Source organism: Candidatus Sodalis endolongispinus (genome assembly GCF_018777395.1).
GTDB lineage: Bacteria > Pseudomonadota > Gammaproteobacteria > Enterobacterales > Enterobacteriaceae > Sodalis_B > Sodalis_B endolongispinus.
Genome location: NZ_JAFJYC010000001.1, coordinates 979,808 through 1,037,478, shown reverse-complemented (window position 1 = coordinate 1,037,478; position 57,671 = coordinate 979,808). Strand labels below are relative to the sequence as shown.

The following is a 57,671-nucleotide window of genomic DNA, read 5'->3' as shown; positions in this document are numbered from 1 at the left end:
CCAGCGCGTACCGAGCACCCACGACAGCCAGGCGCACAGCGCGACGCCTATCATCCAGTCCTCCGACCAACTGCGGTGGTCCCGGCCTAAGCCGGCTAATTGCAGCGGCAAACACCTCATCGGTCAGACCGAACGCCCAGAGGGCGGTTTTACGGGGCGCCAGCGTGCCGGCCCGGGTGGCCGCGAGCGCGCCCGCGGCCACCCGGGCCAAACAGGCCGATCGTCGACTCGCTGTAATGAAACGGCGGCGCGGCCAGCAAGAAGGCCATGGACGTCCAAAGATTACTAAAACAGGCAAAACTGAGACAGCCCAGCAGAGCACGGTTGCGCAATACCGGCGAATGCCGGTAAATACTAAATATCGATCCGAGCAACTGGCGATAGTTCAGATCGGAATACTGCTTATAGCGCGGCAGGGCAAACCACATAATCACCGCCATGACAATCATTAAGGCGCTGGCCAGCCAATACACGGTTTGCCAGCCGCCAAGATCCGCCAGCGCGCCGGCGGCAGTTCGGGCCAGCAAAATGCCGAGCAGCAGGCCGCTCATGATGGTGCCCACCACTTTGCCGCGTCGGGCAGGATCGGCCAGCGAGGCGGCCAGCGGCACCAAAATCTGCGCCACCACGGAAAACAGGCCGGTCAGGGCGGGGCGGTTCCCAATAGCATAACAGGCAACGACGGCGCTGAGGCGGTAATGACCATGCCGATCGCGGCCAACACCGACATCACCACGATCATGCTGCGGCGTTCAAATTTATCGCCGAGAGGCACCAGGAACATCAGGCCACAGGCATAGCTAAGCTGCGCCGCCGTGACAATAAATCCCGCCAATTGGTAGGTCCTGGCGATGGCATCCAGCAGCGGCTGGGCATAATAATTACTGGCAACGGCGAGGCCGGTAGCGATCGCCATAATGAGTGTTAAGGCCGGGTTCAGGCTGGGGTGATCTGTGGACGTTTTCATTCAGGATTCGTTTAACCAACGGGCGGGTATTATTACCGATTAACAACAAAAAGACGAGGGGTGAATCCCCCTCGCCTGTTTTTCGCCGGCATCCTTACCCCGCCGGCGCGGGCTGACGTCCGTACCGGCTTGCTGGCCGGTTCCTGACGCGCTTACTTGGCGGCGGCTTCGGCGGTGTGTACCCAACCGTCAAACAACGCCTGATGCGCCTTGATCCAGCCATCGGTCTGGCGTTCGATATCCGCTTCTTGCGCTTCGCCCTGATGCATCCGCGCGTTTTGCGCGTTGATATCGGCAATCGGCAGCTTCATGATGGCAAACAGCTTGGCCGCTGCCGGATTGGCCTCCGCCCACTGTTTATTGGCGACGATGCGCATGCTGTTGACCGGGAAGCCATAATCGGCGCCATTAGGCAGCTTGGTACTGATCGTTTTCTGCTCGCCCGGCAGCGAGGAGAACGGCACCTGCAGCCACGCCACATCACGCCCCGGTACCAACACATCGCTCACCCAGTATGGCGTCCAGGTGTAATACAAAATAGGCTTCCCTTCTTTGAAGCGGCTGATGGTATCGGCCATGATCGCCGCATAGTTGCCTTGATTGTGTTCGACCGTGGCGCTCAGTCCGTAAGCCTTGATGTGATGGTTGATAACCGCCTCACAGCCCCATCCCGGCGTACAGCCCGACAAATCTGCCTTGCCGTCGCCGTTGGCGTCGAACAGCTTAGCGATGTTGGGATCTTTGAGCTGGTCAATCGAGGTGATGTGATACTTCTCGGCGGTATTTTTATCGATAAGGTAGCCCTGGGCCGCCCCTTCAACATAATTACCCTGACGATAAAACTTTGCGTCGCCGCCGGCGGCCTGATACTGATCCGCGTGTAATGGATCCCAGTTCACTGCCATGAAAGTGGCATCGCCAGAGGCAATTGAAGTATAGGCCACGTTGTAATCCACTTCGCGCGGCGACTGGACCGAGTAGCCCAATTTTTCCAGGGCTTTATTCACCAGCAAGGTTTGGAAGGTTTCTTCGGTAATGGTGCTTTGCACCGGCTGTACCTGAATGCCTTTGCCCGGCAATTCGGCGCCAAACGTGGTTTGTGCGGCGAAAACCGCGGTGAGCGCGAACGCTCCTAATCCTATCTTGCGCATGGGGTTACCTTGTATTGGTCGTTGTAAGAATACGCCGCGGTTCGGACCGCGGCGCCAGGTTAGTCTGCCGCCGCTTCGGCCGCGCTTATCCAGCTGTCGAACTGCTGCCGGTGCGCGGCAATCCAGCTATCCACGTGGCGGGAGATCGCCTGCGGGGTATTTTCACCCTGATGCATTTGCCGGTTCTGCGCATTTGCATCGGCGACCGGCAAGGTCATGACGGCAAACAGCTTGGCGGCAGCCGGGTTCTGCTGCGCCCAGGCTTTGTTGGCGACGATATGCTGGTTGTTGACCGGGAAGCCGTAGTTGCTGCCGTTAGGCAGCCGGGTATCCTGATTGCCCGGATAGATGGAATGCGGTACCTGCAACCAGACGACATCCCGTCCCGGCACCAGTTCGGCGCTGAGCCAATAAGGCGTCCAAGTGTAGTATAGCACGGGCTTGCCCTGGTGGTAGCGGGCGAGGGTATCGGCGATGATCGCCGCATAGTTGCCCTGATTTTGCGTCACCGTGGCTTGCAGGTTGAACCCCTTGATCTGCTCATCAATAACATTGGCGCAGACCCAGCCGGGGTTACAGCCGCTGATATCCGCTTTGCCGTCGCCATCGGTGTCGAACAGCTTGGCAAGCTTGGGATCGCGTAATTGATCCAACGTGCGGATATGGTATTTCTCGGCGGTCTTTTTATCGATCAAATACCCTTGGGCGGCGCCGGCGATATAGGTGCCCTGACGATAAAATTTGCCATCGCCGCCGGCGTTGTCGTACATCTCTTCCATCTGGGGCTTCCAATTTACCGCCAGATAGGTGGCGTCGCCGTTGGCGATAGCGGTGTAAGCGACGTTGTAATCCACTTCGTTGGTGGGCTGAACATCGTAGCCCAGTGTTTCCAGCGCCCGATTGACCAACTCGGTCTGGAAGGCTTCTTCCGCCAGTGAACTTTGTACCGGTTTGACAACCACACCGTTACCGGGCAGTGCGGCAGCACAGACCGAGCGGGCGAATAATGAAGTGAGCGCTAGCGCCCAGATAAAGTAATGACGCATCGGGAATTCCTCTTCTTTAAGGGGGCCGCGGCGAGTACGGTGCCGCGGCCTGCTCTTATGGAAAGGGTTAGGCCTGACGGCGAAACGGTCGGGTTATCAGGACGAGCGGACCGCTGGTATACCAGAGATGGTTGCCGCGGCTGCGGCTGTCGCGGCCTAATGACTGCGTCAGCCGATCAAGGATAATCGCCAGGATCACGATGCCGACGCCGCCGACGGTGGCCAACCCCATGTCAAGGCGGCCGATACCGCGCAGCACCATTTGTCCCAGACCGCCGACCGCGATCATCGAAGCGATAACCACCATCGACAGCGCCAGCATCAGCGTCTGATTGATGCCGGCCATGATGGTCGGCAAGGCCAGCGGCAATTGCACTTTGAACAGCATCTGGCTCGGACTGGCGCCGAACGACTCGGCGGCTTCGACCAGATCCGCCGGCACCTGCTTGATGCCGAGAATGGTCAGTCGCACGATGGGCGGCAGGGCGAAGATGATTGTGACCACGACGCCGGGCACGTTACCAATACCGAATAACATGACGATCGGCACCAGATAGACGAATGCCGGCGTCGTCTGCATCGCATCCAGCAATGGACGGATGATTTTCGCCGCTCTGACGCTACGCGCCAGCCAAATACCGAGCGGCAGCCCGATAATGACGCAGAACAGCAGCGACGTGAGTACCAGCGCCAGCGTTACCATCGCCTGTGACCAGGCCCCGATGGCGCCGATAATAATCAGCGACATAAGCGTCGCGGCCCCCATACTGAGCGTCGACATCTGCCAGGCCAGTAAGGCGAAAATCACCATCACCACCGGAGACGGCAGGCCCAGCAGCAGATGCTGAAAGCCGCTTAAGATGAAATCCACCGGGACGCGGATGCCCTGAAACAGCGGACGGAAATGCAACACGACCCAATCGATGCCTTCGGTTACCCAGCGATCGAGGGGAATCAGCGTCTGGTGGAAAGGATCGAGCAGGCTGAAATGCGCCGGCGCGTCGGCCGGGCCGCTGTTGAGCCAGTCTGCGCCTTGCTGCGCCGCGTCATGGGCGGGCGCCGCGCTGCTGCTCCAGGGATCGGTAGCCGACGTTGCGGCCGTGCTCGCGGCGTCCTGGCTCGCGGCCTGATTGGCGGGCGCTGCGTTGGTCGCGGCCCACGAGTCGGTCGTGGTATTAGTCATTATTCATGCCCTCTTTATCCAGCGCCTGCAACAACATGCTTTTAGAAATTATGCCGATGTATTGATTATCCTCACCGACGACCGGTACGGCGCAGGGCGCCTTGGCGACGGTTGAAATCAACTCACTTAACGGCGTTTCTGCGGGTACGGTGGCGGGCGTTGCCAGCAAGGCGTCTTCCAGCGTGCCATTGGCGGAAAGGGCGGCTTTCAGGGAATCAATGGAAACCACGCCGATGAATTTCTAACCGCGTTCCAGCACATAGCCGAAATCACGATCCTCATCTTGCAGCAGCCTCAGCGCGGAGCGCGGGCCGACGCCCGGGGTTTTACGAATCATGGTTACCGGCCGGCGACGGGCAATATCCTTGGCGCTGAAGACCTGCGAAATATCCACGCCGCGAAAGAAGGTGCGGACATAGTCATTGGCCGGGTTATTGAGGATCTCGTCCGGCGTGCCAGCCTGCACTACCTCACCCCCCTGCATGATGGCGATGCGATCGCCGATGCGCATCACCTCGTCAAGGTCATGGGAGATAAAAATGATGGTGCGATGGTGGCGGGATTGCAGCTTGATAAGTTCGTCTTGCATTTCGGTGCGAATTAACGGATCGAGGGCTGAAAACGCTTCATCCATCAGCAAAATATCGGGATTGATGGCCAGCGCGCGCGCCAGGCCGACGCGTTGACGCATCCCGCCGGAAAGCTCGTCGGGCCAGGAATGCGCATGCTGATCCAGACCCACCTGCGCCAGCGCTTCCAGCGCTTTGGCGTGGCGTTGCTGCAGCGGCATGCCGTCAAGCATCATACCGAAGGCGGTGTTATCCAGGACATTCAAATAGGGCATCAGCGCAAAAGACTGGAACACCATACTGATTTTCTTACGTCGCACCTCGCGCAGGGCGGTATCGGCGATCTTGGCAATATTCTCGCCATCAATCAGCACCTCCCCACGTGTCGGCTCTATCAGACGATTGAGAAGGAGTACCATAGTGGATTTACCCGAGCCGGATAATCCCATGATGACGAATATCTCGCCTTCTTCAATGGCCAGACTGGCATCTTTAACGCCAACCGTCAGACCGGTTTTAGCAAATATCGTGTCTTTGTCTTGCCCTGCGTTAATCAATTTGAACGCCCGCTCAGGGTGTTCACCAAATATTTTATAAAGGTTCTTTACTTCAAGTTTTACTGCCATGAAATTATAATTTTCCCGTGTGCATCTACTATATAAAATAATCCTGACCAAAAATAAAACTCCCTATACCCTAACATACTGAGATTCTGAGACAACCCCTGAGTGCCCCAAAAACAGAATATTCCTGACGCGGAATTGGCCTATTACGGCCGGATCCACTACGGATGACAAGGGTTTGCGGCGAATATCGTCTTATGAAAAAAGCACTATATTGACGCTGTATGAATGACGATATCTACATCATTAAGCGGTACGGAAGGGATGTTTGAGGATATATATTATCCCCATCATCGACTCTTTTTTGCGCATATTCGGTGCCGGCGTAAATGCATGGCAGCGCGATAGATTATTGAGGTGTATCTCGCCAGCCATGGCGGCAGGATAATAGCCAATGCCATTTGTTGCCTGGTCGGAAATTAATAGCCAATGGCGTTTGTTGACTGCCTGGAAATGAGTAGTCAATGGCGTTTTTCGCCTGTCTGGGAGTAAGGTTGATGGACCGAATTTAACGCAAGAATAGGAATGAGAGCGCCGCGGCGGAAGGCGCCCGGAGCAGCCCGCGCGGCCACTCCAACCGGGCATCGGCGGCCACGATGCTGACGGCCAGCCGGTCAAAATTCGCCACTGTCGCGAAAAGCCTCACCTGACCGAAATCGCCACTGTCACGAAAGACTTCGCCTGACCGAATTCACCACATACGCGAAAGTCTCCATCTGGCCGAATTCACGCTGGCGAGGGAGGCCTCGCCTCGCCAAATTCGTTACTGATGCGAAAGGCCCCCAGAGTCGTTAAAAGGCCCAGTCCTCATCTTCGGTGTTAACCGCCCGACCCATGACATAGGATGAACCCGAGCCGGAGAAGAAGTCGTGGTTCTCATCCGCGTTGGGCGACAGGGCCGAGAGAATAGCGGGATTGACCGCCGTCATCGAGGCCGGGAACAGCGCCTCATAGCCAAGATTCATCAACGCTTTATTGGCGTTATAATGCAAGGACGCGGTGACGTCCTCCGTCCAGCCGACGTCGTCGTAAAGCGCGGCGCTATAGACCAGCTCATTTTCGTAGAGATCCTGCAACAAATCATAGGCGAACAGCTTCAATGCCTCACGGCGCTCGGGCGTCGCCGCCGCCAGACCGCGCTGGAATTTGTAGCCGATATAATAGCCGTGGACCGCTTAATCGCGAATAATCAAACGAATTAAATCGGCGGTATTGGTTAGCTTGCCGCGGCTGGAATAATACATCGGCAGATAGAATCCGGAATAGAATAAGAATGATTCCAGAAATACGCTGGCCACTTTCTTTTTCAGCGGATCATTATCCTGATAATGACGAAGAATGATTGCCGCTTTATTTTGCAAGGCCGCATTTTCCTCGCTCCAACGATAAGCGGCGTCCACATCCGCCATGGAGCAGAGGGTGGAGAATATCGAGCTGTAGGAGCGGACATGGACCGCTTCCATAAAGCAGATATTAGAAAATACCGCCTCCTCATGGGGCGTCAGGGCGTCGACCATCAGCGCCGGCGCACCGAGAGTATTTTGCACCGTATCCAGCAGCGTCAGGCCGGTAAATACCCGGATCGTCAGCTGTTGCTCCTGGGCGGATAGGGCGTTCCAGGACGGGACGTCATTGGACAGCGGTAATTTTTCAGGCAGCCAGAAATTGGCGGTCAAACGGTTCCAGACTTCCAGATCTTTATCGTCCTGAATACGGTTCCAATTCACCGCCTGGACGTGTGTACGCGTAGATTCGAGGGTCATCGCTTTCTCCTTGACCTTATAGGGCGCACGACACGCAGCCGGCGACTTCAGTACCTTCCAGCGTCAGCTGGCGAATGCGGATGTAATAGAGCGTTTTAATGCCTTTTTTCCAGGCGTAAATTTGCGCCCGGTTGATATCGCGCGTGGTGGCCGGTATCGCGGAAAAAAAGCGTTAGCGACAGCCCCTGATCGACATGCCGGGTGGCCGCGGCGTAGGTATCGATAATTTTCTCCGGCCCTATCTCATAAGCATCCTGGTAATAGTCCAGATTCTCGTTGGTCATATACGGCGCGGGATAATAAACCCGGCCGGTTTTGCCCTCTTTGCGGATCTCAATACGCGAGACGATAGGATGAATGCTGGAGGTCAAATGATTGATATAGGAAATGGAGCCGGTGGGCGGCACCGCCTGCAGGTTTTGATTATAAAGCCCGTGTCGTTTAACGCTCTCCGCCAGCGCCCGCCAGTCTTCCTGGGTCGGTAGCTGGATATAGCTTTTGGCGAACAAACGCCGCACGCACTAGCTTTTCGCCTCCCAGCGCTGGCTGACATACGGCGTGAAATACTCGCCGCTGGCGTAGCGTGACTGCGCAAAACCGCCGAAAGCGCGTCCGCGCTCTATCGCGAGCCTGTTGGAGGCTCGCACCGCATAATAGGTCACGGTATAAAAATAGAGATCGGTAAATTCGATGGCCTCCGGGCTGCCATAGTAAATGTGCTCGCGCGCCAGATAACCGTGCAGGTTCATTTGGCCCAGGCCGATGGCGTGGGAGTGCTGATTTCCTTCGGCTATTGAGGGCACGGAACCGATTTGGCTCATGTCTGACACCGCCGTCAGGGCGCGCACGGCGGTATCTACTGTGTGGCCGAAATCGGGCGAGTCCATGGTACGCGCAATATTCAACGAGCCAAGATTACAGGAAATATCACGACCCACTTGACGGTAGCTCAAATCTTCGTTGTACTCGGTGGCGCTGTTGACCTGCAAAATTTCCGAGCACAGATTGCTCATATTAATGCGCCCGGCGATGGGGTTGGCGCGATTAACCGTATCCTCAAACATCATGTAGGGATAGCCGGACTCAAACTGGATTTCGGCCAGCGTTTGGAAAAAGGCGCGCGCGTTGATGGCGGTCTTGCGGATCCGCTTATCCGCCACCATTTCGTGATAGTGTTCGCCAATCGCCAGCTGGGAGAACGGCTGACCGTAAATACGCTCCACGTCATAAGGCGAAAAGAGATACATCGGCTGGTTGTCCCGCGCCAGCTGAAAAGTGATATCCGGGATCACCACCCCCAGCGACAGGGTTTTAATGCGGATTTTCTCGTCGGCGTTTTCGCGTTTGGTGTCCAGAAAGCGCAGAATATCAGGATGATGGGCGTGCAAATAGACGGCGCCCGCGCCATGGCGCGCGCCGAGCTGATTGGCATAGGAAAAGGCGTCCTCAAGCATTTTCATTACCGGGATCACCCCGGACGATTGATTCTCGATTCGCTTGATATGGGCGCCCGCTTCGCGCAGGTTGGTCAACATAAACGCCACGCCGCCGCCGCGCTTGGACAGCTGGATCGCGGCATTCACCGCCCGGCCTATCGACTCCATATTGTCTTCAATACGCAGCAAAAAGCAGGAGACATACTCTCCACGCTGCTGTTTGCCGCAATTGAGGAAGGTAGGCGTCGCGGGCTGGAATCGACCGGAAAGCATCTCCGCCATCATGGCTCTGGCGAGGGTTTCGCGCCGGCGGCCAGCGTTAACGCCACCATGCACACCCGGTCCTCAAAAATCCTCCAGATACTGCTTGCCGTCGAAGCTTTTCAGCGCATAACTGGTGCAAAACTTCAGCGCGCCCATAAAGGTCTGGAACGTAAATCGTTGGGCGCGGGCTTCGGCGAACAGCGACGCGATAAACGCCTGACTGTAGGACGCCAGCACCTTAGCTTCGTAATATCCCTCGTCGACCAGGCCTTGCAACTTTTGCTCAAGAGAGGGGAAGGTGCGACTGTTCGGGAGCACATGCTGCTGCCGGTAGCCTTCCACCGCCAGATGATCCTTATCGAACTGGATGTGGCCCGCCTCATCATACAGGTTGAGCATGGCATTGAGGGCATGGTAATCCAGCGCCTGTAACGCGGGTTCGATTATGCTAAGTTCTGTCGCTGACAAAATTCGGTCACTTCCTTTCGTACCTGTGTGACATCTTCCGCCGTTCCCAATAGCTCAAAACGGTAGAGCAGGGGAACCTGGCATTTCTTGGCGACGATATCGCCCGCCATACAGAAGGCCGCACCAAAGTTCCGGTTGCCGGCACCAATGACGCCACGCAATAAGGAACGGTTTAACGGATCGTTGAGAAAACGGATGACCTGGCGGGGTACGTCACCGCGCGTCGAGCCGCCGCCATAGCTCGGTAAAATGAGAATATAGGGGGCATCCGCTTTCACACTCTCGCGCATTTCAAGAGGGATACGCAGCGCCGGCAGCCCTAATTTGCTGACGAAGCGGTGCGTACTCTCTGAACTGCTGGAAAAATAGACCAGCGCGGTCATACCGCGCCTTAAGCCGGAATGGCACTGGCGGACAGCAGACTGATTTTGTCCGGGCGGAAACCGCTCCAGTGCTACTGCGGGGTCTGCACGACCGGGACCTGCTGATAACCGAGCGCCCGTACATGATGCAGCGCCTGTTCGTCGTCCAGCAGATCGACCAGCCGGTAATCGATGCCTTTACGGTCAAGCGCGCGGCAGGTGGCGTGACATTGGACACAATCAGGTTTAGTGTAAATAGTAATGGTCATGATTCGTATTTACCTCTCACAGTAAAATCGTTGCGGGCTTGCGAGAGCGCCGCCGCCGCGTTGTAGTGCTGAACATGTAATGCATACTATATCTAGATATAAATCATATCAACCATACAATATATAGTAATACTTGGCGAAGGATGCCAGTGGCTGAGTAAAAAAAAACAAATAAAAAACCCGCTCCAGGCCTGGAGCGGGTTTATCGATGTCAAAAACGGGAAGAAGGGCGGTGAAAAAATTTTTTCACCTGGCCTGTCTGACCCCCTGCGCGTTATCGGTCCCGGATACTATGGAAACCGGTGCGCTTGCAGATTAACGGCGCGCTAACAATACGCCTACAACAATGCCTACCGCAGTGGTGATGCCCAGGCTATGCCAAGGTTTTTCTACCACAAAGTTTTTGGTTTGCACCGCGGCATCATGGGCATATTGCGCGCCATCGCGGGCGTATTGACTAATCCGGCTATTGCCGTTCAGTTTGGCGCTGGTATCGCGCAATGCGCGCCGGGCTTTCGCCTTCAGGTCGCTGAGTTCGTCCTGGGTGGTCTTATCGGTGGTTTTCAGCAGTGAATCCAGAGTATCAGACAGCAGAGAAACATCGTCTTTAAAATCCAATTGGACGTCCTGTTTTTCGGTTTTGGTAAACATGTGTTTCTCCTGTACAAAAGTAGGTTGTTTAATTATAGACCTATTTTGGATTTCAAGCGGCGACATCGCACCGGACGCAACGGGAAAGTTTCAGCTTTTTGGATTATTCTGAAAGTCGGGAGTGCAGCTTATCTCACCCCACCTGACCGATTACATTAGCTGTGATCACTTCACCGTGACTGAAGAGAGGACAAATAATGTATTTAAGACCCGATGAAGTAGCGCGCGAACTGGAAAATTCCGTCTTTGAGCGGGACACCATTACCCGACAAAGCTACGGTTACCGTAAAGGTCACCACTATGTCTATGTTAATCGCGAGGCCAGACTGGGCAGGACCGCGCTGGTGGTTCATCCCTCACTGCGCGATAAAAGCAGCCTGTTCGCCGATCCCACCTCACCGGTACGCGCCAGTGTGAGCTATCAGGCTTTTCCGCCGGATCCTGAAGGCCAGCCGGATAGCCACTACGGTATTCCCCACGGTTTTAGCTCGCGTGCTCCCCTCGCCCGTTATCTGCAAAAAATGTTCAATTGATCTTATGATCGCCTGAGCTCCCGCTCACCTTGACGGCGGGTCGCCCCTTCCGGCCGTAATATCGCGGTCGGTAAGCGCCGCCATTCTCACGCAGATACCCGCGCGCATTTGCACTGAATTGATGAAAAAATCGGCGACCTTGCACCGTCGCTGCACATATTAACACCGGTTTGCTCCCTTCCTCTCGCCGCCTGGCGTTTAGCAAAACCGCTGAAAACCGGCTGACTAAACCGCCTGAAAACTGCGCGCAGCGGCGCTAATGCTTAATTAATTGATTAGTTAATTTTGGCACGGGAGTTGCAAATCTGCCTAGCCGCGCGCGGATTGCTGGGGAGTTTGCCGGCGGCAGGTTCATTCCCTCAGGGGAATGCAAGAAATGATACCGTTTCGGGAGTAGCAAGCATGAAAAAAATCGTCGCACTCTTTCAGACAGCGCTGCTCTGCAGCGGTTTATGGCTGGTAAGCCAGGCGCAGGGCGCGCAGACGGCCACGCTCAGTGTCGATGCCGGTCTGCATGACAAGCTGCCGGCCAAGATCAAAAGCAGCGGCGTCATCAATCTGGTGACCGATGCTCACTATCCGCCCTGTGAGGTGTTTGCGGAAGATAATAAAACGATGATCGGCTTTGAACCGGATTTATGGAACGCCATGGGTAAGGTGCTGGGCGCCGAGATTAAACCGGTGTCCATTGATTTTGCCGGCCTGATCCCCGGGGTGAAAAGCGGGCGCTATGACATGGCGATGGAATGCATCTCCGATAGCGCGGAACGCGAACAGCAAGTGTCATTCGTCAACTATGCCTATGCCACCAACGAAGTCTATACCCTGGCCGAGAATAAAAGCATTACCACCGATCCGCTGACGTTGTGCGGCCTGAAGGTCGGCGTCCAGGCCGGTACTGATTTCGAGCACGCCGTTACCGACATCCTGAACCCGAATTGCAGCAACAACGGCAAAGCGGCAATCGCGATTACCCGCCTTCAGTCCGCCGATGCGGTACTGCTGGCACTTTACGCCGGCCGCATCGATTTTGTTCTAAACGATGCCACGGCGGCCGCCGAGATCAAAAAAGTGGCGCCGCGGCCAATTCGCACAGTCGCGATGTCGCTGCTGCCCAAATACTATCTCGGCATCGTGGTGCAGAAAGAAAATACGGCGCTGGCGCTGGCGCTGGCGCTGGCGCTGGGGCGCAGGCGCTGCTCGGCGCATTGAACGTCCTGTGGCGTAACGGTGAATACGAACGCATTATGCGTAAATGGGATCTGCAACCGGTGATGCTGGAGCAGCCCGGCATCAATCTGTTCAGCACCCGGCCGATGAAATAAGCGCGCACGGATGATGAACCAACACGTTGATAACGCCGCGCCGCAGGCGGATGACACTCAACACTGCGACGTCCTGGTGGTCGTCTCCGGCGGCGCGGCGCTCAGCGCCGCCCTTACCGCAGCGGTGGCTGGCCTTAAGGTGTTGATCGTGGAAAAAGCTGCCACCGTCGGCGGTACCACGGCGATGTCCGGCGGCGCGGTGTGGGTGCCGGCGAATCATCATGCCCTGGCGCAGGGGGGTACAGGACAGCACTGCGGAGGCGTTGACCTATCTGCGCGCCAGCGATGCTCGACTTTCTCGAACGGCATACGCCGCTGCGCTTCCAATTAACCACCGAGGGCGACCCGCTGGACGGCAACGCCGGGGGGAAAACCTTTGGCCGGATGGTCACCACCGCGCCGCTGCGGCTGCGGCGCTCGCCGCTGCCCCATGTGTATATCTACCAGGAGGTTATCGGCGACGATCCCTATCACTATCCGCTGCGCGTCGCGCTGCGGCTTGCGCCGCGAATCGTCTGGCGATGGCTGACCGGCGCCCGCACCAAAGGCGCTGCGCTGATTACCGGGCTGCTCGCGGGTTGCCTGGCGCACGGTTGCCGTCTGGAGACCGCAGCGCGGGTCGAACGGCTTAATCATTCCGCCGATGGCGGGGTGATTAAGCCTGGTTTAGCCGGGAGGGGCGTTTAACGCAGGTTAACGCCGCCCACGGAGTGGTACTGGCCAGCGGCGGGTTTGAATGGGATGCCATGCGCCGCAGCCGGCATTTTCCCTGGCCTTTCGACTATATCTCCAGCCCGCACACCAACGAAGGGGACGCCCACCGCATGGCCGAAGCTATCGGCGCGCGGCTGGCCCATATGGATCAGGCGTTGATCACCGGCGCGCTGCCCGCCCTTTATGAAGGGCAACGCTACGGACTGTCGGTCTTTTTTCAGTATGAGCACAACGTCATCCTGGTGAACCGTCATGGTGAGCGCCTTACCAATGAATTCACCTTCAATCTGGGGGAGATGCTGGATGAGCGGGAATACCCGCAAGGGCCGCCGGCCCACCTGCCGGCGTGGCTGATTTCCGATGTCCGCCTGCTGTGGCGGGCACCGTTGGTGCTTGCCTGCGCCGTGCGCAACCCAGGCTGGCTGCGTCGGGCCGCCACGCTTGAAGCATTGACGCAGCGCCTCGGCCTGCCGTCCGAGTCTCTCACGCGCAGCGTCGCGCGCTTTAATCAGTTTTGCCGTCAGGGCGTGGATGAAGATTTTCACCGCGAGCAAAGCGTAAGCCACGCCAACGGCGATCGCCGCTTCCACGTCGGCCTGCGGGCCATCCAGCGCGGGCCCTTTATCGCCGTGCCGTTTAACAGCACTTATCTGGCGACCAAATGGGGACCGCGCACCGATGAATTCGGCCGGGTCGTGCATCAGAATGGCGCCGTGATCCCTGGTCTGTTCTGCGCCGGCGTTGCCATGGCGAACCCGATAGGCAGCCGCGCCGTCGGTGCGGGAACCACGTTGGGGCCGAATTTGACCTGGGGCTACATCTGCGGCCGTACGCTGGCGCAACAGGCCAGGGGCAAGCCGCCCATACCCTTAGCGGAGGAAACATGAATCGAGGCGAATTCAGCGGCCGCGTCGCGCTGATTACCGGCGGATCGAAAGGGATCGGCCGGGCCATATCGCTGGCGCAGGATGGCGCCGATATTGCATTGCTATTACGCGGCGATCGCACGGCAGGAGAACGGGCGGTGCAGGGGCTGCGTGACCGGGGAATCCGGGCGCAGGCCTGGTACGCGGATATCGCCGAGCGCGTCCAGGTCGCCAGCGCCATTGAGGACATCGGGTCGCGCTTAGGTCGTATCGACATGCTGGTCAATAATGCCGGTGCGAACGGCACGGGAGCGTTGTTGAGTGTGGCGGACGATGAATGGCACCGGGTGGTGCGCGTGAATCTTACCGGCAGCTTCGTGGTTGCCACCGAAGCGGCGAAAGTGATGCGCGCGGCGGGAGGCGGCGGCATTGTCAATATTGCCGGCGCCTCTGCCCATCGCTGTTATCCCGGCGCCGGCGCCTATGGCCCGGCGAAAGCGGCGATTATCAATCTCACGCGCCAGATGGCGGTAGAGTGGGCGCCTTACGGTATTCGGGTCAATGGCGTCAGTCCCGTGCCCGTTCGTGACGATACGCCCTGGAGCAGCATGAGCCGGCGTTGGCGGCGGAAGTGGCCCGTTTGCCGCTTAGGCGCGCGGGGTTGCCGGAGGAGGTCGCCGGCGCGGTGAAATATTTACTGTCCGCCAGCGCCGGCTATGTTACCGGCCACATGCTGGCGGTGGATGGCGGTGCGCAGTGTACCTGGTACATGATGGTCTAGCGTGTGGTCAGCCGGTCCGGTTAAGCAACGCGACGAGGGGGAAGTATGACGGGGACAGCGACACCCTCCGTGGCCGCCTATCAGGTGATAAAGCGGTTTCACGGCAACGAAATTCTCAAAGGGGTGGACATGACGGTGCAGCGCGGCGAGGTGGTTTGCCTGATAGGGCCTTCCGGCTCCGGGAAATCGACCTTCCTGCGCTGCATTAATCACCTGGAAAAAATCGACGGTGGCGCCCTGTATGTGGACGGTGAATTGATGGGCTACCGTCAGTACGGCGAGAAACTCATTGAATTGAATGAGACGGAAATCGCCCGGCGCCGCGCCGGCATCGGCATGGTTTTCCAGCGCTTTAATCTGTTCAGCCACATGACGGCGTTGTAAAATGTGATTGAAGCGCCGCTCCGGGTGCGGGGTATGGCGCGCGCCCTGGCGATGAAGCCCAGCCTGATGCTGTTTGATGAACCGACCAGCGCGCTCGATCCCGAGCTGGTTGGGGAGGTGCTGGACGTGATGAAAGATCTGGCGAAGCAGGGGATGACGATGGTCGTGGTGACTCACGAAATGGATTTCGCCCGGGAGGTGGGCGACAGGGTCGCTTTTATGGACAACGGTTCGATTATCGAACAGCGCTCCCACGACGAGCTGTTTCATACGCCGCAGCATCCGCGTACCCGGGCATTCTTGGCAAAGTATTTGTCTTCGTGATAATAACCTATCAAGATGAAAAATATGATTTTTAAGTTAACTGACCGATTAAATATCCTTTTTTGCAGTATTGACAGGCCAGTTTGGCAAGAGCATATTATTAATTAACTGATTATCTTGGCTTGTTATGCTCCTGATGTTGAAGAGAGATCCCATGACAGATAATCAGTCCTATCGCATCAGCCGCCCAGGGCGGGGCGACCGTTCCCCCGCCGCGCCGTTTCCACACGATGGGATGACGGTGGTGGCGAAGCGTTACCCGTGGCGCTGGATAACCACCGGCGTTCTGGCGCTGCTGTTGATACTGCTGGTGCGTTCGGTGGTGATGAATGACAATTTTGCCTGGCCGGTGGTGGGGCGCTACCTGTTTTCGCCCATTATTTTGAGCGGGCTATGGGTCACCCTGTGGCTGACGGTGGTCATTATGCTGCTGGCCATCGTACTCGGGGTGGTCATCGCTGCCATGCGGCTGGCGAGTAACCCGCTGCTCGCCTGGTGCAGCGGCGGCTACATCTGGTTTTTTCGCGGCACGCCGGTGCTGGTGCAACTGATTTTTTGGTACAACCTGGCGGCGCTGTATCCGCAGGTGTTTATCGGCATCCCTCATCTATTCACGCTGTATGAGGGCAGCATGAATGACCTGATCACCCCTTACACTGCGGCGATCCTCGGATTGGGGCTCAATGAGGCGGCCTACATGGCGGAAATTATTCGCGGCGGCATCTCGTCCGTGGACAGCGGCCAGCAGGAGGCGGCGCTGGCGCTGGGCATGAAGCAGGGACTCTGGCTGCGCCGGGTTATTCTGCCGCAGGCGGTGCCGTTCATCATCCCGCCCACCGGTAATCAGGTGATCGGTATGCTGAAAACCACTTCGCTGGTGAGTGTGATTTCACTCTCGGATCTGCTTTATTCCGCCCAGTCCATTTATTCGCGCACGTTTGAGAATATCCCTTTGCTTATCGTTTGCTGTATTTGGTATCTGGCGGCAACGACGCTGTTAAGCGCTATTCAGTCGCGAATTGAAAAATATTTCCGCCGCAGCCAACGCGACGCATCGGCCTGACCATGACCGGGAAATAAACCCTGCCGGCGAAAGGCGAGCGTAGGGATTACCCCTACGGGTATGGTCGCCAGAATAAAGTTTATTCAGGCGCAGATTAAAGGTCGGATAGCAATGCCCGCGTCGGAAGTGGTTATCGGAAAATTAATGTGCGCCGGGCAATGTCCGGCGGGAAACGGTGATATTCGCCGGATGCGATGGCGAAAAAAAACGCCGGCGCGGACTTTTTTTGCGCCGAATAAGGTCCCGCGGTTGACATTTTTCGCCGTTGGAAATAAATGCCGCTGGGGATAAAACCGGCCGGCGCAATAGCCCTTTTGCTGACCTGGAGCTGGCATGGAATTAGGATTATTTAATTTGATGTCTTATAAAGACAATGCGCGCTGAATACAGGGCGTTATCCAGGATACGCGCAGTAGTGTCATTGGCGGAGGAGATCGGATTTTCCACCGCCTGGTTCGCCGAGCACCATTTTACCAACTATTCCATTAGCGTTTCGCCGTTACTGATGGCCGCCCATATGGCGGGTTATAGCCGACGTATCCGGCTGGGGACCGCGGTTGTCGTTTTGCCGCTCTATGAGCCGATGCGCCTGGCGCAGGAAATCGCGCTGGTGGATCGCTTGCTGGAAGGGCGTCTGGTGTTGGGCATCGGCAGCGGCTATCAGGCTTACGAATTTGAGCGTTACCGGCAGGATGTTAGCCAGAGAAACGTGCTACTGCTGTCGCACTGGGATTTTATCGAGCGCGCGTTGACCGACGGTCACGCCGCTGCGGACTCCTGGCAGGGGGAGCAGGTAGAAACCGATTTTCTGCTGACCCCGTTACAATCGCCCCTACCGCCGCTGTATCTCACCACCACGCAGCCGCAGGTACTCAAACGCTTCGCGCACTTGGGGGCGACACCCTTTATGACCGCGGGCTGGCGCGGCTAAGCGCCATGGTGCGCGATGCGCGGGTGAGCTGGGGCGAAGCCGGACTGGATGCGCAGATGCCGGTCGCGGTACAGCAGTATATCCACGCCACCGACAGCCATCAGGCGGCGCTGGCGGCGGCCGAACGGGCCCTGTTTGTCGCCATGATGAGCGCCGCCCTGCACGACAGCCGGGTCAAAACCGCCGCCGGCTTTATTACCGCGCCGCCGTTTCAGGATGAACCGCCCGCTGAGGTTATCCGCGATAATTTGATTATCGGCGATGCACATTGGGTCGCGGAGCGTATTATCCGCGAAGTCCGGGAAATTAAACCGTCCCATTATAATTGCTTTTTCCAATTTGGTGATATGCCGATTGCCGACGCCAGACGTTCGCTGGAAAAGTTTGGCCAGCAGGTCATACCGTTATTGGAAAAAGAGCTCGGAAGCGTCACCGTTAATTACGCTGCCGCGTGATCTGACGTTTACTCATCAGCCTGAACACGCTGTTATTACAGGAGTCCGCTATGCCAGATATTTCACAGCGTATCGATTGTGTTACGGATGAATGCGCAGGCATTATAGAAACCATCAAGCGCCAGCAATCGGAACAGGCCGCGTATGCCTCGACCTTGCCGGCACAAGCCTATAATAGCGAAGCCTTTTTTGAGTATGAAATGGAAAAGGTGTTTCGCACCGATTGGTTGTTTGTCGGGCATGTATCCCAAATTCCTGCGGAAGGGGATTATTTCACGCTAAACATCGTGAAAGAGCCGTTGGTCGTCATCCGCCATCAGCAACAGGTGCGGGTGATGTCGTCGGTGTGTTTGCACCGCTGGGTACCGGTGGTGACCGGCGAAGGCAATGATTTAGCCCCCTGAAACACCAGACAGTAGCTGTATCTCCAGATAAGAGATAGGCTTGAATATATGTCTAGCACTAACGCCAATTTTGATATGACCGGGATCCTGTTAGGTCAAGAAGTCCGTAAACGTAAAACTCCTCAGGAAAAAATGGCCATTATTCAGCAGAGGATGGAGCCCGGCATGAATGTCTCCCATCTCGCACGACTGCACGGTATCCAGCCCAGCCTGCTGTTTAAGTGGAAAAAGCAATATCAGGAAGGAAGCCTCACCGCCGTGGCTGCCGGGAGGACGTTGTTCCTGCCTCTGAGCTTGCAGCTGCATTGAAGCAGGTCCGGGAGCTCCAGCGCCTTCTGGGTAAGAAGACGATGGAGGTTGAGATCCTAAAAGAAGCCGTGGAGTACGGCCAGTCACGAAAATGGATAGCGCACGCGCCCTTGTTGCCAAAGGCCGGGGAATAGCACAGGTCAGCCGCGCCATGAGCGGGTCGCGTGCGCCGCTGTCACTGCGGATTAAGCGTTCTGCCGACTGGCAGGACAGGCGCTGTAACCGGCGTAATGACGAAGCAGACGCTGAAATACTGTCGGACATCCTCGACATCATCAGCGATATGCCCAGCTACGGCTATCGGCGGGTGTGGGGCATCCTGCGTAAACAACGTCGCGCAGAGGGACTGCCGCCGGTAAATGCGAAACGACTTTACAGGATCATGTGTGAGCATAACCTGCTGTTATTACATTGAAAACCAGAGCGGCCGAGGCGTGAGCATAAGGGCAGGATCGCGGTGGCAGAAAGCGATATGCGCTGGTGTTCAGATGGCTTCGAGTTCGGCTGCGACAACGGTGAAAAACTGCGGGTCACCTTCGCACTGGACTGCTGCGACAGAGAGGCCATAGACTGGTCTGCGAGCACTGTAGGCTACGACAGTTCGACCGTGCAGGATGTGATGCTGATGTCGGTAGAAAAGCGCTTCGGCGACAGGTTACCCGATACAGCGGTGCAGTGGTTGACGGACAACGGTTCAGCGTATACCGCGCATGAAACGCAGAGGTTCGCCAGAGAACTGGATCTGGAGCCCTGCACAACAGCGGTGAGCAGCCCGCAGAGCAATGGCATGGCCGAACGGTTCGTGAAGACGATGAAGGAAGACTATATCGAGTTCATGCCAAAACCGGATGCGAGAACAGCCCTGCGAAACCTTGCAGCAGCTTTCACGCATTACAATGAAAACCATCCGCACAGCGCGCTGGGATATCACTCTCCGAGAGAATACCGGCGGCAGCGGGCTTCGTTAACTTAAGATACAAAAGCTGTACGGAGATGGCGGGGCAAGATCACCTATATTCTTCGGGTCGAGATTCAGCGCATAACGTAAAACGTCAGTTGCGCGCAAAAATTCGCGGCTTCGCGGTGTCTCTTCAGTCATCAAGTCTGGCGCGTCTAACCAGCGCTAGACTGTTTCTAACCACGCGTCCTTAATCGTGTACTGTTCATGCACCGTGGTCGCCAGACGTTCAGCATCGCGGAATTGTACACCGCCAAGGCGCTTAAATATTTCGCGTGCTTCGGCCCATAATTGCAGCCGGTCGGTGTGAATGGCGTCAACGTTTACCTCCGTGACGCGCACCGGCAGCCAGCGCCTATTACCGGTTTTGTCAGCTAAAAATTCGTCTTCGTTCGTCGTGCCGATAAACACCAGGCGGCGCGGGAACTGCGTCGCAAACTCCCGATATTTCGGGATCCAGTTTTCGTGCGTTCGGGTGATGAAAGCCTTGATAGATTACAGCTCGCGCGTATTCAGCCCGCGCAGTTCGCCGATCTCGGCAGCCAGCCGCCCGCGCATTTTGCGCGCTAAATCGTCGTCCTTCTCGGCGAAAGAAATCTCCGTGAAAAATGCCGGATCCGGCGACAACGCCGCTACGCCGCTTGACTTTTTAACCCCCTGCGCGCCGACGAGGATCTGTACCATGTCCGCTTTGCACCCAGGAGACAGCACGCGCCCGGCTAGCGCCGTCCACATATACAGGGATACCGCGCGGGTGTAGGGGTTATCTTCGGTGCCGAAATGTGTATGGTAGAAACTGCCAACGCGGGGTACGCCGTCCAAGCTCAGACCGTTTAACCACGTAATAGCGGAATCGAACGGGTTTTCATCCGCGACCAGCATGACAACGTCGCGTATCAGTTCCCGACCAATGGGTTTGAACACCCGCTGCTCCATGGCGATACGCAGCCGCAAATAATCAGGGTCGCCGAAAGACTGCCATCCGTTCGTGCCTTCAGGCGTGAACATGATTTCATCCCGGAACTGGTCGAAACGTATTTGCAAGCCGCAAAAATCGGGGCGCATAACGGCGCGGGCGGCGTTATCGATAGTTGCCTCGATCTGGCCGAATTTGTCGCGCTTGAACGCCGGAAGCGGCGCCGGTTCGGATATCTCCGCCGGCAGCGCGGTAACCAATCTCGTTCAAATAATCGCCGTCGTTGCGGTGTGCACAGCTAGCATGAAGGCATTCAAAATGCCCCTGCTCAAAACCCGCGGTACCGGCAGGAAAATAGGCCGTTGAAGTGGGGTCGCCGTGAGTGCTGTGTCCCCCCGCGAACGGGCATAGTATATACTGCTCGCCGCTGGCGCCGAAATTTATTGTCCAGCCGTTGGCATCAAGATAATCAGCGACGTCGTCGGACGTTCCGGGCGTGATAAGGGTGCGATCGCGGACGCGACCAGCCCCCGCCGTGGTAGATGTCTCTACGGGGAGCGCAGCGGCCAGCGCGGCCCATAACGCTTCGAGCTGATCGGGCGTTATTACCGGCGGTTCGCCGGGCGCCCCGCGGGCCCATTCTATACGCGCCCCGCTGGGGTGAGTACCGGCAACAACGGCCTGTTGCCCTTCGGCCAGCGGCTCGATAATGCCGTTGCCGTCAGTCAGGCGGTGAATGCGTTTACGATAATCACCCCCGACCGCCAGAAGGTATAAGCATTTGTTGCTATTATCCCGGTACCGCGGCGCGGCGGCAACTTCCCAAGCTGCTATCGCAGTATCTCGCACACAGTGGCTTGTATTTCGGGAATTTCTCTATCGCAGTCCAGCGCCAGCCAGCCGCCGCCCATGCGCGCGCAAATCCCGTAGTCTGGTTCCGCGATCCACTGCTCCAATTCTGCGTTATTGGTCTGCCGGTTCGTCCAATTATTGAAGCCGACAACATGCCGCTGTCTGTTGTACTTGCTGGGAGTTTTTCCCAGGGCCTTTAGCGTGCTGTCCGGTGACAATTGTGCGTTGGGGTTGCATACGACGGGCAGCAGGTCCGAACCCCGACCTAGCACCAAATCGAAATGGAACCACTGATCGGGTGTTGCCCCCCAATGTTTTGATTTGGGCATGTTTACGCCTTTTTCTCTTCGGGTGGAAAAAACCCAGTCCAGGCTACAGTCAGCGCCTAGGCTATTAAGCGCTACCACTATCCGCCTACATGAGTGCAGGTCTGGGGTGCGGATGCCAGATTCATAGTTACCGATGCGTGATTGTTTCCAGTCTAAAAAATCAGCTAATTGCCGTTGCGTTATGCCTACTCGCTTCCGTACCGCGGATATTCTATTCATGATCGTTCCTCCTAGCCGCCAGTAAAACACATATTGTGTTTTGAAAGCAACACGATTCGCGGATAGAAAAATACACGTTACGTGTTAGAATACTGCGTTTACTGTACCCGCAATATTGGAGGAGACATGAAAACCACGGGCCAGCGGATAAAATTTTTAAGAGAAAAGTTGAATTTAAGTCAGGCGGAGTTAGCAGACAAATGCGGATGGACTTATCAGTCACGCGTGGGGAATTACGAAACAGGAAGCCGAAAAGTAAGCGTAGAAGATGCGGTAGTTCTGGCTTCTGCATTGGGGGTTTCTCCAGGAGAACTTCTTTTTGGCAGCACCGATTCAACGGGCTTCATCACACCCGGCCTTCGTTATGTTCCAGTTGTTACGTATGACCAGGCAGGTATGTTTACCGATGCCGATAATCTCCTTATGCCCGAAAATGTGAAAGAGTCGCTGTACTATGACGTCCCCGCCTCAACACTGATATTCGCTTTACGCATTCAGGGTGATTCGATGGAGCCGGAATTCCATGAAGGGGATACTATCATCGTAGACCCTGCTGTATTCCCACACCCCGGAGAATTTGTCGTCGCAAAAAACGGTGAGAATGGGACCACCTTCAGAAAATATCGTGAAAAATCAAACGGCGGACGCGAATTGGTACCCCTTAATGCCGATTACGCGATCCTCGATTCTGATACAGCTAATATTTCAATCCTTGGAACAATGATTGAACATCGCATTCATCGAAGAAAGCGTTAAGCTCCTTCCCCTTCCTAAAACCCGCTTCTATTGCGGGTTTTTTTAATATGAAAAATTCCACGCATTGCGTTGACATTAAGAAACACTGTTCGCAATATTAAAAATACGTTACGCAATGACATTAAAAGAGTTCATTGTCGTACGTTGTTCTTTAACAACTTGGATCACATGACAGGCTGACCGCTGCGCCATGGCAAATTGAAATAGCGCCGGTACGGATACCAGGCAGGTAGGCGATTCGCTTGCGGTCGATCGCTTACGCAGAGGCATACGCCGCGGAACGCTGAAAAGTCATGCCAGTTGAAACGCCCCGAGGATGGGGCGAAGTGGATTTATCCTGCCACTGCTGAATTAGGTAAGCAGGAATGAAGCCATTAAATCAAGGGAATGAGGGCATTACGATGAAATTAATAATCACAAAATCGAACGGCACATGTTTTATTGAATGCCGCCAGTTTGAGATCAATATCAGGCAGTATGAAGCATTCATATTCGACGATGAAGATGGCCAAAGCCGGTCGGGCTATCTCTTACGGGATCTTATTTTTGATGGCGTGGAATTCACTGTCACCAATTAACCATCCTCAACGGTACGCCGCGGGCATTTTCGTTAAGCCCTGGCCACGGCCTCGGGTGGCGCTCGCGTATACCAGGGAAAGGAGAAAACCATGCAAGTAAAGCCAGACCATCTAGAAAAGTATCCAAGAAATAACGCCGTCCGCCAGTTGCGCTATTTACGAAAACGCGCTGCTCTGTCACGCAACCCTAACGCGAAATTTGCGCTCACGTTATATATCTGAGGTGCTCTATGAGTCTGGAATCAAATCTTGAATTAAATAACAAACTGGTTGCCGAACAAAATACACTTTTAACTCAATTATTGTCGGCTATGGCTAGAGGTAAATCGTTTACGCCAGACACGTTCCCCACGCCGAAAGTGGAAACTCAAACGACCACGCGCAAAGGGCCGTTTTACTGGAAACATCCCGAAAGTGATTCTTTCGGCACAGTCGATACGCTGGCCGAGCTGGAAAACATTATTTCCGCTGACGATTCGGTCGTTGAAATACACAAAGTTGAGTATCTACAGCTTAAAAGGAAGGCCGCGGGGGAAAATAAACCCAAAACGGTCGCCCTTGAGGCGCAGCCCTTAGAGATTGCCGTTGCGCTGGCAGTGCTCTACGGTGCCGACGCCCGTACGCCAAGCGAAGCGCAGATAATAGGGGCTGCCACTGCTGCCGCTACGCCGATAAGTAGCGCAGAATCAAAACAAATCGATGCGTTGGTGATGGCGCTCAAAGGCGTTAGCCGCGCAATAAAACTTCACGGTGCAGGCGTGTTCGAGCTTGCCCTTCAGATTCTGGCGCATTGGGACGAACTACCAGGCATTGCCGAGCGCCGGGAATACGCATCGTTGCTTCTGGATACACCGCACGATAAGCGCGCCGATGTTCAGCCCACACCCGCCGGCAAAAAGCAGAAGAAAGTCGACCCCGAACCCGTACCCGTAACGGATACCCCCGCAGATGCAGACCCGAATACGCTTTTCAATAAGGCTGAAGAGCTGATTTTAACGCTGGCGAAGGGTGGTTATCTCAATGAAGCCAAGCAAATTCTTGCCGACCACAACGCCAAGAAGTTAACAGAGATCACACCCGCAGACCTTCCCGCCGTGATAGCGGCAGCCGAGAAAGCATTGGAGGGCTGATTATGCCAGACCAGCACGCACGCCTTTCCCCCTCGTCGGCGCATCGATGGATGCGCTGCACCGGAAGCTTAGCCCTTGAAAACGGTATCGAGGATAGCGGGTCGCCATTTGCGTTAGAAGGTACCGCAGCGCACGCGATTGCAGAATGCGTGTTACGTAACAGATTGGACCCGACCCTGGCGGGGGGTCGCGTTAAGCGGCGGCCAAAATGCAGCGGATTACATCGGTACTTACCCGCTGGCCCACCCGGCTAAAACAGAACCGGGGCCGCAAGTCACGGAAGAAATGGCGGAACACATACAAACCTATGTAGATACCGTTTGGACACTAGCGCAGGGCCATAGGCTTCTTGTTGAGCAACGTGTCGATTTCTCGGAAGTAGTCGGCGTACCCGACCAGTAAGGCACGGCTGACGCCGTGATCTTCGCCGGTAGCGAGCTGCAAATCCACGATCTGAAGTTTGGCCGAGGGGTGAAAGTTGATGCCGAGGAGAACAAGCAATTACAGCTCTACGCCCTGGGCGCCCTAAACCAGTTCAGCCTATTACATGACTTCGACACTGTGCTCCTTTTCATCCATCAGCCGCGTTTAAATCACGTGTCGGAGTGGGCGCTAAGTGTTAATGCGTTGAACGCCTTCGGGGAGCGAGCACAGGACGCGGCGGCAGCGGCTATAACTACCGCGGCCGTAGCCGACTGCGAGGGGGCCGAAACACTGCCGATTGACGTTTTCACATCCGGCGAAAAGCAATGTCGGTTTTGCAAGGCCAAGGCCACATGTTCAGCCTTAACGCAAAGCAATTTTAATACCGTTGCCGATGATTTTGTTGACCTCTCACGAGACATCGCGCCGCAGATTTCAGGTGCAAAGGAACGCATAAATGCATGTGACACCGCGCATTTAGCCGAGGTGTATAGCCAACTCGACTTTATAGAAAGTTGGTGTAGCGCTGTGCGCAATGGAGTACATGCCGAGCTTGAAGCGGGCCGGGATGTACCCTGCTACAAATTGGTGGAAGGAAGGCCAGGTAATCGCGCCTGGGTTACGACGGAAGCAGCGGAAGCCACTTTAAAATCCATGCGTCTGAAAAAGGAGGAAATGTATTCCTTCACGTTGATAAGCCCCACCAAAGCCGAAAAGCTATTGAAAAAGGACAATCCGCGCCGCTGGTCCAAGCTTGAGTGGCTGATATTCCGCTCGGCGGGCAAACCCTCAATAGCGCCGGCATCCGATCCCCGCCCGGCGTTAATTATCAACCATGAAAACGACTTTGACGACTTGACCGCCATCGAAGCTGAATCACTCATTTAAGGAGTAAACGCCATGAAAATCAAATTGATAAATGTCCTCCTAGCTTTCCCCGATTTATTCGAGGCGAAACAGTTCGACGGCGCTGGGGATTTTAAATTTAGCGCAACATTCCTAATCCCAAAAGATCATCCGGCAAACACCGCAATAGAGGCGGCTATCAAGAAAGTCGCGGTTGATAAATGGGGCGCGAAAGCAGACTCAATACTCGCATCTATTCGCGGGAATCCTCAGCGATTCGGATATCGCGACGGCAGCGAGAAAGACGATTACGACGGTTACGAAGGCAACATGTACATCCGCGCAAGCAATAAGGCGCGTCCGCTGTTACTGGACCGCGATAAGACCCTGCTTGCCGCCGCCGACGGTCGGCCGTATTCAGGATGCTACGTCAACGCGACAATTACGATATACGCGTACGAGAACAAGGGCAAAGGCATTAGCGCCTCTCTAGGTGGTGTCCAATTCTACCGGGATGGGGACGCGTTCGCCGGCGGCGGCGTGGCAACACCCGACGACTTCGACGAAATCGCCGACGGCGCCGACGCGGAAGAGCTGATCTAACTCCGCTACGACGCGCAAGCCTAAACGACAATACCCCCCCCGGCGAAATGCCGGGTGTTTTGCAAAGAGGTGGATTTACAATGCTGCCCGAATGGAAATATATCAAAGGTACCAGACGGCATTTTGTAAAAGCGCCAGAATGGGTGACAGTACGAGCCCGGATATTAAAAGACGGGAAATTAATAGGGTATGTATGGCTGGAGAAACATGAAATTGGGTCTAGTGCTCTTTCAGTCGGCCATCGAAAAAGAGGTGAGTTCACTGTCGAAAACCTTCCTTATAACCCGTACATAGAAGAAATTATCGCAGTCCGCGAAAAGCACTATCCCTGATACCCGTAAATAAACCAACCGACCATGCAACGCCTAAATAAGCCATACGGAGGTTAACCATGTCTGAAATATGGAAAACTATCCCCGGCTATGAAGATCGATATGAAATCAGCGATCAAGGTAAAGTCAGAAGCCGGGTATTTATGCAGCGATATTTACTTCGCAACGGTTTAGAAGCATTCCGCCAAACTAAATCACGTATTATTTCTCAGCAGGTGACAAATAGCGGCTACGCACTCGTTCATCTGCATCTGGACGGCCATCGCCAGGCCAGAACGGTACACACTCTTGTCGCCAGCGCTTTTATTAGCGGTAAGAGTGCAACAGTAAATCACATCAACGGCAACAAACTGGATAATCGCGCCACCAATCTTGAGTGGGCTACTTACAGCGAAAACCATCTCCATGCCGTTGCTACCGGACTAAACCAACAGGCCGTGCGCGTACAGAACCCCGATACCGGTGAGATATTCCCCTCAATTGCTCAGGCTGCAAAGGCCAACCGATGTAATCACAGGAAAGTAGCCAAAAGGGAACGAGTGTAGAACCTCTTTTTTGCGACCTTGAAACGTACAGTCCGACGCCAATCAATTGTGGTCCCCACCGCTATGCTGAAAGTGCCGAAGTAATGTTGTTCGCATGGGCTATCGGCAATCAGCCTGTTCAGGTTTGGGATTGTACAACTAAAGCCCCCATGCCTGAAAAGCTAAAGTCTGCACTTGAAGATCCACAGGTGCTGACCGTCTGGCACAATGGCGGCATGTTCGACACGGTAATACTTCAACGCTCTATGGGGATCAACATTCCGCTGGATCGTGTTCACGATACACTGGTGCAGGCGCTGGCGCATGGCCTACCCGGTTCACTTAATACCTTGTGCGAAATACTGAATGTCCCCGTCGATCAGGCAAAAGATAAAGCCGGTAAGCAGCTAATTCAGCTATTTTGCAAACCTCGCCCAAAAACCAGCAAAATTCGCCGTGCCACTAGTCAGACCCACCCCGTCGAATGGCAAAGGTTCACTGAATACGCTAAGTCTGATATCGAAGCCATGCGGGTAATCTGGAAACAAATGCCTCGATGGAATCTCAACGCCTTTGAAACCCGACTCTGGCATCTTGACCAGCGTATTAATCGGCGCGGAATCTGCATGGACGTTGAATTAGCTAACGCGGCAATTGTAGCTATCGATGCAGAACAATCGCGCCTGGGCGGGACTGACACACACTATGACAGACGGTGATGTTCAGGCAGCAACACAGCGTGATGCCCTGTTACGCCACATCTCCGCTGCATTTAATATCCAGTTACCCGACATGCAGGCCAGTACATTACAAAGGCGGATCGATGATCCCGATACGCCACCGGCTTTGCGCGAATTGCTGACGGTACGCCTGCAATCCTGTACCACCAGCACCAGTAAGTATAAAGCGTTGCTTAAAAGCATCAGCAGTGATGGTCGCTTACGGGGTACAAAACAGTTCTGCGGGGCATCCCGCACGGGCCGCTGGGCGGGACGAATATTTCAACCCGACAATCTACCTAGACCAACGCTGAAGCAGGAGGTTATCGATAGAGGAATCGATGCTCTAAAAGCCGGCTGCGCGGATCTGCTCTTCGATAACGTAATGGAACTGACAAGCTCCGCGTTACGCGGATGTATCATGGCGCCGGCGGGAAAAAAGCTTATTGTCAGCGATTTATCTAATATCGAGGGTCGGGTATTGGCATGGCTTGCCGGGGAAGAATGGAAGCTACAAGCGTTTCGGGATTACGACGCCGGCAACTCTGCGCCGACCTCTATAAGCTGGCCTATGCCCGCGCTTTTAACATATCGCCCGACACAGTCGATAAGAACCAGCGCCAGATCGGCAAAGTGATGGAGCTGGGCCTAGGGTACGGCGGCGGCGTCGCCGCGTTTGTGACGTTAGCCCTTACCTATGGTCTGGACCTAGATGATCTGGCTCGGGCAGCGCTACCAAATATCCCCCGGGATATACAGCGCGAGGCACAAAGTTGGTGACGTAAGTCGGTCGAACAAAAGAAAACTTACGGGCTAAGCGAGAAAGTTTTTATTACCTGTGATTCGCGGTAGCGCATGTGGCGCAATGCGCATAGCGAAACGGTATCCTTTTGGTATGACCTGGAAAACGTGGTGCGGCGTGCTATTTCATCGCCGGGGGTAACACTGCCCTGCCGGCGGCTGAAGGTGCGCCGTGATGGAAGTTGGTTACGTATCGCGCTGCCGTCGGGGCGGGCCGTTTGTTACCCCGGGATCGGTATCAACGGTGGCAACATTTGCTATATGGGTACGAATCCTTATAGCCGCAAATGGCAGCGCTTGAAAACCTACGACGGAAAGCTGGTTGAAAATAGTACGCAAGCTGCCGCGCGGGACTTACTGGCCGGCAATATGCCACGCGTAGAGTCGGATGGTTACGACATCGTTTTAACCGTTCACGATGAAGTAATCACCGAAGCGCCGGACAGCCTCCATTTTACGCACGACAAGCTTAGCGATCTGCTATCAACAACCCCCGATTGGGCCAAAGACTTGCCGCTTAGCGCCGGCGGGTTCGAGGCATACAATTACCGCAAGGATTAAACCCATGCTATTCAAATATCATGATAGCCCGCTGTATTACAGGGCGGCGCGGGAAGCCGCGAGCATCGAACAGGGGAAAGAATATGACCGGGCCGCTAAGGTTTGGGCAAAGGCTAATCGCGCGTCGCGCAATCCTCTTAATCAGGACTGGAGCGAAAAACGGGCAGACTTTTGCGCCGCGCAGTATTTACGCGACGAAAGCCAACGTCGGTTTGAGCAGGCACGGGCAAAAAGAAGTGGGGTTGACGATGGCATACCAGCGTGAATCCTCAATCGAAAAGCATCTTTTTGCAGAAGTGCGCAAAGCCGGCGGCGTGGCCTTCAAGTTTATTTCCCCTGGCGTTCGCGGTGTTCCTGACCGTGTAGTGCTCCTACCCGGCGGTCGTATTGTTTTTGTTGAATGCAAAGCTCCCGGGGAGAAGCCGCTGCCGGAGCAACTCAGGCAACACGCCAGACTGCACGCGCTAGGGTTCGACGTGGTAGTGCTAGACAGTAAAAATTTGGGGGGAATACTGTGAGTAAACGTGATGATCCACAACTGCGGGTGCGCATTACGCAGGATTTAATTTAAAAGACGCGCTGGAGAAAATAGCAGCGGATAACGACAGAACGCTCACCGCTGAGATCACAAGGCGGCTACGTGAAAGCCTTGAACAAGACGGGGTCACTTTCTCTTAGTGAGGACATTGTGGAGTTTTTCGACGGCATCCCGCAATTCATCTTTATTGTCATCGTCCCAAGCCAGACCAAATTCACGTGCGTATTTTTCTTCTAATTCCTCACGCGCCATAACCTCAGCCTCATAGACGTCAACCATGACATAGTACCCGGTCGAAGTGTTACCGAGATGGTTGTCTTGTACCAAAGTGGCTTCCAACCGGTCAACGATTTCCGCAGTTAAAGTTCGCTTATTTAAACGCGCTTTTTCATCAAGCTCACTCTTGAGTTCTGCGGGGATACGCACCCTTAGTTGTGGATCATCTCTTTTGCTCATCGCTGCCACCTGAAAAAATTGTGAGGACAATATGCCTCACATTTGTGTTGACTTCAATCCTCACGGAAAGTACTAATAACTTGGTTCTCACATTGAGTACTAAATGGGGTATTGGATATGGCTATAAAACCGTCACAACTTCATCATGCGGATTTACTCGCATATCTGGCCAGCTTACTTGAAGCCGCGCAGTTGCTGGTGAACTTCAATGAAGGGTATCAGCTAGCGTTAGAGATTATTGATTTTGTACAACAGGTTGCGAAGGAGGCCGCAAATGAAGATGAACAGTTTTGAAATGAAAAACGCACAAGTAGCGCCAACTACCAGTGCGTCCATGCAACAATTAAGTGGGAACTTAACTATGTCTAACATAACAAATAATAGTACGCCTGTCATCGCCGGTGTTGAAATCACTACCGACGCCAAAGGGCGTTTCAGCTTAAACGCCCTGCACAAGGCCAGTGGCGCAGAAAAGAAGAACGGGCCAAGCTATTGGTTGGCGCTGGATAGTACAACCCAACTGATTAATGAACTCGACAATCAATCTACCGAGATCTCGGTAGTTAAGAAAGAAGGCCGTTATGGGGGTACTTTCGCCCACGAACTGCTCGCGGTGTCTTACGCTGGATGGATTAACCCTGCATTTCAGCTACAGGTAAACCAGACATTTATCGATTATCGCTCTGGTAAACTGACAGCAACGCCTATCGATCCGATGGTTGCCCTTAACGACCCAGCTACAATGCGCGGTTTGCTGCTTGGTTATACCGAAAAGGTGCTCACCTTGGAAAACCAGGTGCAGGAAATGAAACCGGATGTTGATGCCCTGCACCGCATCGCAAAATCTCACGGTGGCACCTGCATCACCGCTGCGGCCAAAGATCTGCAAATTCGGCCAAAAGACTTCTTCGCTTACCTCAACGCCAATAACTGTATTTACCGCCGCGCCGGGGGCAAAAGCTGGCTTGCTTATCAAAGCAAGATCCAGTCTGGTTTGCTGGAGCATAGAGTCACCGTTGTCACCAGGGGTGATGGTTCAGAAAAGACCGTCGAACAAGTGCTGGTCACTCCAAAAGGATTAGCCAAGCTATCACAGTCGCTTAATCAGCAGGCTGCATAATATAACCGGCCTCGCCATAGTGCGGGGCTTTATACAGGAATAACAGCGTGCAACAGGCATTTATCCCCCACCCTTATCAAAATCTCATTATTAAGCATGCTCTTGAAGAGCCGCGGTCAAACGTATGGGCGGGTATGGGCATGGGTAAGACCGTAGCGACTCTTACTTCGCTGGAAACACTATTCATGGCGGGCTGCGAAACACGGCCCGCCCTGGTGCTGGCTCCCTTGCGCGTCGCGGCCAGCACTTGGCCGGACGAGGTAAACAAGTGGGACCATCTGCGCAATATTGAAATGCAACCGATTACAGGTACCGCTAAAGAGCGATTGGCCGCGCTACATAATCCTAACGCTAGCGTATTTACAATCAACTATGACAATCTGGTATGGCTGGTTGAAGAACTCGGCGCACGCTGGCCGTTCGGTACCGTGATAGCGGATGAAAGCACCCGGTTAAAGTCGTTCCGGCTCCGCCAGGTCGGCAAGCGCGCCGCAGCGCTGGCAAAGGTGGCGCATAAACATGTACACCGCTGGCTAAACCTAACAGGCACGCCGGCGCCTAACGGCCTTATCGACCTATTGGGCCAATCCTGGTTCGTTGACCAGGGCGAACGACTAGGCCGCACATACGGCGCTTTTACTTCAAGGTGGTTCAATACCATTCAATTTCCTGGCCAGCAATGGTCGAAACTTGAGGCGCGGCCATATGCTCAAGACCAGATACAGGCGACTTTGCATGATGTAACTATATCGCTGAATGCTGCCGACTGGTTCGATATCGCGGAGCCAATCCACAACGTGATCCGCATTACGCTACCCCAGAAATCACGAAGCCAATATCAGGCGATGGAAAAAGAAATGTTTCTTGAGCTAAATGGCTCTGGCATCGAAGCAACAAACGCAGCCGCAAAAACAGTGAGGTGTTTACAAATGACAAGTGGCGCTATTTATACAGATGACGCCGGGACCTGGGAAGATATTCACGACGCAAAATGCAGGCTCTTGAAAGTGTTTTAGCTAAGTCTGGCGGTATGCCGGTTTTGGTTGCCTATCACTGGAAACATGACCTTTTACGCCTGCAAAAAGCGTTTCCGAAAGGCCGCCACCTTGACGCCGACACGCAAACGCTGCGCGACTGGAACGCCGGCAAAATACCTGTATTGTTCGCCCACCCGGCCAGCGCCGGCCATGGTTTAAACCTTCAGGACGGAGGAAACATTCTGGTATTTTTCTCGCATTGGTGGGACCTAGAACAATATCAGCAAATAATCGAACGCATCGTCCCTACGCGACAAATACAAGCCTGACACAATCGCCCGGTGTTTATTCATCATATTATCGCTGAGGACACAACCGATGAATTAGTTATGAAGCGACGCAATTCAAAACGCGAAGTACAAGATATATTACTTGAAGCCATGAAAAAGAGGGGGAAGTATGCGCTATAAATTAAGCGATGAACGTTTAAAATTTTGGGTGCTATCTAAGGGCATTGACGAGCCTGGAACTATGGCCGCCGAAATCATCGAGCTACGCGCCCGGCTGGCGCAGGGCGTAAAAACAATGAAAAATTGCCACGATAAAAAGGTCCACATTGAAATAAGCCACAATCAAGAAGGTGAATTTTCTTTGCTGGTTTCTGATGACGATATTGGAACCCGAATAGCCGGGGAAAAAGTCGGCGGTTGTAGAACGTTAAAGCGCTTCACAGTCAACGCCCAAGAACTTATCGACTCAATAAAGGAGCATGCTCATGAGTAACTTATTCGCAGAGGTATAGTAGGCGCTGATAAATTCGGTCGAGTATATCAAATGCGTATGGCCAGCATGTTTTAGCTATCAACAAACAACTAATTAACATAAGGGGTTAAATAATGATACCTCCAATTTTAGATACTGATCTTATCACTTTGAAAGAAGTCGTGCGGTCTGTGGGGCTGAAGAAGTCATGGATCTATGACAAAATTAGCAAGGGCGAATTCCCAAGACCAAAAAAACTAGGAACATCGTCGCGCTGGCTTCGCGGAGAGGTTGAAGCCTGGAAAAAACAGTTTCTTTAAATTAACCTCAACTCATCAATATAATCCGCATACCATTGCAACATTTCCTTACGCCCTTCCAAATATAGGGCATGGTTATACGTTCCGCGAATCAGATTTTTATCAACATGAGCAAGTTGCAATTCTATCCAATCAGCGGGGTAACCCTGGTCGTTTAGATTAGTGCTCATCGTGTGCCTGAAACCATGCCCTACTACCCGCCCCTTATAACCGATTGTCGTAATCATCTGATTTATTGTGTTCTCACTCATAACGTGAGACGGATCATTACGCCCAGGAAACATGTTATCAAACCGCCCGCTAAGGGTATGAAGTTCGCGTAAAAGCTTACTAAGTTGCATCGACAACGGAACTAGATGGGGTCTTCCCATTTTCATCACATCGGCTGGGATAGAAAGCACAGACGCGTTAAAATCAACGTAAGACCATTTGCTTGTACGTAGCTCTACTGTGCGTAGCCACGATAGCATAAGGATTTTAAGGCCGAGTTGCGCCAGCCGACTACCGGTATAACCATCCACGGCAATGAGAAAATCGGGTAACTCACCGGCGTTCAGGAAGGGATATCGGCGGTAAACATGTCCCATCATAGCGCTTTTTAGTTCGACGACGGGGTTATATTTTGCCCGGCCTGTAGCGATAGCGTAGCGAAAAACTTCACCGCACCAACGCCGGGTTTTACCGGCTTTCTCCGTCGCACCGCGATTTTCGATTCTACGTAACGCCTCAAGCATAGTAATTGGTTCAATTTCAGCAATGTGCATGTTGCCTACGACGGGGTAAACATCCTTTCTGAATGCTTCTAAAATATCCTTTTGATACCCATCGGACCAACGCGTTTTTTTAAATTCATGCCACTCCTGAGAAATATCTTTGAAGGTTACCATTCTAGGTGTTGTCGCTGAGCCTGCGTAATTTTTCGCCTTAACCGGATCTCCCCTGCGGCAACGTTTTGCTTAGCTTCGTCCCGTTTCTGCCGTGCGGACGAGAGTGAAACAGCCGGGTACACACCAACGGCTAGCATTTTTTCCTTTCCTGCAAAGGTATAGCGATATCGCCAATACTTAGCGCCCGTGGTTTTAACTAGTAAAAACAAGCCATTACCATCGGGTAGCTTATAATCCTTTTCGGCCGGCTTAGCGGTTTCAATCTGTCTTGCGTTTAGCTTCATAGGTACCCGTTGTCAAATATAGATACCCGGATTTGTACCCGCTTTAACATCGGATTGCAAGGGTATTGACCGGAAATCGATGGACGGACAAACGGGAAAAATCAATTAAATCAATCAAAAACGGACTAGATCGGATTGGAAGCTTTGATGGTGCCGATAATAGGAGTCGAACCTACGACCTTCGCATTACGAATGCGCTGCTCTACCAACTGAGCTATATCGGCATGGGAAAATAATCATGCGGGCGTTAATCTCGGGTGCACACGTTATGCAAATCCGGGAAAAGAGTCAATAGGCGCGCGTGCAAGTGCTGATAAATGCAGCATCTTATTCCCTACGGACGGCGCCGAGTGGCCTTAAATGCCTCTTGTTCCTCCACGGATGTCCTGCGCTGTCCATCCTCTCTCTCCTGCCGCGTTTGCGCCAAGCTCGATTGTAACGAGAAGCCACGGCGCGAGAGGAGGCCACGCCGCCGCGGCCAGATTGGCTGAGAGCGGCGGGCTCCTCCCTGAGCGGTCACCTTTTCGCTGGCTAACGCCTGCCCGCTTGTGCCATCTGGCACGCGAACGCCGATAGGCGCTTGTTACTGGGTTCGGCAGCGCAAGCGCAGATAAGCGCTTATTTGCTGGAGCCGGCAGCGCGAGCGCCGACGCGGGCTTGTCCGACCGGTGGCACAAGACCGCCGCCGCCATCAGGGGCGGCTCAGGTTGTCGCCGTAACCGATCCATTTGTAAGTTGTTAACGCTTCCAGGCCCATCGGTCCGCGCGCGTGCAGTTTCTGCGTGCTGACCGGCCACTTCCGCGCCCAGACCTAACTGTCCGCAGTCGGTGAAACGGGTGCTGGCATTCACATACACCGCCGAGGAGTCCACCTCACGCACGAAACGTTCCGCCGCCTGAATCGACTGAGTCAGGATGGCGTCGGAATGTTGGGTGCCGCAATGGCGAATATGTACCACCGCTTGCTCAAAACCTTCTACCAGCTTGACATTCAGATCGCGCGATAGCCATTCGTCATGGTAGTTGGCCTCGGTCACGGCGACACAGGTTGCCGGGCCGTCAGCCAGATAAGGTCGCGCGTTGTCGTCGACGTGCAATGTCACGCCCAATGCATGCATATGACGGCTCAGGCGCGGCAGGAACTGCTCGGCGATGCCCTGGTGTACCAAAAGCGTTTCCATCGAATTACAGGCGCTGTGGCGCTGTATTTTGGCATTTTCAATCACCGGCAGCGCTTGTTCAATATCGATAGTGTCATCCGCGTAGATATGACAAACGCCGATGCCGCCGGTGATAACCGGAATGGTAGACTGTTCGCGGCACAATTTGTGCAGCCCGGCGCCGCCGCGCGGGATCAGCATATCCACATAGCAGTCGAGGCGCAGCAGCGCATTCACCAGGGCGCGGTCCGGGTTCTCGATGGCCTGCACCGCGCAAGCCGGCAGGCCGCAGTCTGTCAGCGTCTGCTGTATGACTTTCACTGTGGCGGCGTTGGTACGGTAGGTTTCCTTGCCGCCGCGCAAAATCACCGCGTTGCCGGTTTTCAGGCACAGCGCCGCCACATCGACGGTAACGTTGGGGCGCGCCTCATAGATGACCCCCACCACGCCGAGCGGAACCCGGCGGCGTTCCAACGACAGGCCGCTGTCCAACCGCTGTCCGCCTAGCACCTGCCCGACCGGATCGGTGAGACGGCACACCTGGCGCACGTCCGCGGCGATGGCGGCAAGGCGCGCCGGATTCAGCAGCAGGCGATCCAACAGCGCGTCGCCGAGGCCGTTGCGGCGCGCCTCCGCCATATCCTGTGCGTTGGCGTCGAGAATGCTCTGGCTATTGGCTTCCAGGCTGTCGGCAATGGCCTGCAGCGCGCTATCTTTTTGCGCGCTGGTCAATACCGCCAGCTGCCATGAGGCCTCTTTCGCCGCTTTGCCAATTTGCTCAAGCATATGCGCTCCTTAACATAAAATCATATCGTCGCGGTGGATAACCACAGGCCCGTATTCATACCCCAGAATATCACTGATGTCCTGGGAATGGTGACCGGCAATCATGCGCAGAGCATCGCTGTTGTAGCGGCTGACGCCGTGGGCAATATCGCGGCCATCGGTGCTGCGAATACGCACGACAATCCCGCGGGAAAAGTCGCCTTCCACCGCCAATATACCCTTGGGCAACAGCGAGCTGCCGCGCTGTAATATTGCCTTCAGCGCGACATCGTCGACGGTGATGTCCCCCGCCGGCGGCGGGCCGAACAGCCAGCGCTTACGGCTTTCCAGCGGCATTTTCTGGCCATGGAAACGGGTGCCAACCGATGCGCCGGCCATCATATCGCCAATCACGCCGGGTTTGCCGCCGGCCGCAATCACGACTTCGATTCCGATGCGGTTGGCGACCTCGGCCGCTTGCAGTTTCGTCGCCATACCGCCGGTGCCGAGGCCGGAGACGCTTCCGCCGGCCATTTTGCGCAATGCATCGTTGATGCCTTCGACTTCGCGGATAAGCTCCGCGTCGGGGTTAGTGCGCGGATCGGCGGAGAACAGGCCCGGCTGATCGGTCAGTAGCAGCAGCTTGTCGGCGTCGGCCAAAATCGCTACCAGCGCCGACAGATTATCGTTGTCGCCCACTTTGATTTCCGCGGTCGCCACCGCATCATTTTCATTGATCACCGGCACAATACCGTTGTCCAGTAGGGCGCGCAGCGTATCGCGGGCATTGAGGAACCGTTCGCGATCTTCCATATCTGCGCGGGTCAGCAGCATTTGGCCGATATGGATATTGTAAATGGAAAACAGCTGTTCCCAAAATTGAATCAAGCGGATCTGTCCTACCGCCGCCAACAGCTGTTTTGAGGCGATGGTAGCAGGCAGCTCGGGATAATTGAGGTATTCCCGTCCGGCGGCAATGGCGCCGGAGGTGACGATAATAATCCGATGCCCGGCGGCATGCAGCGGAGCACACTGGCGCACCAGTTCGACAATATGGGCGCGGTTGAGCCGGAGCGAACCGCCGGTAAGGACGCTGGTGCCCAATTTAATCACCAGGGTCTGGCTGCTATTCATAACAATTTCTGCCGTTAAGGATGTTGATTGATTCAGGGGTTGCCTACCGTCGACGGGACCCGGCGCCATGCCTGCCAGCATAGCGCGAAACGAAAGAGAAATCAGGAACGGAAAATAAGGCGGTCAGACTGAATGGCTGTTCTTTAAACGCCTCAGCAGGCTCCAGCGTCATGTTCAGCGTGGCAATATACGCGCGCAGGCGGGTATGAAAGGCGCGCAGTGAACTTTCCAGTTTATCGATAACGTCCTGGTCGCTGAACTCGCTCTCGGTCCATTTGCCTTCTTTATCAAACTTGCCCAGATGATAGGTATAGGTGTAACGCTTTGCTTCCGCTTCCAGATCGATCCACCAGCCCCAAAATTCACGTTTTTCGGGCGCAGGCTGCATATTGATGCATACCGCAAGACAGTCGAAGAAAAAATGGTTGTCGCTGCATTTCCCTTCACGAATATACGGGCCGAGGGCGGTAAAGCCTTTCAACACTTTGCCCCTGGGGTACCCACTTACTAACGCCATGCTATAACCTCACTTTGCCTATTGTTCACCTTAAGAAGCAAACAAACGGTAGTGCTATATTAACGTTTCAAATTGTTTTCAGCCAGCGGCTGATCTGTGTTAACGCCAGATGGAAATTGCGGTACAGCGGTGATGAGTTAATCGGCAATAACTTACCCGCCCGCGAGGAAGAGACAATCAGCTGCGCCTCGGCCGGCGGACAAAAGGGATCGTCGGGCCAGCAGCCTGCCAGGACCGGCGTCGGGCAATGACGGCCGAGCAGCCCCTGCACTTTGAGGGAGTAGCTGTTCAGCTCGGTTTTCAGCGCGCCATCAGAGGCGCCGGCCATGCCGATGCGGCTCGCCAGCACATCAAAGTACATATCCGGTGCTTTGTCCTGTCTTTCATTGTCGGTCAATAAGGCATGCACCACCGGACCGAGGCAGGCAACGCCTCTGAGCCGCTGCGGTTCCAGATAGGCGAGCCTGACCGCGATGTTGGCGCCGAAGCGGAAACCGAAAGCGCTTACGCGACGTTGGTCAACCCAGGGGACGGCATCCAGCCCGCGCAACACTTGCTGGTGTAAAAAACTGGTGTCCTGACTGAGTTTCCATTTGGCGGAAAAGCCGATTGACGGCATATCGATGGTTAGCATCGCCAGGCCCGCTGGAGCAAAGTAATCGTGAAACAACCGGTATGTATCGTTTTGCAGCATGTCCAGACTGCCGCAAACCAGCACTGTCTGATAAGGCGCCTGCCCCGTTGGCGGCAGATGCATGAAACCGGTAACATTGCCGCCGCCGCTGACCGGAAATTCTAATTGTTTGATTTCATGCGGCAGGTGCTTGGCCGCCTCTTCCCAGGCGTGATTAGCCAGCGTCTGTGCCTGCTCCGCCAACATATCACCTTTCAAGTGCGGATAGCTGGCGATACTGTAAAAGCGGGCGGCCTGCAGCCAGCCGCGCGCTGCGGTCGCGCCGTCAACGGCGTCCATCGCGCGCTGCTGCCAGACCATCCCTTGATAGGACCATTCGTAGATCCAATTGCCGCCGCGGTAACCTATTACGGTATCCAGCAGCCGATCGTTGGTGTGGGGCGCGCGACTGGCGGCGATACGCGCCAGAACCTCCTCGATCTCCCAAGGATTTATGCCGCGCCAAATCCACATCAGACGGTTGATTAACCGGTACCAATTGCCGGGATTGGCGCCGTCCAACGCCGACATTATCCTGTTTTGCCCGTCATGACGAACGCGGGCGACCAGCGTGGAGGTTTCGCGGTGTTTGACCGAGGGTTTGAATAGGATTTCGCTCAGATTATTACCTGCCATCGAGCATCGTCTCCAAAGACGGGTTCTTAAATGTCAGAACGATGCCTGCAAGGTTAACCATTCAGCTGGAAAAAACAAACGCCCGGCGATGCCGGGCGCCAGGTAAACGGTTAACCGCTGCCGCGCAATGCCACTCCGGCGGCAGCAAGGAGCTGATGCGGCAGGCCATGGCGCGAGCAAGGCGTCGGCCGCAGCAGGTTGACACGACGGCGCCATCTGCCGACATCACATCGGGGGCCGGCCGTGACCGCTCACCGGCTTGGCGCGGCAGACAGGCTATTTGCCCGCCAGCGGCGGCACAAACACCACGCCCATATCCCAGGGTTGCTCAATCCAGGTATTTTGCGGGATGTCGATAATGTAGTCATCCACCAGCGGCCTGCCGGCAGGCTTGGCGAAAATAGTGACGAAGTGCGCCTTGGGGTACATGTCGCGAATGGCTTTGGCGGTGCCGACGGTATCCACCAAATCGTCAACCACGATAAACCCTTCGCCGTCCCCTTCCGCCCGTTTCAACACGTTCAGATCGCGCTGGTTGTCGTGGTCATAGCTGGCGATGCAGACGGTATCCACGTGGCGGATACCCAGCTCGCGCGCCAGCAAAGCGCCGTGCACCAGCCCGCCGCGGCTGACCGCGATAATCCCTTTCCATTGTTCAGCAGGCAGCAGGCGCTTGGCCATGGTCCACGCGTGGATTTGCAACATGTCCCAGGTGACGACGTATTTTTCGCTCATAAATTCAGTCCCAGCTGGCTTGGGTCGGCTTAAAAAGTCTCAGGGGAAAAAGGTTGCGCGGGATTATAGAGACGCAGCCGTACAAATACCAGTCCCTCCCCCTTTTTAACCTCTGTTTCACTCTCAGGTGAAGTAAAGTGATATCCTTAATAGACTTGGGTTGCTCCGCCGCCGGCCGCTTATCGCCGCCAGCGCGGTTTTTACGATATAATAGGAGTTTTTGATCGTGTCTGAATTGTCTCAACTTACGCCGCAGCCGCTGTGGGATATTTTCGCCAACATTTGTTCAATCCCACACCCGTCCTACCATGAGGAAGCGCTGGCCACGCACATCGTGCAGTGGGCGCAGGACAAAGGCCTGTTCGCCGAACGCGATCAGGTGGGCAATATCCTCATCCGCAAACCGGCGACGCCGGGTTATGAAAATCGTCGTCAGGTGGCGATGCAGGCGCATCTGGATATGGTGCCGCAGAAAAACAGCGATACCACCCATGATTTCACCCAAGATCCCATCCAGCCCTGGGTAGACGGCGAATGGGTCAAGGCGCGCGGCACCACGCTCGGCGCCGATAACGGCATCGGCATGGCGTCGGCGCTGGCGGTACTGGCCGATGACAGCCTGGAACACGGTCCGCTGGAGGTGCTGCTGACCATGACCGAGGAAACCGGTATGGAGGCTGCTTTCGGCCTGCAGCCCGGCTGGCTGCAGAGTGAAATCCTCATCGATTCCGAAGAGGAAGGCGAGATTTATATGGGCTGCGCCGGCGGCGTTGACTTTAAAACCCAGTTGCTGATAAGCCGCGAGGCGGTGCCGGCCGGTTATCACACGCTGCGGGTGGCTCTGACGGGGCCGAAGGGCGGCTATTCCGGTAGCCGATATTCATCTGGGGCGCGGCAACGCCAATAAGCTGCTGGCTCGCTTCCTGGCGGATTTCTGCTCTACGCTGGACATTCGTCTGCTGGATTTACAGGGCGGGACGCTGCGCAACGCGATTCCGCGTGAAGCCTTCGCCGTTCTGGCGCTCCCACAGGAAAACGTCGACAGCCTGCGTCACCAGGCGCGCATCTACCTGAGCACCATCGAGAGCGAACTGACGTCGGTGGAGAAAAAACCGGCGCTTGCGGTGAGCGATAGCCAGCCCGGCGGGCAGGGGCTGACCAAAGCCTGCAGCGACCGGCTTATCGGGTTACTCCATGCCATGCCGAACGGTGTCATTCGCATGAGCGATGATGTGAAAGGCGTCGTGGAAACGTCGCTGAACGTCGGCGTCGTATCGATGGAGGCCGATAAAGCCGAAATCCGCTGCCTTGTCCGCTCGCTTATCGATAGCGGCAAACTGCAGGTGGAAGGGATGTTGCATGCGCTGGGACGGCTGGCTGGCGCCACCACCGTCGCCAAAGGCAGCTATCCGGGCTGGAAGCCGGACGCCAACTCGCCGGTGATGCATTTGGTGCGTGATATTTACCGGCAGCTGTTTGACAAAATGCCCAACATTCAGGTGATCCATGCGGGTCTGGAGTGCGGGCTGTTCAAAAAGCCCTATCCTGAGATGGATATGGTTTCCATTGGGCCGACCATTACCGGCCCGCATTCGCCGGATGAACAAGTGCATATTGCCAGCGTCGGCCTATACTGGAAGCTGCTGACCGCGCTGTTGAAAGCGATTCCCGTCAAGGTATGAACCAGACCGGCGCCGGCCTTTTGGCCGGCGCCGGGACGAAACACCTCCCCATTACCGTCAAGCCCGCCGGAACGAGAATCTTCTACGCCGCTATTAAGCCCGCCGGATCACTGTCTTGAACGGTCCATCAGCCCGCCGCCCAGAACGGCCATGGGCGTGGTCAGGTCGCGACGTTTCCACCGCCCGCGCCTGAGGCCTGCGGCCATCGGTCGCCAAGTGCCTATAGGCGAGAATTCCATTCCTCTTCCCAATTCAACAATAGCTGACGCTCAAGTTGCGGATCCATGAGCGTGACATGCAATCCCACCAGCCGGACGCCGCGATCGCAGCGCCGCTGTTCCCAGGCCTGGCGCGCGATAGCAATTAAATCCGTTTTATTCAGCCGAGGCCAGACATGCTCTTGCGTCGTTTGTTGAAAATCGGCGAATTTGAGTTTGATACCTTGACGGGCGATCTGCAGATCGTGGCGCACGCGGGCCAGACGCCGTTCCAGCTCGGGATAAAGATGGTCGATAATTTCCTCGCACGCTTCCCAGCGGGTGATATCCTGCGCCAACGTACGCTCAACCCCCACCGACTTGCGCAGCCTGTCGGCGGTAACCTCCCTTTCATCAATACCCTGCGAGCGTTCCCAAATGACACGGCCGAACTTGCCAAACTGGCGCAGTAGCGTCGCCAGGTCAAATTGCTGCACGTCCGCGCAGGTGACAAGCCCCATATCAGTGAGTTTTTTGGCCGTCACCTTACCGACCCCCGGGATCTTCGCCAGCGGCAACTGTAGTAAGAACGCCGGCATCGCGGCGGGGGTAATGACATATTGGCCGTTAGGCTTATTGAGATCGGAGGCAATTTTCGCTAAAAATTTAACCGGTGCCACGCCCGCGGATGCGGTCAGCCGCAGTTCATCGGCAATCTCCTGGCGGATGGCGCGCGCCATCAGTGTGGCAGAGCCGTTGCAGCAATCGCTGTCGGTGACGTCCATAAACGCCTCATCCGGCGGCAGCGGCTCAATTAGCGCCGTATAACGGGCGAAAATGGAACGGATATGCTCGGACGCCTCTTTATATACCGCCATACGGCCGGGGATCACCGTGAGATCGGGGCAGAGTTTCAACGCCATAGCGGTGGACATGGCGCTATGCACGCCAAAGCGTCGTGCCGGATAGTTAGCGGTGCTGATAACGCCGCGGTGGTCGGCGCTGCCCCCTATCGCCAACGGGATGTCGCGCAGGTGCGGATTGTCGCGCATTTCGACCGCGGCAAAAAAGCAATCCATATCGACATGTATGATTTTACGCATCCGGCCCCCTTAACCTGTATAAGTATACAGTAATGATTCTCATCTATACAAAACGTATCTTGATAAAATAATACGCAGTGATATCTTGTCGCTGATTGCCCATGGGCAGTTGACAGTCCCGCCGGTAATGTTCGTGGCCGGCCGCTCATTTATTTGATGATACAGGAATGACAATGCGCAGATTCGCGCTGCTGTTGGCGATGCTTTTTTTATTACCGGCGTACGGTTACGCTAGCGATCAGGCAAAAGTTGGCCAGGAACTTAAGCAACAATTATTAGGCTCACCGGTATTTATTCAGGTCTTTAAAGAAGAGCGCATTTTGGAACTGTATGCCAAGATGGGTAATGCATACCATTTGGTGAACAGCTTTCAAATTTGCAAGTTCTCCGGCGGACTGGGCCCGAAGCGGCTTGAAGGCGACTTCATGAGCCCGGAAGGTTTTTACGCCATTGATACGCTCAATCTGAATCCGAACAGTCATTATTATCGCGCCATTAATATCGGTTTCCCCAATGACTATGACCGGGCGCAGGGCTATTCAGGCGCCAAGCTGATGATTCACGGCGATTGCCGCTCTATCGGCTGCTATGCCATGACGAATTCTTCGATTGCGGAGATTTATCGCTATGTGGAAGATGCATTGCTTAATGGTCAGGCGCAGGTAAAGATTAATATATTTCCGTTTCGCATGACGCCGGCAAATATGCAGCGCCATCGTTATTCAGCCAATTACAAATTCTGGAGCCAGCTTGCACCCGGTTACGCCTATTTCGCCGAACACCATCAACCGCCGGCGGTATCGGTAGTGAATGGTCAGTATGCGATAAGCGCGCCGCTGATGTTGCAAAGCGGCGCAACGGTTGTGTCACAATTCGCGCTCGCCAAGCCGGAATAACACCCACTCCGCCGGTGCCACCCGCTGCCAGGTTTCATTGCCGGTCAGCGGCTGGGTGGCTATCACCGTGACCACGTCGTTGGGCGTGGTCTGCTTTTGAAAATCGATTTTTACATCCTGATCGAGCAGCGTGGCTTTGCCAAAGGGCGCGCGCCGGGTGATCCAATACAGGTGGCTGGCACAATAGCCCATTACGTAGCAGCCATCGGATAGCAGCATATTGAATATTCCTTTTTGCCGCAGCGTATCCGCCAACTCGGCAATATAACGGAACACCGACGGCCAGTGACGCGGCGTGTGCGGGTAGCGTTCCGCCAGGCGCGCCAGCAACCAACAAAACGCCTGCTCGCTGTCTGTCTGCCCCACCGGGCGAAAATTGCCGGTTTGCAGCGTCCGGTAGCCACGCAATTGGCCGTTATGGGCGAAGGTCCAGTGGCGCCCCCAGAGTTCGCGGGTGAAAGGATGGGTATTTTCCAGCGCCACTCTACCGCGATTGGCTTGACGGATGTGGGGCACCACCGCGCAGGATTTGATCGGATAATCCTGCACCAGCCGGGCGATGGGCGAGTCGATGCTGGGCAGCGGATCCTTGAACGTGCGGCAGCCCAGTCCTTCGTAGAAGGTGATTCCACAGCCATCTTTGTGCGGTCCGGTTCCACCGCCGCGCTGCACCAGGCCGGAAAAACTGAAACAGATATCCGTTGGCACATTGGCGCTCATGCCGAGTAATTCACACATGCCCCTCTCCTGTCCACTCCCCTGCCGATCAGGGTTATCCGTGCGCCACCATTTCTTTCTCGATAAGCAGTATCAAGATATGGATAGCCTTAATATGGATTTCCTGAATACGGTCGGCATAGCCGAAATGCGGCACGCGAATTTCCACATCCGCGCTGCCGGCCATTTTGCCGCCCTCTTTGCCGGTGAGGACAATAACCCGCATGCCTTTGGCGCGCGCGGCATCGATAGCGCGGATAATGTTCGCCGAGTTGCCGGAGGTTGAGATGCCGACCAGCACATCGCCCTTGTTGCCCACCGCTTCTACGTAGCGTGAAAAGACCTGCTCATAGCCGAAATCATTGCTCACACAGGACAGATGGCTGGGATCGGAGATGGCGATAGCGGGATAGCCCGGGCGATTCTCGCGATAGCGTCCGGTCAATTCTTCGGCGAAATGCATCGCGTCGCAATGTGAGCCGCCGTTACCGCAGGAGAGCACTTTCCCGCCGGCTTTGAAGGTGTCGGCGATAAGTTTAGCTGCGTCTTCGATAGACTGAATATGGTGCTCATCGCTGAGAAAGTTTTGCAGCGTTTGCAGGGCTTCATTAAGTTCGTTGCGGATCAAATCCTGACACATGGGGTCGTCCCTCAATCAAGGCTGGCGATAAATGATATTTTCCGGCAGCAGTTTACCGGAATGCCAGTACCGCGAGAAGCGCCGTCCGACGGGCGGTTTGCGCTATCTCATAAAATGGGCAGATAATAAGTCTGTTGATAATTGTATCGCATAATGGTACCGAGAGGACATGGCGCGAGGCGCATAAGGCAACAATAACAGGTCGTGCCTCTGGCAGATTCCGTGCCAGAGCGACGGCAGGCTGGCGGCGGCATTCCGCGCTAAACGCGGCGGTCGAATTCAGCACCGGGCACGGCGTTCCGATTCCACGCCGGCGCGGCGGCGAACACCGCTGTTGCCAGCATCACCCAGGGCGGCAACCGAGCCGGCCGCACCGTTTTGGTAATTGCCGCGGCCTGGATTGGGTTGCGCGATGTGCTGCCGCCGGCGATGCCCGTGGCTAAAAAAAGCCCCGCGTCACGAAGAGGCAGGGCGGCAGAGATCGCGCCGGGATGGCGGCAAGGTCACGCCGGCATGAGCGGCGCGCCGGGTATTATTTCGCCAGCGCTTCTGTCGAAATGCTGATAGTGACGTCATCGCTCACGTTGGGCACGAACTGCCCCATTTTAAACATCGAACGCTTAATAGTCGTGGTGGCATTAAAACCCACGGTGGCTTTTTTAGCCATGGGGTGCTCGCCCTGCTTGTTCAGCACCGCATCCAGGATCACCGGGCGGCTGATGCCCTTGATCGTCAGATTGCCATAGACCTGATAACGATTATCGCCCTTGCTGACGATTTTGGTGCTGTGAAACGTCGCATTAGGGAACTGCTTCTGATCAAAATACTCCGCGCCTTTAAATTCATCCGTTAACGCCTGCACATGCGTATCCACAGTTTTGACCGGGATGGTGACGTCCACTTTGGCATTCTCGATTGCCGTATCGTCCAGCACAATGGTACCGGTAATATCGGAGAAGTTGGCGGTGGGGTTGGAAAAACCGAAGTGATTCCACGAGAACACCAGCGAAGTATGATTGGGATCCAGATGGTAGGTTTCCGTTTTTGCCTGGGCGAAACCTGAAGCGATCAGCAGCCCGGTAGCCAGCGGTAACAACGTCTTTTTCATCGTAATCATGCCAATAAGTATCCGTCATATTGCCGAAAGGACCTTCATCATGAAGGCTTTCGACGGTGATTGTCACTGAATAGTTTTGTTGACGCTATTCAATAATTTTGACCAAGCGTGTATCGGGCATTTAGCCGTCTACACGTCTTGATTGTCAATTATAGCCAGCATGTTATATTGGCGCAAAACCCGGCTATCAGGAGTCATATTAGCCATGAGTACCCCGCTTGTCCCACAAAGTAAACTGCCGGCGCTGGGCACCACCATCTTTACCAGGATGAGTGCGCTAGCGCAACGCCACCAGGCGATTAATTTGTCTCAGGGCTTTCCCGATTTCGACGGTCCCGACTATTTGAAATCCAGATTGGCATGGCATGTCAGCCAGGGCGCCAATCAATATGCTCCGATGACCGGCGTCGCGCCGCTGCGCGAGTCCATCGCCGATAAAACCGCGCAACTCTACGGCTGGCGTCCCGACGCCGATGCCGAGGTGACCGTCACCGCCGGCGCGACAGAGGCCCTGTTCGCCGCCATCAGCGCCTTAGTGCGGCCGGGAGATGAGGTTGTCTGCTTCGATCCCAGCTATGACAGCTACGGGCTGGCGGTCGAGCTGGCCGGCGGCGTCACGCGTCGTCTTGCACTGCAGCCGCCGGCGTTTCGCGTTGACTGGGCGCAGTTTGGCGAGGTGCTGAGCGACCGCACCCGGCTTGTTATCCTCAACACGCCGCATAATCCCTCGGCCAGCGTCTGGCAGGCGGGGGATTTCCAGCGGCTGTGGCAGGCCATCGCCGATCGGGAAATCTATGTCTTGAGCGATGAAGTGTATGAACATATCTGTTTTGCCGCTAGCGGCCATCAAAGCATGCTTGCCCATGACGGACTGCGCCAGCGCGCCATTGCCGTTTCCTCCTTCGGCAAGACATACCATATGACCGGCTGGAAAGTCGGTTATTGCGTAGCGCCGGCGGCCTTGAGCGTCGAGGTACGCAAAATACACCAATATCTGACCTTCGCCGTCAACACGCCGGCACAGCTGGCCCTCGCCGATATGTTACGCCAGGAGCCGGCGCACTGGCAGCAGCTGCCGGCGTTCTATCGCCAACGGCGCGACCACCTGTTGCAGGCGCTGGCGCCCAGCCGGCTGCGACTGCTGCCCTGTGAAGGCACCTATTTTCTGCTGGCGGATTATAGCGCCGTCTCCGATAAAGACGACGTCAGCTTTTGTGAGTGGCTCACCACCCATGTCGGCGTAGCCGCTATTCCGCTATCGGTGTTCTGCGCCGACCCCTTCCCGCATAAACTCATCCGTCTGTGCTTCGCCAAAGGCGATCAGACACTGGACGCCGCCGCGGAGCGCTTATGTCGACTTTAGCGCTTAGTCTGTTGCAGCAGCCGCTGGTGTGGATGGACGGCGAGGCGAATCTGGCCCACTTTGACCGCCTGTTGGCGCCGCTCATTGAGCAGGATCTGATTCTCCTGCCGGAAATGTTTACTACCGGTTTCACCATGGAAGCGGCGGGCAACGCCCTGCCCGAGCAGCGGGTGGTGGCGTGGCTGGCGGAGTGGTGGTAGGTGGCAGCGCGGCCATCGCTACGCCCGCAGGGGCGGTCAACCGTTTCTTACTGGTGCAGCCCGACGGCGTGACGCACCGCTATGATAAACGTCATCTGTTCAGAATGGCCGATGAGCATCACCATTATCAGGCCGGTCAGGAACGGGTGGTGGTCGGCTGGCGCGGCTGGCGGATATTGCCGCTGGTGTGTTATGACCTGCGCTTTCCGCTGTGGTCGCGCAATCAGCAGGACTACGATCTGGCGCTGTACGTCGCTAATTGGCCCGCGCCGCGCGCACTGGCAAACGCTGCTGGCGGCGCGCGCCATCGAAAACCAGGCTTACGCCGCCGGCTGCAATCGCGTTGGCGACGATGGCAATCGGCACCACTATAGCGGTAACAGCCTGATCCTGGATCCCATGGGAACGGTGCTGGCGCAGGCCGAGCCGGACGCAGCGGCCTGCCTGCAGGCTCGCCTGTCGCTCTCGACGTTACGTCAATACCGTGAAACATTTCCCGCCTGGCGGGATGCTGATGGTTTCAGCCTGCAACCTTAAATCACCGGTGGCCTGAGGCGACGACAGAGCGCCCGCCGCTCGCCCCCTGGCCATTTTCGCCCCTGTATTGCCAAAGTAGATGGTCGTCTGCGCCTGCGCTTTGCCAACGGGCATAAGCGAGGCGTTTCGGCGCGCGATGCTCTCTGCTACCCGTCCTGCGCCGAATACGCTTCTTGGTAGGGATGGTGGGAAATCCAATGGTCGGCGATATCCTGACGACGGCAAATCCACACCCCCTCGTGCTGTTGGATATAATCCAGAAAACGTTGCAGCGCGCGAAACCGGCCCGGCCGGCCAAGTATGCGGACATGCATGCCAACGGAAAGCATCTTGGGTGACGTCTCCCCTTAGGCGTAAAGTACGTCGAAAATGTCGCGCAAATAGCTGTAGAACTGCTCGCCGCTGTTAAACCCCTGTGGCGTGGTAAAACGCATATCATTCGCCTCCAGCGTATAGGGGATGATGAGATGCGGTTTCACCGTGCCGTCCTGACGGGTGACCTGCATCCAAAACGGCAGATCGTCGCCGTAATAATCACTGTCGTATTGGAAACCGTCCTGCTCCACAACCAACCTCCGGGTATTGGGGCTGTCGTGGCCGGTATACCAACCCAGCGGCGCTGTACCGAACAATTGCGTCAATACATTCACCGCCTGCTGCATATGCTGTCGTTCGGTTTTTAGCATCGACGCCCTGATAATGCAGCCAGCGCCAACCGTGACTGACCACGTCATAACCAGACGCCTTAATGGCCTCCACCACCGCCGGATTGCGCGCCAGCGCCATCGCCACGCCAAAGACGGTCAACGGCAGACCGCGGCGGCAAAACTCTTGATGGATCCGCCAGAAACCGGCCCGGGAGCCGTACTCGTACAGCGAATCCATCGACATATGTCTCTCTGGATAACTGGCGGCGCCAATGATATCGGAAAGGAACTGTTCGGAACCTGCATCCCCGTGCAGCACATGACTTTCGGCCCCTTCTTCATAGTTCAGGACAAATTGCACCGCGATACGTGCCTGCTGAGGCCAGCCGTCTTGCGGGGGCTTTCCGGCATAACCGATAAGATCGCGTGGGTAATTGGCGTTAAAAGAGAAACCTTTATTCTCGGTCGCGTCACTCATTGTCAGTTCCTTTTTTGTGAGCCGGTGTTTTAGTTTAGTCCTATAACGCGAGCGGTTAGTTCTTTTTGTGTCGCAATATCCCGCTCGACGCCCTCCTCCGATGGTAACAGCACGGAGGCATTGGCTGAGGCTTAAGTTAGGGCTTCGGTATGGGCACGGACTTGGACTTTGATTTGGGCCAATAGGGCTAAGCTAGTGCCGGTGTGCCTGGTCCTGCCGGTAAACAGCAAAACCGCCTTCAGCGGGTAGCAAGGCAATGTGCGGCCCGATTATCGGCGCCGTTGGCCCATGGCGCATGGTGCACGCAGGGAGATATTTAGGCTTTGTCGCCGCAGAAAAGACAAAACCCCGTATTTTGACAAACACGGGGTTTTAAAATGATTGGCGGTGCGGACGGGACTCGAACCCGCGCCCCCCGGCGTGACAGGCCGGTATTCTAACCGACTGAACTACCGCACCGCACTTGCGCTTTGTCGGGAAAGCGAGGCGAATAATAAGGTCAGGGCCGGTTGACGTCAATGCTTTTTATGCCCCGGTAAATCGTTTGCTGATAAATGCAGCACCCTCCGTTTATTTTGACCTGACAAGGTGATTTACTCGCTTTGCGCAGGGTTTTCCGCCCGCCACACACAGCTGCCGCCATTTTTCTGCACCAGATCCAAACGCTGCTCATGGGCCACCACTTCCTCGTCGCTGGCGTACACCACCTTCAGCGACGACTGGGCGCGTTGCACCCGCTGGATTTGCCCGCTTTCTCCCGCGCCGCGTTGCTCCTGCTCCCCTTCCATGGCGAAACGCATCGCGGTCTGACCACCGGTCATCAGCAAGAACACGTCCGCCAGAATTTCGGCGTCAAGCAAAGCGCCGTGGAGGGTTCGCTTACTGTTATCGATCAGATAACGATCGCACAGCGCGTCCAAGCTGTTGCGCTTACCGGGAAACATTTTGCGCGCCAGCACCAGGCTGTCGGTTACCTTGCAAAAAGTGTCGGTCTTGGCGATGCCGCGGTTAAGCATCCCAAACTCATAATCCATAAAGCCGATATCGAAGAGGGCATTATGAATGACCAGCTCGCCACCGCGAATAAAGCGCAAAAACTCATCTGCCACATCGGCAAACGTCGGCTTATCCGCCAGAAACTCGTCGCTGATGCCGTGCACGTTGAACGCTTCGGGGTCGACAAGCCGGTCCGGTTTCAGATAGACATGAAAATGCCGGCCGGTCAGGCGGCGATTGATGACCTCGACCGCGCCGATTTCGATGATGCGGTGTCCTTCATAATGGACACCTAACTTGTTCATACCGGTGGTTTCGGTATCCAGAACAATCTGTCGCGTAATGTCAGTGCTCATAATGCTCGTTTATGTCAGACTTGGGCTTTTAACATGGAGCTAGTTTACCAGAGATGCGCAAACAGGTTGAAATTTTCACCGACGGTTCGTGCCTGGGCAATCCCGGCCACGGCGGCTATGGCGCCATACTGCGCTATAAACAGCATGAAAAAACCTTCAGCGCCGGTTATCGCCTGACCACCAACAATAGGATGGAGCTGATGGCGGCTATCGTTGCATTGGAAGCCCTGACGGATGCCTGTGAGGTGGTGCTGAGCACCGACAGTCAGTACGTCCGCCAGGGGATGACCCAATGGATACATAACTGGAAAAAGCGTGGCTGGAAAACCGCCGACAAGAAGCCGGTGAAAAACGTCGATTTATGGCAGCGGCTTGACGCGGCCATCCAACCTCATACTCTGCGCTGGGATTGGGTGAAGGGCCATGCGGGACACCCTGAAAACGAACGCTGCGATGAACTGGCGCGCGCCGCCGCCGGCCATCCGGCTCTTGAGGACATCGGTTATCGGGTGGAAGCACAAACGGGTGGCGGCCGGGCGGATTAAAGCGGGTACTTTGCCTTGAAGGCATGCCGCTGCCGGCAGCTGCGGGTGGTGGCGTTAACCGGCCGGCGTAATCCCCGTGAGGACGTTTTGTTCTTCAGCGGCGTCAGGCTAAGAGGGAACGTGCGTTTTCGCGCGACAATGACGCTCAGGCAGCCGATAGCGGGAAAATGGGTGCTGAGCAGCCGCCCTCCCTGGCGCCGCCACGGCAGCACCTGCAGATGGGTGCGGTGCAACACCTCGAAATTAAGCACCCCCAGCCAATCTAAAAGCCGCATCTGCGTATACATGCGGCTTTTGTACGGCTGGCGGCGAAACAGAATCGGGCAGATTTTACCCAACCCCAGCAGACTTACCGGGTTAAAGGTCGTGATGACCAGCCAGCCGTCATCGATGAGCACGCGGTCTACCTCCCGCAGCAGCCGGTGGGGATCGCCGGTATAGGATAAGGTATGGGCCAGTAGACAGGCATCCGCCGACTTATTGGCGAATGGTAACTGGTAAGGGTCGGCGATGACCTGCAAACGCTCGCTCGCAAGCCCCACATTTACCTGGTGAGAAATCGCACAATCGCCGGTATCCAGATCCGCACTCAGCGCGCCGATTTTGAGCAGATGAAAACCGAACAGTTTAGGCCACCAGGCTTTCAGACCCTGCTCCAGCGCCTGACGATAGTAAGCCCCGCAGGGAATATCGTCCCATGAAGCAGGCGCCTCAATCGTTTTGTTACTTTGCGCTGGTTTCATGTTTGTCTATCTTCTAAGAGCCATAGAGAAAATAACGAGGTTAACAATGAATCTTATCAGCATTCCCGCATTGGCGGATAATTACATTTGGCTTTTACACAATGACGACAGGCAATGTCTGGTGGTGGATCCAGGCGAAGCGGCGCCGGTGTTGCAGGCGCTGGCCGACCACCATTTGACCCCTGTCGCCATGTTATTGACCCATCATCATCAGGACCATGTGGGTGGCGTTGCCGAGCTGCTGCAGCATTTCCAGGTGCCGGTCTATGGCCCGGAAGAAACCCGTACCAAAGGCGCAAGCCAAATAGTCAACGAAGGCGATAGCCTGACATTACTAAGACACACCTTCAGCATAATGGCATTACCCGGACATACACTCCGACATATCGGATTTTACAGCGCGCCCTGGCTTTTTTGCGGCGACACGGTTTTTTCCGCAGGTTGCGGCCGGCTTTTCGAGGGTACACCTAAACAAATGTATGAGTCATTTCAGAAGGTTAACCTGCTTCCGTCCGAGACTCTGATCTGCGCCGCACATGAGTATACTTTAAGCAATTTGAACTTTTCCGCCGCCTTGTTACCCGAAGATAGTGTTATCGCAGGTTATCAACATAAAATTAGTGAGTTACGGCTGAAAAACCAGCCCAGCCTGCCCTCTACGCTGCATTTAGAGCGACAAATTAATCTATTCTTACGTTGTCATGACGTTGATTTACAAAACAAATTAAACGCTCACCCCGTTCCTGATGAGGAATGGCGGGTTTTTGCGGCATTACGCGCGAAGAATGATCATTTCTGAAGGTTTTAGTTGTAATGTCCCAGGCTTCAAAGTACCATCGCTCGCCTTCTAAGCGACTATTGACATACAGATGAAGACTCATGCGATTTTATTCGCCTCGGTCTTGCTGGTGGGGTGTCAGGTGTCCAGGCAGGACACACCGCCCCCCGAACAGCATGCACAGAGTGTTTCTTCGGCAGGTCAAGGTGAAGCAGGAAAGTACACAGATGACCGAGCGGGTACCGCGCGATGGCAAGATATCAATAGCAGCCTGCCGCAGGGCGATTTGTGGAACTTCATTGGCGACGAGCTGAAGATGCAGATACCGGATAACGCCCGGGTCCGCGAGCAACAAAAGCGTTATTTGAAACAGAAGAGCTATCTCCACGATGTAACATTACGGGCAGAGAGCCGTACATGTACTGGATTGTCGAGCAGATTAAGCAACGTAAGATGCCGATGGAACTGGTACTGCTACCCATAGTGGAGAGCGCTTTTGACCAGAAGGCAACATCCGCCTCTAACGCGGCTGGCCTTTGGCAGATTGTTCCCCAGACAGGCAAGAATTATGGCATGAAGCAAAATCAGTGGTATGACGGCCGCCGTGATGTGGTGGCGTCCACCACCGTTGCACTGGATATGATGCAGCGGCTTAACCGTATGTTCGACGGCGACTGGCTATTGACTATCGCCGCCTATAACAGCGGTGAAGGCCGTATTATGCAGGCCACTAAGCGTAATAAGGCCAAAGGTCGCCCTACCGATTTCTGGTCGTTGGCGCTGCATCGCGAAACCACCCTTTATGTTCCGAAGATGCTTGCGCTTAGCAACCTCATTAAGAATAGCAAACAATTTGGCATCGCGTTGCCTAAATCGAATGCACAACGCGCGCTGGCGCGGGTGGAAGTCGGTCAGCAAATCGGTTTGACGCAGGCGGCTGAAATGTCTGGCCTGTCGCTGACTAAGCTGAAAAGCTTCAACACCGGCTACAAACGCAACGTGACAGCGCCGAATGGGCCGCATTATATCATGCTGCCCAAGGAGCATGCTTCTCAGCTGCGTACCTCGCTGGCGGAAGGCGATATTGCGGCAGTGCAGTCCACGCAGCTGGCCGATAATATCGGCAGCGGCAGCTATGAGGTCCGTGCCGGAGATACGTTATCCGACATCGCACAACGGCTGAACGTCAAAACCGCTGACCTGCAGAAATGGAATAATCTGCGCAGCGCGCGCAGCTTGAAAGTAGGCCAGACGCTGAAAGTCGGCAGCGGCACGATGCAGATTGCCAACAACAACAGCATCACTTATCAGGTGCGCAAAGGGGATTCCCTGGCGAGCATCAGCCCGCCGGCACGGCGTTGATATTAAAGACGTTATGCGCTGGAACGATGCGTTGACCAATGCCAACAACCTGCAGCCGGGGCTTAAGCTGACACTGTTCGTTAACGGCAAGTCGACGGATTCCTGAGGCAGTGCTGATCGCATCGTTTTTGCGGTGATGTGAGACGGCGTGATGCCTGGGCAGGTTAATGCCAGCGTGGGTAACTTGAAAATGATCTTGCCCCGCCATCTCCGTACAGCTTTTGTATCTTAAGTTAACGAAGCCCGCTGCCGCCGGTATTCTCTCGGAGAGTGATATAGTCTTCCTTCATCGTCTTCACGAACCGTTCGGCCATTCTCTGCGGGCTGCTCACCGCTGTTGTGCAGGGCTCCAGATCCAGTTCTCTGGCGAACCTCTGCGTTTCATGCGCGGTATACGCTGAACCGTTGTCCGTCAACCACTGCACCGCTGTATCGGGTAACCTGTCGCCGAAGCGCTTTTCTACCGACATCAGCATCACATCCTGCACGGTCGAACTGTCGTAGCCTACAGTGCTCGCAGACCAGTCTATGGCCTCTCTGTCGCAGCAGTCCAGTGCGAACGTGACCCGCAGTTTTTCACCGTTGTCGCAGCCGAACTCGAAGCCATCTGAACACCAGCGAATATCGCTTTCTGCCACCGCGATCCTGCACTTATGCTCACGCCTCGGCCGCTCTGGTTTTCAATGTAATAACAGCAGGTTATGCTCACACATGATCCTGTAAAGTCGTTTCGCATTTACCGGCGTCAGTCCCTCTGCGCGACGTTGTTTACACAGGATGCCCCACACCCGCCGATAGCCGTAGCTGGGCATATCGCTGATGATGTCGAGGATGTCCGACAGTATTTCAGCGTCTGCTTCGTCATTACGCCGGTTACAGCGCCTGTCCTGCCAGTCGGCAGAACGCTTAATCCGCAGTGACAGCGGCGCACGCGACACGCTCATGGCGCGGCTGACCTGTGCTATTCCCCGGCCTTTGGCAACAAGGGCGCGTGCGCTATCCATTTTCGTGACTGGCCGTACTCCACGGCTTCTTTTAGGATCTCAACCTCCATCGTCTTCTTACCCAGAAGGCGCTGGAGCTCCCGGACCTGCTTCAATGCAGCTGCAAGCTCAGAGGCAGGAACAACGTCCTCCCCGGCAGTGAGGCTTCCTTCCTGATATTGCTTTTTCCACTTAAACAGCAGGCTGGGCTGGATACCGTGCAGTCGTGCGAGATGGGAGACATTCATGCCGGGCTCCATCCTCTGCTGAATAATGGCCATTTTTTCCTGAGGAGTTTTACGTTTACGGACTTCTTGACCTAACGGGATCCCGGTCATATCAAAATTGGCGTTAGTGTTAGACATATATTCAAGCCTATCTCTTATCTGGAGATACAGCTACTGTCTGGTGTTTCAGGGGGATAAATCAGTGGGTAACTTGAAAAGCAGACGCTACAACGTCTGCTTTTTTTATGCCTGCAGGCGTTACCTAGTCCCTGTACCGATACAGGACTAAGTTGACATCCCAATACGCTAATGGACTTATGTCCCAATACGACAACGGGGTCAGATCCCAACGCGCTGTGGGGTTTACCTTTCGATACCGACAACCGGGTCATACCCTGGTGCGCTGCTGGATTTACGTCCCGATACCGACAATCTTCGGCTCGGCCGGTGTCCGCACACGCCGGGTGGTGTGCTCAAACTCGACCAGCAAAGGATTATGGTCTGAGGCCTCGGTCACCAGTACCGACGCCTCGCAGACGTTCATATCGCGATAAAAGACGAAATCCAGCGGACGGCCAAACGCCCGCCGGCGTTGATCATCGACAAACCTCACCTCGCCGAGGCCCATCCGTTCCGCGAAACGGTAAAGCGCCAGCATACGCTGTCTGCTCCAGGCATTGAAATCCCCCGCCATGATAACCGGGCCGCTGTGATTGCGGATCTGCTCGCCGATGGGGTCCAGCTGTTTGCTGTACACATCAATTCCCAGACTAAAATTCACCGCATGGATATTGACCACCATCAGCAATTGGCCGTTGTGAATAGGATACACGGTGACCAGCGCCGACTTGGCTAACCGTAACAGCGGCTCGCGCTCGCGCAGTGGACAGCAGTAGACGGGATGAGCCGCGGACAGGGTCATTACCCCTGACTGGTGTTGCGGGAAAATCAATGCAGGAACCTGATCCGCCGCCAGATAATGAGAAGTGGCGAATCGGACCAGTTCAGGCGTGGTTTGTGCTTCCTGTAGCAGGACCAGCTGGGCATCTTTACCAAACCCCTGCAAAACCGATAGCCAATTGGCGCGTTGCTGTTTAAAGATATTCCATACCATTACCCGCAAAATGCACGAGCCTGGCAAAGGTTCTCCCGGCGGCAACGCCTGACCTAATTGGCCAGAGGCAAGGGGTGGGAAGATACGCTCGACTGGCTGGCCCGCGACATACCTGACGGCATATGTTTTTTTTGGCACGGTTACCGCCTATTCTCTTAAGTTTTTGCGCCCGAGGCAGTGTTTGAGTTGATTCCCCGCTGTTTTTCGTCCACGGACACCATACTATCTTACGCTTTTATAACGGCCCGGCAAATTCAACGTGACGCCATAACGTCGCGGCCCGACCCACACAGTATATCACAAACACCCTCTACCGGGGCGTGGACCACTGGGCGCGGCTTACGCCAGCCGGGGGCGTTTTGCGGCGGCTAACGATACCCCAGGCCGTCCCGATAAGCTCTCTCGTTGTGGGTAAGCCCGCCGCCGCCAACTACTGCACTATAGTTCAGTATTCATTACTGCCAAACTTGTTTATCGTGAGAGTTTAAAAGTCGAGCGGCCGACACCGCGCTGCAGTCGATAGCATAATCAAGAGGAGTTGAGAGATGGTGGACAATGGCTTTTGTATCATTCATGGTAATATCAATAAAGATATCAGTCTATTGGCACATTGCTGCAGCGGCAATATCGAAATGCTG

The 57,671-nt window shown here is 55.3% G+C and carries 44 protein-coding genes, 2 tRNA genes and 20 pseudogenes (2 of these 66 running past the window's edge); 35 read left to right on the top strand and 31 right to left on the bottom strand.

What is annotated here, in order from left to right; translation table 11 throughout:
• The 11 genes and pseudogenes from JZM24_RS18425 to JZM24_RS05025 all read right to left on the bottom strand — a co-directional run.
• A pseudogene (locus JZM24_RS18425) lies at positions 1-163 on the bottom strand (AzlC family ABC transporter permease) (its annotated part extends 236 nt beyond the left edge of the window); the annotation flags it as partial.
• A pseudogene (locus JZM24_RS05070) lies at positions 143-967 on the bottom strand (MFS transporter); the annotation flags it as partial. The pseudogenes JZM24_RS05070 and JZM24_RS18425, both read right to left, overlap by 21 nt.
• A gap of 152 nt (positions 968-1,119) precedes the next feature.
• Positions 1,120-2,118, bottom strand: a complete 999-nt coding sequence (proX, locus tag JZM24_RS05065) for a glycine betaine/L-proline ABC transporter substrate-binding protein ProX (protein WP_215668850.1) — start codon at positions 2,116-2,118, stop codon at positions 1,120-1,122.
• 59 nt (positions 2,119-2,177) lie between these two features.
• Positions 2,178-3,164, bottom strand: a complete 987-nt coding sequence (proX, locus tag JZM24_RS05060; protein WP_215668848.1) for a glycine betaine/L-proline ABC transporter substrate-binding protein ProX — start codon at positions 3,162-3,164, stop codon at positions 2,178-2,180.
• Positions 3,165-3,231: 67 nt separating this feature from the next.
• Positions 3,232-4,347 carry a glycine betaine/L-proline ABC transporter permease ProW gene (proW, locus tag JZM24_RS05055; protein ID WP_215668846.1) on the bottom strand — a complete coding sequence of 372 codons (1,116 nt, stop codon included), beginning with the start codon at positions 4,345-4,347 and terminating at the stop codon, positions 3,232-3,234.
• Positions 4,340-5,542, bottom strand: a pseudogene (proV, locus tag JZM24_RS05050) (glycine betaine/L-proline ABC transporter ATP-binding protein ProV). The gene proW and the pseudogene proV overlap by 8 nt, the downstream one beginning before the upstream one ends.
• Before the next feature lie 788 nt (positions 5,543-6,330).
• Positions 6,331-7,302 (bottom strand): annotated as a pseudogene (nrdF, locus tag JZM24_RS05045) (class 1b ribonucleoside-diphosphate reductase subunit beta).
• Positions 7,303-7,318: 16 nt separating this feature from the next.
• Positions 7,319-9,401 (bottom strand): annotated as a pseudogene (gene nrdE, locus JZM24_RS05040) (class 1b ribonucleoside-diphosphate reductase subunit alpha).
• A gap of 44 nt (positions 9,402-9,445) precedes the next feature.
• Positions 9,446-9,853 (bottom strand): class Ib ribonucleoside-diphosphate reductase assembly flavoprotein NrdI, encoded by a 408-nt coding sequence (gene nrdI / locus JZM24_RS05035; RefSeq protein ID WP_215668845.1) that lies wholly within the window; start codon positions 9,851-9,853, stop codon positions 9,446-9,448.
• A gap of 71 nt (positions 9,854-9,924) precedes the next feature.
• A complete protein-coding gene (locus tag JZM24_RS05030) occupies positions 9,925-10,101 on the bottom strand; it encodes a glutaredoxin domain-containing protein (RefSeq protein ID WP_215668843.1) in 177 nt (58 codons plus the stop codon).
• Between the two features lie 315 nt (positions 10,102-10,416).
• Complete coding sequence (locus JZM24_RS05025; protein WP_215668841.1) at positions 10,417-10,752, bottom strand: ElaB/YgaM/YqjD family protein; 336 nt, start codon at positions 10,750-10,752, stop codon at positions 10,417-10,419.
• Between the two features lie 197 nt (positions 10,753-10,949).
• On the opposite strand from JZM24_RS05025, the gene JZM24_RS05020 reads away from it, so the two are divergent.
• From JZM24_RS05020 to JZM24_RS04980, 13 genes and pseudogenes are all read left to right on the top strand, one after another.
• Positions 10,950-11,285 (top strand): DUF2002 family protein, encoded by a 336-nt coding sequence (locus JZM24_RS05020; protein WP_215668840.1) that lies wholly within the window; start codon positions 10,950-10,952, stop codon positions 11,283-11,285.
• Between the two features lie 402 nt (positions 11,286-11,687).
• Complete coding sequence (locus tag JZM24_RS05015) at positions 11,688-12,497, top strand: ABC transporter substrate-binding protein (RefSeq protein WP_246579885.1); 810 nt, start codon at positions 11,688-11,690, stop codon at positions 12,495-12,497.
• A 123-nt stretch (positions 12,498-12,620) separates the two neighbouring features.
• Positions 12,621-12,941 carry an FAD-binding protein gene (locus JZM24_RS18420; protein WP_246579884.1) on the top strand — a complete coding sequence of 107 codons (321 nt, stop codon included), beginning with the start codon at positions 12,621-12,623 and terminating at the stop codon, positions 12,939-12,941.
• Positions 12,896-13,297, top strand: coding sequence for an FAD-dependent oxidoreductase (locus JZM24_RS18415; protein ID WP_246579883.1), 402 nt, complete (start codon positions 12,896-12,898; stop codon positions 13,295-13,297). The genes JZM24_RS18420 and JZM24_RS18415 overlap by 46 nt, the downstream gene beginning before the upstream one ends.
• Before the next feature lie 23 nt (positions 13,298-13,320).
• Positions 13,321-14,211, top strand: a complete 891-nt coding sequence (locus JZM24_RS18410; RefSeq protein ID WP_312884916.1) for an FAD-binding protein — start codon at positions 13,321-13,323, stop codon at positions 14,209-14,211.
• Positions 14,208-14,879 carry an SDR family NAD(P)-dependent oxidoreductase gene (locus tag JZM24_RS05005; protein ID WP_281418181.1) on the top strand — a complete coding sequence of 224 codons (672 nt, stop codon included), beginning with the start codon at positions 14,208-14,210 and terminating at the stop codon, positions 14,877-14,879. The genes JZM24_RS18410 and JZM24_RS05005 overlap by 4 nt, the downstream gene beginning before the upstream one ends.
• Complete coding sequence (locus tag JZM24_RS19095) at positions 14,822-14,971, top strand: SDR family oxidoreductase (RefSeq protein WP_312884915.1); 150 nt, start codon at positions 14,822-14,824, stop codon at positions 14,969-14,971. Before JZM24_RS05005 ends, JZM24_RS19095 begins: the two co-directional genes overlap by 58 nt.
• Positions 14,972-15,016: 45 nt before the next feature.
• Positions 15,017-15,679: pseudogene (locus JZM24_RS05000) on the top strand (amino acid ABC transporter ATP-binding protein).
• Positions 15,680-15,833: 154 nt separating this feature from the next.
• A complete protein-coding gene (locus tag JZM24_RS04995) occupies positions 15,834-16,742 on the top strand; it encodes an amino acid ABC transporter permease (protein WP_215668839.1) in 909 nt (302 codons plus the stop codon).
• A 415-nt stretch (positions 16,743-17,157) separates the two neighbouring features.
• Complete coding sequence (locus JZM24_RS18405) at positions 17,158-17,673, top strand: LLM class flavin-dependent oxidoreductase (protein WP_312884914.1); 516 nt, start codon at positions 17,158-17,160, stop codon at positions 17,671-17,673.
• A 5-nt stretch (positions 17,674-17,678) separates the two neighbouring features.
• Entirely contained in the window at positions 17,679-18,128 is a 450-nt protein-coding gene (locus JZM24_RS18400) for a hypothetical protein (protein WP_246579882.1), read from the top strand.
• 50 nt (positions 18,129-18,178) lie between these two features.
• Positions 18,179-18,532, top strand: a complete 354-nt coding sequence (locus JZM24_RS04985) for a Rieske 2Fe-2S domain-containing protein (RefSeq protein ID WP_215668838.1) — start codon at positions 18,179-18,181, stop codon at positions 18,530-18,532.
• Positions 18,533-18,607: 75 nt separating this feature from the next.
• Positions 18,608-19,814, top strand: a pseudogene (locus JZM24_RS04980) (IS3 family transposase).
• A 36-nt stretch (positions 19,815-19,850) separates the two neighbouring features.
• Here JZM24_RS04980 and JZM24_RS18395 read toward each other — a convergent pair.
• Positions 19,851-21,896 (bottom strand): annotated as a pseudogene (locus JZM24_RS18395) (VapE domain-containing protein); the annotation flags it as partial.
• Positions 21,897-22,019: 123 nt separating this feature from the next.
• Positions 22,020-22,115, bottom strand: a pseudogene (locus JZM24_RS19370) (helix-turn-helix domain-containing protein); the annotation flags it as partial.
• Between the two features lie 126 nt (positions 22,116-22,241).
• Between JZM24_RS19370 and JZM24_RS04960 the strand changes: the two are divergent.
• From JZM24_RS04960 to JZM24_RS04925, 9 genes and pseudogenes are all read left to right on the top strand, one after another.
• Positions 22,242-22,871 carry a LexA family protein gene (locus JZM24_RS04960; RefSeq protein ID WP_215668836.1) on the top strand — a complete coding sequence of 210 codons (630 nt, stop codon included), beginning with the start codon at positions 22,242-22,244 and terminating at the stop codon, positions 22,869-22,871.
• 808 nt (positions 22,872-23,679) lie between these two features.
• Entirely contained in the window at positions 23,680-24,579 is a 900-nt protein-coding gene (locus JZM24_RS04955; protein WP_215668835.1) for a hypothetical protein, read from the top strand.
• A 2-nt stretch (positions 24,580-24,581) separates the two neighbouring features.
• Positions 24,582-24,833 carry a DUF2800 domain-containing protein gene (locus tag JZM24_RS19365; protein ID WP_312884912.1) on the top strand — a complete coding sequence of 84 codons (252 nt, stop codon included), beginning with the start codon at positions 24,582-24,584 and terminating at the stop codon, positions 24,831-24,833.
• Positions 24,834-24,864: 31 nt separating this feature from the next.
• Positions 24,865-25,890, top strand: a pseudogene (locus JZM24_RS04950) (DUF2800 domain-containing protein).
• A gap of 12 nt (positions 25,891-25,902) precedes the next feature.
• Positions 25,903-26,451: a DUF2815 family protein gene (locus JZM24_RS04945; protein ID WP_215668833.1), complete on the top strand. Its 549-nt coding sequence runs from the start codon at positions 25,903-25,905 to the stop codon at positions 26,449-26,451.
• A gap of 391 nt (positions 26,452-26,842) precedes the next feature.
• Positions 26,843-27,328 (top strand): NUMOD4 domain-containing protein, encoded by a 486-nt coding sequence (locus JZM24_RS04940; protein ID WP_215668832.1) that lies wholly within the window; start codon positions 26,843-26,845, stop codon positions 27,326-27,328.
• Between the two features lie 83 nt (positions 27,329-27,411).
• A pseudogene (locus tag JZM24_RS04935) lies at positions 27,412-29,388 on the top strand (DNA polymerase).
• 4 nt (positions 29,389-29,392) lie between these two features.
• Positions 29,393-29,653: an ANR family transcriptional regulator gene (locus tag JZM24_RS04930; protein ID WP_215668830.1), complete on the top strand. Its 261-nt coding sequence runs from the start codon at positions 29,393-29,395 to the stop codon at positions 29,651-29,653.
• A complete protein-coding gene (locus tag JZM24_RS04925; RefSeq protein ID WP_215670012.1) occupies positions 29,637-29,906 on the top strand; it encodes a PDDEXK family nuclease in 270 nt (89 codons plus the stop codon). The genes JZM24_RS04930 and JZM24_RS04925 overlap by 17 nt, the downstream gene beginning before the upstream one ends.
• Positions 29,907-30,052: 146 nt before the next feature.
• Here JZM24_RS04925 and JZM24_RS04920 read toward each other — a convergent pair whose 3' ends face one another.
• Positions 30,053-30,382 (bottom strand): Arc family DNA-binding protein, encoded by a 330-nt coding sequence (locus tag JZM24_RS04920; protein WP_215668828.1) that lies wholly within the window; start codon positions 30,380-30,382, stop codon positions 30,053-30,055.
• A 117-nt stretch (positions 30,383-30,499) separates the two neighbouring features.
• On the opposite strand from JZM24_RS04920, the gene JZM24_RS04915 reads away from it, so the two are divergent.
• From JZM24_RS04915 to JZM24_RS04895, 5 genes and pseudogenes are all read left to right on the top strand, one after another.
• The gene (locus JZM24_RS04915) at positions 30,500-30,676 is read left to right on the top strand and encodes a hypothetical protein (protein WP_215668826.1); all 177 of its coding nucleotides are present in this window, start codon (positions 30,500-30,502) and stop codon (positions 30,674-30,676) included.
• Positions 30,657-31,502, top strand: a complete 846-nt coding sequence (locus tag JZM24_RS04910; protein ID WP_246579881.1) for a phage antirepressor KilAC domain-containing protein — start codon at positions 30,657-30,659, stop codon at positions 31,500-31,502. Before JZM24_RS04915 ends, JZM24_RS04910 begins: the two co-directional genes overlap by 20 nt.
• Positions 31,503-31,642: 140 nt before the next feature.
• A pseudogene (locus tag JZM24_RS04905) lies at positions 31,643-32,949 on the top strand (SNF2-related protein).
• Positions 32,939-33,262: a hypothetical protein gene (locus tag JZM24_RS18390; protein ID WP_246579880.1), complete on the top strand. Its 324-nt coding sequence runs from the start codon at positions 32,939-32,941 to the stop codon at positions 33,260-33,262. Before JZM24_RS04905 ends, JZM24_RS18390 begins: the two are co-directional and overlap by 11 nt.
• A 113-nt stretch (positions 33,263-33,375) precedes the next feature.
• Positions 33,376-33,561, top strand: a complete 186-nt coding sequence (locus JZM24_RS04895) for a helix-turn-helix transcriptional regulator (protein ID WP_215668825.1) — start codon at positions 33,376-33,378, stop codon at positions 33,559-33,561.
• On the opposite strand, the pseudogene JZM24_RS04890 reads toward JZM24_RS04895, so the two are convergent.
• The 7 genes and pseudogenes from JZM24_RS04890 to gpt form a co-directional block, all read right to left on the bottom strand.
• Positions 33,558-34,732, bottom strand: a pseudogene (locus JZM24_RS04890) (tyrosine-type recombinase/integrase). The gene JZM24_RS04895 and the pseudogene JZM24_RS04890 overlap by 4 nt on opposite strands.
• A 148-nt stretch (positions 34,733-34,880) precedes the next feature.
• Positions 34,881-34,956 (bottom strand) — tRNA-Thr (locus JZM24_RS04885).
• Between the two features lie 467 nt (positions 34,957-35,423).
• Positions 35,424-36,678 (bottom strand): annotated as a pseudogene (gene proA / locus JZM24_RS04880) (glutamate-5-semialdehyde dehydrogenase).
• Between the two features lie 9 nt (positions 36,679-36,687).
• A complete protein-coding gene (proB, locus tag JZM24_RS04875) occupies positions 36,688-37,791 on the bottom strand; it encodes a glutamate 5-kinase (RefSeq protein WP_215668823.1) in 1,104 nt (367 codons plus the stop codon).
• A 118-nt stretch (positions 37,792-37,909) separates the two neighbouring features.
• A pseudogene (crl, locus tag JZM24_RS04870) lies at positions 37,910-38,308 on the bottom strand (sigma factor-binding protein Crl); the annotation flags it as partial.
• A gap of 67 nt (positions 38,309-38,375) precedes the next feature.
• Positions 38,376-39,617: an esterase FrsA gene (frsA, locus tag JZM24_RS04865; RefSeq protein ID WP_215668820.1), complete on the bottom strand. Its 1,242-nt coding sequence runs from the start codon at positions 39,615-39,617 to the stop codon at positions 38,376-38,378.
• Between the two features lie 276 nt (positions 39,618-39,893).
• Entirely contained in the window at positions 39,894-40,352 is a 459-nt protein-coding gene (gene gpt, locus JZM24_RS04860; protein ID WP_215668819.1) for a xanthine phosphoribosyltransferase, read from the bottom strand.
• A 226-nt stretch (positions 40,353-40,578) separates the two neighbouring features.
• Here gpt and pepD point away from each other — a divergent pair.
• Positions 40,579-42,034 (top strand): annotated as a pseudogene (gene pepD, locus JZM24_RS04855) (beta-Ala-His dipeptidase).
• 220 nt (positions 42,035-42,254) lie between these two features.
• Here pepD and dinB read toward each other — a convergent pair.
• A complete protein-coding gene (dinB, locus tag JZM24_RS04850) occupies positions 42,255-43,334 on the bottom strand; it encodes a DNA polymerase IV (RefSeq protein ID WP_215668817.1) in 1,080 nt (359 codons plus the stop codon).
• Positions 43,335-43,507: 173 nt separating this feature from the next.
• Between dinB and dpaA the strand changes: the two genes are divergently transcribed.
• The gene (dpaA, locus tag JZM24_RS04845) at positions 43,508-44,230 is read left to right on the top strand and encodes a peptidoglycan meso-diaminopimelic acid protein amidase (RefSeq protein WP_215668814.1); all 723 of its coding nucleotides are present in this window, start codon (positions 43,508-43,510) and stop codon (positions 44,228-44,230) included.
• Here the strand turns inward: dpaA and JZM24_RS04840 are convergent.
• The 3 genes from JZM24_RS04840 to JZM24_RS04830 form a co-directional block, all read right to left on the bottom strand.
• Positions 44,201-44,968: a class II glutamine amidotransferase gene (locus JZM24_RS04840; RefSeq protein WP_215668812.1), complete on the bottom strand. Its 768-nt coding sequence runs from the start codon at positions 44,966-44,968 to the stop codon at positions 44,201-44,203. The two genes, dpaA and JZM24_RS04840, sit on opposite strands and share 30 nt — an antisense overlap.
• A gap of 34 nt (positions 44,969-45,002) precedes the next feature.
• A complete protein-coding gene (lpcA, locus tag JZM24_RS04835; protein WP_215668810.1) occupies positions 45,003-45,587 on the bottom strand; it encodes a D-sedoheptulose 7-phosphate isomerase in 585 nt (194 codons plus the stop codon).
• A gap of 532 nt (positions 45,588-46,119) precedes the next feature.
• Positions 46,120-46,704 carry a YceI family protein gene (locus JZM24_RS04830; protein ID WP_215668809.1) on the bottom strand — a complete coding sequence of 195 codons (585 nt, stop codon included), beginning with the start codon at positions 46,702-46,704 and terminating at the stop codon, positions 46,120-46,122.
• A 205-nt stretch (positions 46,705-46,909) separates the two neighbouring features.
• On the opposite strand from JZM24_RS04830, the gene JZM24_RS04825 reads away from it, so the two are divergent.
• Complete coding sequence (locus tag JZM24_RS04825; RefSeq protein ID WP_215668807.1) at positions 46,910-48,067, top strand: pyridoxal phosphate-dependent aminotransferase; 1,158 nt, start codon at positions 46,910-46,912, stop codon at positions 48,065-48,067.
• Positions 48,055-48,804, top strand: a pseudogene (locus JZM24_RS04820) (amidohydrolase). Before JZM24_RS04825 ends, JZM24_RS04820 begins: the two are co-directional and overlap by 13 nt.
• A 146-nt stretch (positions 48,805-48,950) precedes the next feature.
• Here the strand turns inward: JZM24_RS04820 and puuE are convergent.
• The 3 genes and pseudogenes from puuE to dnaQ all read right to left on the bottom strand — a co-directional run bounded on the left by puuE (position 48,951) and on the right by dnaQ (position 51,281).
• Positions 48,951-49,929 (bottom strand): annotated as a pseudogene (gene puuE / locus JZM24_RS04815) (allantoinase PuuE).
• Positions 49,930-50,311: 382 nt separating this feature from the next.
• A tRNA-Asp gene (locus tag JZM24_RS04810) sits at positions 50,312-50,388 on the bottom strand.
• A 134-nt stretch (positions 50,389-50,522) separates the two neighbouring features.
• Complete coding sequence (dnaQ, locus tag JZM24_RS04805; RefSeq protein ID WP_215668806.1) at positions 50,523-51,281, bottom strand: DNA polymerase III subunit epsilon; 759 nt, start codon at positions 51,279-51,281, stop codon at positions 50,523-50,525.
• Between the two features lie 53 nt (positions 51,282-51,334).
• Between dnaQ and rnhA the strand changes: the two genes are divergently transcribed.
• On the top strand, positions 51,335-51,826 hold the full coding sequence (gene rnhA, locus JZM24_RS04800) for a ribonuclease HI (protein ID WP_215668804.1): 492 nt from the start codon (positions 51,335-51,337) through the stop codon (positions 51,824-51,826).
• On the opposite strand, the gene JZM24_RS04795 is transcribed toward rnhA, so the two are convergent.
• The gene (locus tag JZM24_RS04795) at positions 51,823-52,569 is read right to left on the bottom strand and encodes a class I SAM-dependent methyltransferase (RefSeq protein ID WP_215668798.1); all 747 of its coding nucleotides are present in this window, start codon (positions 52,567-52,569) and stop codon (positions 51,823-51,825) included. The genes rnhA and JZM24_RS04795 overlap by 4 nt on opposite strands.
• Before the next feature lie 46 nt (positions 52,570-52,615).
• Between JZM24_RS04795 and gloB the strand changes: the two genes are divergently transcribed.
• Positions 52,616-53,368 carry a hydroxyacylglutathione hydrolase gene (gene gloB / locus JZM24_RS04790; RefSeq protein ID WP_215670009.1) on the top strand — a complete coding sequence of 251 codons (753 nt, stop codon included), beginning with the start codon at positions 52,616-52,618 and terminating at the stop codon, positions 53,366-53,368.
• Between the two features lie 70 nt (positions 53,369-53,438).
• Positions 53,439-54,815 (top strand): annotated as a pseudogene (gene mltD, locus JZM24_RS04785) (murein transglycosylase D).
• A gap of 160 nt (positions 54,816-54,975) precedes the next feature.
• Here mltD and JZM24_RS04780 read toward each other — a convergent pair.
• Both JZM24_RS04780 and JZM24_RS04775 read right to left on the bottom strand, forming a co-directional pair.
• Positions 54,976-56,030: pseudogene (locus tag JZM24_RS04780) on the bottom strand (IS3 family transposase); the annotation flags it as partial.
• A 301-nt stretch (positions 56,031-56,331) separates the two neighbouring features.
• A complete protein-coding gene (locus tag JZM24_RS04775) occupies positions 56,332-57,171 on the bottom strand; it encodes an endonuclease/exonuclease/phosphatase family protein (RefSeq protein ID WP_215668797.1) in 840 nt (279 codons plus the stop codon).
• Positions 57,172-57,578: 407 nt separating this feature from the next.
• Between JZM24_RS04775 and JZM24_RS04770 the strand changes: the two genes are divergently transcribed.
• A protein-coding gene (locus JZM24_RS04770) for a carbapenam-3-carboxylate synthase domain-containing protein (RefSeq protein WP_215668796.1) crosses the window boundary here: on the top strand, positions 57,579-57,671 show its 5' portion. 543 nt of this gene lie beyond the right edge of the window; the window shows 93 of its 636 coding nt (coding positions 1-93); it begins with the start codon at positions 57,579-57,581; its stop codon lies off the right edge, out of view.

Bases quoted from the DNA above. Each gene is read 5' to 3' on its own strand.
- proX (WP_215668850.1), bottom strand. From the start codon at position 2,118: ATGCGCAAGATAGGATTAGGAGCGTTCGCGCTCACCGCGGTTTTCGCC.
- proX (WP_215668848.1), bottom strand. From the start codon at position 3,164: ATGCGTCATTACTTTATCTGGGCGCTAGCGCTCACTTCATTATTCGCC.
- proW (WP_215668846.1), bottom strand. From the start codon at position 4,347: ATGACTAATACCACGACCGACTCGTGGGCCGCGACCAACGCAGCGCCC.
- nrdI (WP_215668845.1), bottom strand. From the start codon at position 9,853: ATGACCGCGCTGGTCTATTTTTCCAGCAGTTCAGAGAGTACGCACCGC.
- JZM24_RS05030 (WP_215668843.1), bottom strand. From the start codon at position 10,101: ATGACCATTACTATTTACACTAAACCTGATTGTGTCCAATGTCACGCC.
- JZM24_RS05025 (WP_215668841.1), bottom strand. From the start codon at position 10,752: ATGTTTACCAAAACCGAAAAACAGGACGTCCAATTGGATTTTAAAGAC.
- JZM24_RS05020 (WP_215668840.1), top strand. From the start codon at position 10,950: ATGTATTTAAGACCCGATGAAGTAGCGCGCGAACTGGAAAATTCCGTC.
- JZM24_RS05015 (WP_246579885.1), top strand. From the start codon at position 11,688: ATGAAAAAAATCGTCGCACTCTTTCAGACAGCGCTGCTCTGCAGCGGT.
- JZM24_RS18420 (WP_246579884.1), top strand. From the start codon at position 12,621: ATGATGAACCAACACGTTGATAACGCCGCGCCGCAGGCGGATGACACT.
- JZM24_RS18415 (WP_246579883.1), top strand. From the start codon at position 12,896: ATGCTCGACTTTCTCGAACGGCATACGCCGCTGCGCTTCCAATTAACC.
- JZM24_RS05005 (WP_281418181.1), top strand. From the start codon at position 14,208: ATGAATCGAGGCGAATTCAGCGGCCGCGTCGCGCTGATTACCGGCGGA.
- JZM24_RS04995 (WP_215668839.1), top strand. From the start codon at position 15,834: ATGACAGATAATCAGTCCTATCGCATCAGCCGCCCAGGGCGGGGCGAC.
- JZM24_RS18400 (WP_246579882.1), top strand. From the start codon at position 17,679: ATGGTGCGCGATGCGCGGGTGAGCTGGGGCGAAGCCGGACTGGATGCG.
- JZM24_RS04985 (WP_215668838.1), top strand. From the start codon at position 18,179: ATGCCAGATATTTCACAGCGTATCGATTGTGTTACGGATGAATGCGCA.
- JZM24_RS04960 (WP_215668836.1), top strand. From the start codon at position 22,242: ATGAAAACCACGGGCCAGCGGATAAAATTTTTAAGAGAAAAGTTGAAT.
- JZM24_RS04955 (WP_215668835.1), top strand. From the start codon at position 23,680: ATGAGTCTGGAATCAAATCTTGAATTAAATAACAAACTGGTTGCCGAA.
- JZM24_RS19365 (WP_312884912.1), top strand. From the start codon at position 24,582: ATGCCAGACCAGCACGCACGCCTTTCCCCCTCGTCGGCGCATCGATGG.
- JZM24_RS04945 (WP_215668833.1), top strand. From the start codon at position 25,903: ATGAAAATCAAATTGATAAATGTCCTCCTAGCTTTCCCCGATTTATTC.
- JZM24_RS04940 (WP_215668832.1), top strand. From the start codon at position 26,843: ATGTCTGAAATATGGAAAACTATCCCCGGCTATGAAGATCGATATGAA.
- JZM24_RS04930 (WP_215668830.1), top strand. From the start codon at position 29,393: ATGCTATTCAAATATCATGATAGCCCGCTGTATTACAGGGCGGCGCGG.
- JZM24_RS04925 (WP_215670012.1), top strand. From the start codon at position 29,637: ATGGCATACCAGCGTGAATCCTCAATCGAAAAGCATCTTTTTGCAGAA.
- JZM24_RS04920 (WP_215668828.1), bottom strand. From the start codon at position 30,382: ATGAGCAAAAGAGATGATCCACAACTAAGGGTGCGTATCCCCGCAGAA.
- JZM24_RS04915 (WP_215668826.1), top strand. From the start codon at position 30,500: ATGGCTATAAAACCGTCACAACTTCATCATGCGGATTTACTCGCATAT.
- JZM24_RS04910 (WP_246579881.1), top strand. From the start codon at position 30,657: ATGAAGATGAACAGTTTTGAAATGAAAAACGCACAAGTAGCGCCAACT.
- JZM24_RS18390 (WP_246579880.1), top strand. From the start codon at position 32,939: ATGCGCTATAAATTAAGCGATGAACGTTTAAAATTTTGGGTGCTATCT.
- JZM24_RS04895 (WP_215668825.1), top strand. From the start codon at position 33,376: ATGATACCTCCAATTTTAGATACTGATCTTATCACTTTGAAAGAAGTC.
- proB (WP_215668823.1), bottom strand. From the start codon at position 37,791: ATGAATAGCAGCCAGACCCTGGTGATTAAATTGGGCACCAGCGTCCTT.
- frsA (WP_215668820.1), bottom strand. From the start codon at position 39,617: ATGGCAGGTAATAATCTGAGCGAAATCCTATTCAAACCCTCGGTCAAA.
- gpt (WP_215668819.1), bottom strand. From the start codon at position 40,352: ATGAGCGAAAAATACGTCGTCACCTGGGACATGTTGCAAATCCACGCG.
- dinB (WP_215668817.1), bottom strand. From the start codon at position 43,334: ATGCGTAAAATCATACATGTCGATATGGATTGCTTTTTTGCCGCGGTC.
- dpaA (WP_215668814.1), top strand. From the start codon at position 43,508: ATGCGCAGATTCGCGCTGCTGTTGGCGATGCTTTTTTTATTACCGGCG.
- JZM24_RS04840 (WP_215668812.1), bottom strand. From the start codon at position 44,968: ATGTGTGAATTACTCGGCATGAGCGCCAATGTGCCAACGGATATCTGT.
- lpcA (WP_215668810.1), bottom strand. From the start codon at position 45,587: ATGTGTCAGGATTTGATCCGCAACGAACTTAATGAAGCCCTGCAAACG.
- JZM24_RS04830 (WP_215668809.1), bottom strand. From the start codon at position 46,704: ATGATTACGATGAAAAAGACGTTGTTACCGCTGGCTACCGGGCTGCTG.
- JZM24_RS04825 (WP_215668807.1), top strand. From the start codon at position 46,910: ATGAGTACCCCGCTTGTCCCACAAAGTAAACTGCCGGCGCTGGGCACC.
- dnaQ (WP_215668806.1), bottom strand. From the start codon at position 51,281: ATGAGCACTGACATTACGCGACAGATTGTTCTGGATACCGAAACCACC.
- rnhA (WP_215668804.1), top strand. From the start codon at position 51,335: ATGCGCAAACAGGTTGAAATTTTCACCGACGGTTCGTGCCTGGGCAAT.
- JZM24_RS04795 (WP_215668798.1), bottom strand. From the start codon at position 52,569: ATGAAACCAGCGCAAAGTAACAAAACGATTGAGGCGCCTGCTTCATGG.
- gloB (WP_215670009.1), top strand. From the start codon at position 52,616: ATGAATCTTATCAGCATTCCCGCATTGGCGGATAATTACATTTGGCTT.